Here is a 55399-nt window from a genome sequence, read left to right on the forward strand (position 1 = left end):
GTGCTGGGCCGGATGCGGTTGATCGGCGTCGGTCTCGCGCAGCTTGGCTTGTGCCGGTGCGGCCTTGCGGGCTGGCTGGGGAGCCTGTTCGGCGACGGCGGGTACGGCTGCGACGGGTTTGGCAACCGCGGGCGCTTGCGCCGCGGCGAGGGTGTCTTGCGCCTTGCGGCGTGCGCGCGATTTCGGCGTCGGCACGGCCTGGCCGCTGATCAGGTCCTCGACGTCGTCATTGGCCTGGGCCGAAATGGGACGTACCGGCGATTTGCCGGGTTCGGCCTTGGGGTAATCTTTTGCCAGCAGCATGGTCGCTGGCTGGGTAGGCATCTTTGGCAGTGGCATCAGGTTCTCAATCTAAAAAAAGTCTGGATGGCCGTGCGCGCGCTGGCCACGTGGCGCGCTGCCGCACGGAGTCGATGCTACTAACGGGAGTGGCGGGTGAACCGCCGCGTGGACTGCAGGGAAAAACCTCTGCAGTAAGGCCGAGCCCGGAAATGCTCCGGCCCGGCGGGAAACCAGATTGGAAGAATGTGGATGTATTACGCGTTGACTCAAAATAAAGGATAGCGATCCAGCAGGTTGAACAAACTGGAGCCATCCGTAATTCAGGGCTGGCTCTTCAAAAATTCCAGCACTTCGGTGACGTGATCGTTGACTTTCACGCCACGCCATTCTTTCACCAATCGGCCTTGAGCGTCAATGACAAACGTACTGCGCTCGACTCCACGAACCTGTTTGCCATACATATTTTTCATCTTCATGACATTGAATTGCGTGCAGACGGCTTCGTCTGGATCGGAGATCAGTTCGAAGGGCAGGCCCAGCTTGGCCTTGAAGTTCTCGTGCGAGCGCAGCGAATCGCGGCTCAGGCCATAGATCTCGGCGCCCAGCGCCTGGAATTCGGGCCAGGCTTCGCGAAAGGCGATGCTCTCGGTGGTGCAGCCGGGCGTATTGTCCTTGGGGTAGAAGTACAGCACGGTGTACCTGGCCGGACGGCCAAGCAGCTCGAAGGTCTGGCCACCGGTCATCGGGGCGGAAAATGGGGCGATGGTTGCTGGGCTCTCGGCCACGGGCTTCTCCTGGGCAGTGACAGCGCGTTGCGCTGCGATATTAACCTCCCGGCGCATGATGGCGGGGAGCGGCACTGGCATGATAATCCGGCCATGCCACCTGCCGCTAGTGTCCGGCTGGACAGAATCGCACTATTTACCTGGTTTATGAAACGTTTCTGCCTGTCCAGGGCCCGTGGATTCAGGCGCCGGCATCGAGGATCAGCGCCAGCGTCACCTTGCGGCCTTCGCCCATCAGCACGTTATAGGTGCGGCAGGCGGCCGCGTTATCCATGCTTTCGACGCCGATGTGCATCGCCGACAGGCTGGCCACCAGGCGCGGATGCACGAAGCGCTGGCGCTCGCCGGTGCCGAGGATGACGACGTCCGGCGCGTCCTTCGCGATCTCTTCGAAATGGGCGGTGGTGAGTTCGTCGAAACGGGTCACGTTCCATGGCCTCGGCGCGATCTCGGGGAGCACGGTCAGGCTGTAGTTGAAGTGTTCGGCATTGATTTCCACGCCCGAAGCGTCGTAGCCGGTGACGGTCTGGTATTGTTGGGTGTTGTCGGAATGGAGCTTCATGGCGTTGGCTGAAATCCGGTCTGCTGGCAAAGGCCCATTGTAACCGGATCGGCAAGGTTGCCTAAATGGGGCGCTTTCGGCAGAATGGTATTTTTCGCACTGCAACAGAGCACGCTCACATCTGGGGAAATTTTGAGACCGATCGCCAAATCCAACAAGCTCGACGACGTCTGCTACGAAATCCGTGGTCCGGCACTGGACGTGGCGCGCCAGATGGAAGAAGACGGCCAGAAGATCATCAAGCTCAATATCGGCAACCTGGCCGTGTTCGGCTTCGACGCGCCGGACGAGATCGTCAGCGACATGATCCGCAATATGCACGGCGCGGCCGGCTATACCGATTCCAAGGGCATGTTCGCGCCGCGCAAGGCCGTCATGCATTACACGCAAGAGAAGAACATCGCCGGCGTGGGCATGGACGACATCTACCTGGGCAATGGCGCCTCGGAGCTGATCGTGATGTCGATGCAGGGCCTGCTGAACAACGGCGACGAAGTGCTGGTGCCGGCGCCCGATTACCCGCTGTGGACCGCCGCCGTGAGCCTGGCCGGCGGCGCGCCGATCCACTATGTGTGTGACGAACAGTCCGGCTGGCTGCCCGACATCGAGGACATGCGCCGCAAGATCACGCCGAACACGCGCGCGATCGTCGTCATCAACCCGAACAACCCGACCGGCGCCCTGTATCCGCGCGAAGTGCTGCTCGACATCGTCGAGCTGGCGCGCCAGCACCAGTTGATCGTCTACGCCGACGAGATCTACGACAAGACCCTGTACGACGGCGCAGAGCACGTCTCGATCGCCTCGCTGGCCGACGACGTGCTGTTCGTGACCCTCAATGGCCTGTCGAAGAACTACCGTTCCTGCGGCTACCGCGCCGGCTGGATGGTGGTCTCGGGCGAGAAGCGCCACGCCAAGGGCTATATCGAGGGACTGAATATGCTGGCCTCGATGCGCCTGTGCGCCAATGCGCCGGGCCAGTTCGCCATCCAGACCGCCCTCGGTGGCCACCAGAGCATCAACGACCTGGTGGGGCCGGGCGGACGCCTGCTGAAACAGCGCGACCTCGCGCATAAATTGCTTACCGATATACCGGGTGTGTCCTGCGTCAAGCCAAAAGCCGCGCTCTACATGTTCCCGCGCCTCGATCCGAAGATGTATCCGATCACGGACGACCAGCAGTTCATCTGCGAACTGCTGTCCGAGGAAAAAGTGCTGCTGGTGCAAGGCACCGGCTTCAACTGGATCGCCCCGGACCATTTCCGGCTGGTGTTCCTGCCCAATTCCGACGACCTGACCGACGCTTGCGGACGCATCGCGCGCTTCCTCGACGGTTACCGACGACGCCACGCCTGAACAGGACCGGCGTCCTGACCATCAAGAGAAACAGATTTTATGAAACCGATTCAAGTTGGCCTCCTGGGCATCGGCACCGTAGGTGCCGGTACCTTCAACGTCCTTCAACGCAACCAGGAAGACATCCGCCGCCGCGCCGGACGCGGCATCGAGATTGCGATGATTGCGGCGCGCAATATTGAACGTGCGCGCGAAGTGACCGGCGGTACGGTCGAGATCGTGGCCGACCCGTTTGCAGTGGTCAACAATCCTGAGATCGACATCGTCGTCGAGCTGATCGGCGGCTACGAGCTGCCACGCGAGCTGGTGCTGCAAGCGATCGCCAACGGCAAGCACGTGGTGACGGCCAACAAGGCGCTGCTGGCGCTGCACGGCAACGAGATCTTCGCCGCCGCGCAAGAAAAAGGCGTGATGGTGGCCTTCGAGGCAGCCGTGGCCGGCGGAGTGCCGATCATCAAGGCCCTGCGCGAGGGCCTGACCGCCAACCGCATCGAATCGGTGGCCGGCATCATCAACGGCACCACCAACTTCATCCTGACCGAGATGCGCGAGAAGGGCCTGGATTTTGCAACCGTGCTCAAGCAGGCGCAGGAACTGGGCTATGCCGAGGCCGACCCGACCTTCGACATCGAAGGTGTCGATGCGGCCCATAAACTGACCATCATGTCGGCGATCGCCTTCGGCATCCCGGTGCAGTTCGACAAGGCCTATATCGAAGGCATCAGCCAGCTGCAGGCGGCCGACATCCGCTACGCCGAGCAGCTTGGCTACCGCATCAAGCTGCTGGGCATCACGCGCCGCACCCATACCGAGTCGGGCGAGGGCGTCGAGCTGCGCGTGCACCCGACCCTGATCCCGGCCGCGCGCCTGATCGCCAACGTCGAAGGCGCGATGAACGCGGTGCTGGTGCAGGCCGACGCGGTCGGCGCCACGCTGTACTACGGCAAGGGCGCCGGTTCGGAGCCGACCGCATCGGCCGTGATCGCCGACCTGGTCGACGTGACCCGCCTCCTGACCGCCGACCCGTACAGCCGCGTGCCGCACCTGGCATTCCAGCCGAACCAGATGACCGACGTCGCGATCATGCCGATGTCCGAGATCACCACCAGCTACTACCTGCGCGTGCACGTGCAGGACCAGCTGGGCGTGATGGCCGACCTGACCCGCATCCTGGCCGACGCCGGCATCTCGATCGACGCCGTGCTGCAGAAGGAGCCGGGCAACCGGGTCGACATCGACATCATCATGCTGACGCACCAGACGCGCGAAAAGAACATCGACGCGGCGATCGCCAAGATCGAAGGCTTGCCGGCGGTGATCGGCAAGGTGACGCGGATTCGCCTGGAAGCGCTGGGCTGATCACGCTCTACACCTGGCCATTGGCTTCGATACGTCGTTCCCGCGGAGGCGGGAACCCAATGCGCTTGCTCTGAAACTACGTCAAACGTAGCCGATGAGCATGCTGACTTGGGTTCCCGCCTCCGCGGGAACGACGTTTTTACGCTTGTGGTGCAAGCACGCGTCTTATGGCGGCGGCATGCCTTCGTGCGCCAGCGCTGTCGCTGGATACGCCTCGAAACGGCGTGGTAATTCCTCGTCGTCATCGAGGAGGGCGGTGGTGAGGAGCAGCAGGTCCTGCTCGATATGCTCGAACAGCGCATTGGCGACGCTGGCGTAGCTGATGTGGAAGTTGGCGGAAGTCATCTGCGGATTCTACCTGCGCTGCATTGCACCAATGTGCCAGATCAAGCCTGATTTGACCGGTTTCAAGCGCCGATGGTACACGCCGCAAGTTTCTGCGCGTACGCTTGCCGTAACGCGGAGTTTGTGCTCGCTCAAGTGCTGGTACTGCAGAGCAACACTTGCGGTATCAGATGCGAATACGCAACCGTGAATGTGAGAAACAGCGTTTGTTCCGCTGTGCTTGCCGTTGTACATTACGCACTCCTTCACAGCCGAGCTTTCCAGCATGAGCCAACCGAATCAGTTTTCCCTGCTGACCCAGCGCCGTTTCGGCCCGTTCTTCTGGACCCAGTTCCTGGGCGCCTTCAACGACAATCTGTTCAAGACCGCGCTGCTGGTCGTCATGACCTATGACGCGATCAACTGGACCACGCTCGATCCCTCCCTGCTCAACAACCTGATCCCGGGCCTGTTCATCCTGCCCTACGTCCTGTTCTCGGCCACCTCGGGCCAGATCGCCGACAAGTTCGACAAGGCCAAGCTGGCGCGCATCGTCAAGGTCGCCGAGATCGCGATCATGCTGGTGGCCGGCATCGGCTGGATGACCCACACGCTGTGGCTGCTGGTCGCGGCGGTGATCGGCATGGGCATGCATTCGACGCTGTTCGGGCCGGTCAAGTACGCGTATCTGCCGCAAAACCTCAAGCCCGACGAGCTGGTCGGCGGCAATGGCGTGGTGGAGATGGGGACCTTCGTCGGCATCTTGCTGGGTGAAGTGGCCGGCGCGATCCTGGTCGGCTACAAGCCGAACGGCATCATGCTGGTGGCCGGCGCGACCTTGCTCTTCGCCGTGCTGGGCCTGGCCGCCGCCTGGCGCATCCCGCCATCGCCGGCGCCGGCGCCCGAGCTGCGCATCAGCCGCAACTTCATCGCCGAATCGTGGCGCAACCTGGCGTATTCGCGCCAGAACCGCACCGTGTTCCTGTCGATGCTCGGCAATTCCTGGTTCTGGTTCTATGGCGCCTTGCTGTTGGCCCAGTTCCCGGTGTTCTCGAAAGACTACCTGATGGGCGACCACAGCGTGTTCGTGTTGCTGTTGACCGTGTTTTCGCTCGGCATTGGTGTCGGCTCGCTGCTGTGCGAGCGCCTGTCGGGCCACAAGGTGGAAATCGGCCTGGTGCCGTTCGGCTCGATCGGCCTGTCGGTGTTCGGCATCGACCTGTATTTCGCCAGCGAAGCCTTCATCGCCAGCACGACGGCGGTGGACTGGCTGGGCCTCTTGAACCAGCCGGGCGCGTGGCGCATCCTGGGCGACCTGGTGATGATCGGCGTGTTCGGCGGCTTCTTCATCGTGCCGCTGTTCGCCCTGATCCAGACCCGCTGCGACCAGAAGCACGTGTCGCGCACGATCGCCGGCATGAACATCCTGAACGCGATCTTCATGGTCGCCTCGGCCGGCGTCGCCATCCTGCTGCTGGGGCAGGGCTTCAGCATCCCGGAACTGTTCCTGACCACGGCCCTGCTCAATGCGGTGGTGGCGGTGTACATCTTCTCGCTGGTGCCGGAATTCCTGATGCGCTTCCTGGCCTGGCTGCTGATCCACACCGTGTACCGGGTGCGCACCCTCGACACGGCGCGGATTCCGAGCGAAGGCCCGGCGGTGCTGGTGTGCAACCACGTCAGCTATGTGGATGCGATCGTGATCAATGCCGCCAGCCCGCGTCCGATCCGCTTCGTGATGGACCACCGCATCTTCAAGACGCCGTTCCTGCGCTGGATCTTCCGCGCCGTGAACGCGATCCCGATCGCGCCGGCCAAGGAGGATCCGTGGACGATGGAAAAGGCGTTCGTGGACATCGCCCATGCGCTGCATGACGGCGAGCTGGTGTGCATCTTCCCGGAAGGGCGCCTGACTTCGACCGGCGAGATGAATGAGTTCCGCCACGGGATCTCGAAGGTCATGGAGCGCAGCAAGGTGCCGGTGATCCCAATGGCGCTGCGCGGCCTGTGGGGCAGCTGGTTCACTCGCGACCAGGGCAATCTGTTCGGGCGCCGCATCGCGCGCGGCATGCGTTCGCAGCTGGCGCTGGCCGTCGGCCAGCCGGTGGCGCCGGAGCAGGCGACGCCGGAATACCTGCAGCAGCAGGTGATGGCGCTGCGTGGGGAGTGGAAGTGAGGGCTCTTGAGTCCGATCCAGCGAAGATCTTGCACGGTGTGGCAAAAGCGCAAGATTTTTTCGCTGGCTCTGATATAATTATTGACTAGTCGGGGCGTAGCGCAGCCTGGTAGCGTACGTGCATGGGGTGCACGGGGTCGGAGGTTCGAATCCTCTCGCCCCGACCAAGAGAACCAGTGAAAAGAGCCAGCTTTCGAGCTGGCTTTTTTCATGGCCTTATCCGAGACGTTTAAAGAAGAACGTCGTCGCGCACAACTCCCCAGTTGGAAGACAGGCATAGTCCGGAATGGCGCCGACGCGCTGCCACCCAAGGCGTTCATACAAGCGCTCGGCAGTGGCATTCGCAGTATCGAGCACCAGCAGCGACCGGCGCTGCGTGCGCGCGGCTTCCTCGACCGCCTCCATCAGGCGCTGTCCGATGCCGGCGCCGCGCGCCCGCCGTCCGACCAGCAATTTGGCGACGTCGGCCCGGTGCGGCTGGTTGTCGGGCATGTCGGTGATCAGTTGCACGGTGCCGGCAATGCCTTGCGCATCCTCGGCCACGATGAGCGTGCGTTCACCGCGCCCGACGCTGTCTGCCACGCCGCGCCAGAACTGCAGCGCCTTGTCCTCTCCCATCGGCAGCATGAAGCTGACCGATGCGCCGCCCTCGACACAATCAAGTAAGACCTGCGTCAATTGTTGGCTGCATGCCGTCGCTTCTTGCGCACTGAGCGAGCGCAGTCTCACATCGGTTTTCATCAGGCTCTCCTTGGACGAAGTGGCGTACCAAGCGCCACCAGGTATCGCGCCGGCTTGCCGGTCGGGTTATGGAAGGCGATTGGCCGATCGAGCAGCATGGCCAGGCAATCGCCGGCCATGAGGGTCCAGCAGGTGTCGCCAACGGTGATCTCCATGCTGCCTTCGACGATCCACACTTGCTGGTGGACGTCGACGTCGCGCGCCGCGGTGTCATAGGCGACACGCTGTCCCGGCGGGAAATGAACTTCTACAAGGTGGAGCGTGGAATCGACGGCAGGAGAAAGGTTGCGGCGCACATAGCCAGATACCGGGTCTGTCCAGGTCAACTGGTCTTCGGTGCGTCGCAGCGGCGTCGGCTCTGCTGCCGGCGAGTCGAACAGTGCCGCAAGCGTGATGCCCAGGGCTGCGGTCAGCCGATCGAGCACGGTAGCGGTCGCGCTGCTCTCGCCACGCTCGATCAGGGAGATATTGGAACGGCTGACACCGCTGCGTTCGGCAAGCGTGGCAAGCGACAGCCCCTGCGCGTCGCGTAACTCCCGCAGGCGTTGGGCGATGAGTTGATTGATGTCCATAAAATCCAGTATAGTGGATTTTATGGGCTTGTAAACTGGATTTTATTGGCGCGCTTCCTCCACCAGCCGATCCAGTACAGCCAGCAGATGCGCGATGTCGACAGGCTTGACCAGATGCGTGGCAAAACCGGCGCGCCGCGAGGCAGCAATGTCTTGCGGTTGGCCGTAGCCGCTCAGCGCGATCATGACCGTCCCGCGCATGGACGGCAGTTTGCCCAGCCTTCGCACCAGCTGGTAGCCATCCAGATCGGGCAAGCCGATGTCGAGCAGGCAGACGTCAAACGATTCCGCCTGTGCCCGCGCGATCGCCGCCATCGATGAATCCTCTACCTGCACCGCATGTCCAACCGCCGACAGCACGATGCCGAGCGATTCCGCTGCATCGCGGTTATCGTCGACGATCATGATGCGCAGCGTCGAATGCGCAGCCAGCGTTGCGTCGGCCTCGCGCTGCCTTGCATCGTTATCGGTGCTGTTCACGCCAAGCGGCAACACCACACTGAAGCAGCTGCCCCGTCCCGGCCCGTCGCTATGCGCCTCGACCGTCCCGCCATACAGGTTGACCATGCTGCGCACCAGCGCCAGGCCCAATCCAAGGCCTCCCTGGGCGCGGTCGGGCGTACGCTTGGCCTGGGTGAACAATTCGAACACATCGGGCAGCAGCGCGGCATCGATGCCGATGCCGGTGTCCTTGACGCTCAGCTTCACCTGGCCGGACTCGGGCAGCGGATCGGCGCAGACCGTGATCTCGCCGCCGTCCGGTGTGTACTTGGCCGCATTGTTGATCAGGTTGGCTATCACCTGCACCAGCCGCTTGCGATCGCCCGTGACGGTGACGTTGGCCGCGCCCAGACGGGTCGACAGGGTGTGGCCCTTTTTTTCGATCAGCGGGCGCGCCTGTTCGATGGCGTTGTGGATCACCGACTTGAGGTCGACCGGTTCGCATTCCAGCTCGACCAGGCCGCGCGTGACGCGCGAAACGTCGAGCAGGTCGTCCACCAGCTCGACCATGTGCCGCACCTGGCGCCCGATGACGTCGCTGGCATGGGCGATGCGCTTCGGATCGGCGCCGGACAGCTTGAGCATCTGGGCCGCGGTGCTGATCGGCGCCAGCGGGTTGCGCAGCTCGTGGGCCAGCATGGCCAGGAACTCGTCCTTGCGCGCGTTTGCCGCCTTCAGTTCCTCGGCCGCCAGCTTCTGGTCGTGCATGTCGGTGACCGTGCCCATCCAGCGGATAATGGCGCCGGCCTCGTCGCGCACCGGCAGCGCGCGGTTCAGCACCCAGCGATATTCGCCGCCATGGTGGCGCAGCCGGTGCTCGATCTCGAACAGCGCGCCGCTTGCCAGGCTGTCGGTCCACAGTGCCAGCAGTGCCTGCAGGTCGTCGGGGTGGATGGCGGCGGTCCAGCCGGCCGGATCCCCGTTCGACAGGCCCGTGAAATCGCTCCAGCGCCGGTTCGTATAGTCGTTCTGGCCGTCGGCCCGGCTCGACCAGACCATCTGCGGCATCGCATCGGTGATGGTGCGGAATTTTTCCTCGCTCTCGCGCAGCGCGCGCTGCGTGTCGACCTGGTCCGTGAGGTCCATCGAGGCCGCCACCGCGCCGGTGATGGCGCCATCTTCTGCGCGGATCGCGGTGGCGCGGGTGAGCAGGGTGCGGCGCTCGTGCGGCCGGCCGAAAGGCTGGATCTCGACGACGTCGGCCTCCACCTGCTCGCCGCGCAGCGCGCGCGCCAGCGCCCATTCTTCCGGCCGTATCTGGCGGCCATGGCGCTCGGAGCCGTCGGCCCACCAGCCGCGCCACTCGGCGTACTGGTCCTGGCTGGTGGACATCGGGTGCTCGCCCCACAACTGGCGGTTCATGCGGTTGACGGCCGACAGTGCGCCATGCTCGTCGACATAGACGATCCCGACCGGCGCCGAGCTGAGCAGGGCGTCGAAGCGGCGGCGGTCGGCTTCGGCCTGGCTGGCCGCGGCGCGCGCCGCCGTTTCGCTGGCTTGCAGGGCGCGCTCGGCGTTCTTCTTGTCGGTGATGTCGGTGAACAGCAGGGCCACGCGGCGCTTGTCCGGATGGTCGATCGGACTGGCGTAGACATTGAACCAGCGCCCCATCGCTTCCGACCCTTCCTCGAAGCGGCGCGCCACCCCGCTGCGCGCGATCCCGTCGTAGGTGTCGACCCAGCCCTGCTCGAGATTCGGCACCAGCTGGCGCGCGGTCTGGCCCACGCTGTCCACCAGCCCGGTGTGGCGGGCGAAAGCGCGGTTCGCCTCGATGAAGCGGTAGTCGACCGCGCGCCCGTCGGCGTCGTCGATCAGCTCGACCAGGCAAAAGCCGTCGTCCATGGTCTCGATCAGCGCGTGATTGGTCTGCTGCAGGCGCTGCCGGAGCAGGTGGTCTTCGGTGACGTCATTGCAGATCACCAGCACGCCGCGGATGCCGGCCCCGTCCTCGATCGGGCTGTAGCCGTAGGTCCACCACACGTCTTCGCGGCGGCCGTTGCGGGTCAGCGGGACCAGCCGGTCCTCGTACCAGGCGCTGGCGCCTTCACGCATCACGCGCTCGATGTCCGGTCCGATCAGGTCCCAGGCTTCTTCCCAGCACGGACGGCCGGGCTGGCCGAGGGCGACCGGATGGCGCTCCGGGCCCAGGGTCTGGCGGTAGCCGTCGTTGTAGAACTGGATCAGGTCGTCGCCCCACCAGATGAACATCGGGTGATTGCTCGACAGCAGCACCCGCAGTACGGTCTTCAGGGTCGAGGGCCAGCCATCGGGCGAGCCGAGCGGGCTGTGCCGCCAATCGTAGGCGCGCATGAGGGCGCCCATCTCGCCGCCGCCGGCCAGGAAGCTGTGGTTCGTGTGCAACATCGTCAATCGGTGGTGTGAGTAGCTGCCCACGATACGGGGTGCTTGCCCACTTGGCAACTGCAATGTTGCAAGGCAATACTTACTCAGTCGGCGCCAGCGCTGGACTCTTGCTGCTGTTCGGCGAGGAAGCGGTGCACTTGCGCCACCACGGCCGCGCCTTCGCCGGCCGCCGCCGCGACGCGCTTGGTCGAGCCGGCGCGCAGGTCGCCCACGGCGAATACGCCCGGCACGCTGGTCTCGAGATCGCGTCCGCCATGCCGCCCCGTGGCCTCGTAGCCGGTCAGCACGAAGCCTTTGCGGTCCAGTTCCACGCCGCACTCGAGCAGCCAGTCGCTGTTGGGATCGGCGCCGATGAACAGGAACAGGTGGTGGCTATCGAACACGACCGGCGGGCCGCCGCTGCGGCTGCGGCAATGCACGCGCTCCAGGCCGGCGTCGTCTCCCTCGAGCGAGGCCAGTTCGAGCCGGGTGTGCAGCACGATGTTCGCGGTCGCAGCGATGCGCTCGATCAGGTAGCTCGACATACTGGCCTCGAGACCGCTTGAGCGCACCATCAGGTGCACCGTGTGGGCGTGGGCGGCCAGGTAGACGGCGGCCTGGCCGGCAGAGTTGCCGCCGCCCACCAGCACCACCGTCTGCTGGCGGCATACTTTCGCTTCGACCGGCGAGGCCCAGTAGTAGACGCCGCGGCCCTCGAAGCGGGCCAGGTCGTCCAGCTCGGGCTTGCGGTAGCGCGCGCCGGCCGCCAGCACCACGCTGCGCGCCCGCGCGCAGCTGCCGTCGTCCAGCTCCACGCGCAGCGGGCGCTCGCGGCACAGCAGGCGCATGGCCGGCGCCGGGATCGCGACCTCGGCGCCGAACTTGCTCGCCTGCACGAAAGCGCGGCTGACCAGGGCGTGGCCCGAGATGCCGGTGGGGAAGCCGAAGAAGTTCTCGATGCGCGCGCTGGCGCCGGCCTGGCCGCCATAGGCGCGCTGTTCCAGCACCATCACCGACAGGCCTTCCGAGGCCGCATACACCGCCGTGGCCAGGCCGGCCGGGCCGGCGCCGACCACCAGCACGTCGTACACCATCTCGCGCGTGATGCGCGGCATGGTGCCCAGGAAGCGGCCCATCTCGAGCAGGCTCGGGTTCTTGATCACGAAGCCGTCGGGCATCGCGACCAGCGGCCAGTCGTGCTCCTGGCGCCAGTGCTCGCGCACCAGCTGGGCGGCCTCCGGATCGGAGGCCGGGTCGCGCCGGGTATAGGGTTGCGCATTGCGCGACAAAAAGCTTTCGAGCTCGAACAGGCGCGGGTGGCCGGGAGGTCCGATCAGGATCGGTCCGGTCGGCTGTTCGCCGATCAGGCGCGCACGGCGCAGCATGAAGGCGCGCATCACGCGCTCGCCCAGCACCGCCTCGGCCATCAGCAGCGCACGCAGCGCCTCGGGATCGAGCACCAGCGCTTCCAGGTGGCCGACCGCCACGCCGTCGACCAGCGGCGGGCGGCCCGACAGCTGCGACACTTCGCCGGTGAACTGGCCGGGTTCGAACTGGTGCACTTCGACCCGCTGGCCGAGCGCATTGCTGCGGCTGCAGCGCAGCTGGCCGGACAGCACGACCACCATGCCGGGCGAATCGACCAGGGCCCGGAACACATAGTCGCCGTCGCGCCAGGCGCGCCCGGTCGCGAAACGGCGAATGCGCTTGAGTTCGTCCTCGCCGAGGACCGGATAGACCTGGTGGCCGCGTGTCTTCAGGTCGATCAGGTAGCGCGGATCGATGACGGACGGTTCGGGCAGGGACTCGGGCGTGCTGTCATTCATGGCGGTTCTCGGCTCGGCTGGGCTGGTCGGATGGCGTGCTGGCGACTGCATGGTAATCCAGGCCGGTCGCTTTGTAAGCTATACCCTAGGATGGGTACCCAAGGCGTGTAAATCGCTCCTTATTCAGCGCTGGCGCTGCAGCCGCAACAGCAGCCAGCCGGCCACCGTGGTAAAAGCCGCAACCAGGCCCAGCGCGATCCAGAAACCGTGACTCTCGTCGGCCAGCGGGATGCCGCCGACGTTCATGCCGAGCAGGCCGGCGATCAGGTTGATCGGCAGTGCCATCACGGTCACGATCGTCAACAGGTACAGGCTGCGGGCATTGTCCTCGTTGACGCGGGCGGCGAGTTCTTCCTGCAGCAATTTGATGCGTTCCTGCAGCGCGGCCAGGTCGCTCAGCACCACCGTGAATTCCTCGGTCGCCTGGCGCAGGTCCTGGCGGTCGTCGCCATCGACCCAGGACGGCGGGCGCTGCAGCAGGCGGAACAGGGCGGCCGGTTCCGGCGCCAGCAGGCGCTGCAGGCGCACGAGCACCCGGCGCAGCGTGCCGAGGTCTTCGCGCTGGCGCGTCAGGCGGCCGGCCAGCAGCCGGTCTTCGATAGTATCGACCCGCGCCACCGCCTCGCGCACGATGTTCACCAGCACGTCGGCCTGGTCGCGCAGCAGGTGGATCAAGAGTTCGCTCGACGAGCGCAGCAGGGTGCCCTGGCGCACGTCCTGGCGCAGGCGCTCGATCGAGGCCAGGGGTTTCCGGCGCGCGCTGATCGCGACCTGCGGCGTGACGTGGACCCACAAGGTCGAAATCTCGGCGCTGTCGAGCGAAAAGCCGTGCAGCACGTCGTTGACGACGGCGATCAGGGCATTGTCGGCCAGTTCGAGGCGGGTCGAGCGCGAACCCTGGTGCAAGGTCTCGTAGAACTCGTCGGCCAGCATGGCGTGGCTGCGCAGCCAGCGCTCGCTGGCGGTGTTCGACAGGTTGAAGTGCAGCCAGATGAACTGTTCCGGTTGCGGGGCGCGCATCCAGGCCAGCGCCTCGTGCACGCCGATCGGCGTCGCGGTCGCGTCGCGGCTGAATAGAAATCCCCATACCAGGCCCGAATCGTCGGAGCCGTAACTGAAGCCGGGAGCCGCCATCTGCGCCATTGACCTTCCTGGATGAATAAATGATGGGCAATTGTAGAGCGTAATTGCCAAGCGTTGCGGGCAGGCGGGGCGATTGCCGGTGGCATTTGTGGAAATCTTACGCTGTCATCAAGTTGAAACCATTGGCCGCTAAGATTGCTCCTGTGTCTCTCCGCGTGATCCCTCAACCGGATACTGCGTTTTTCCGTCGGCTTCACGGTCGGCGGATTTTTTTTGTGCGCCTCCCAGGCGGGCACGGCGCTGCACGATGGGCTGTCGAGGCCCGACGAAAGGAAACAGATGCAAATTTCTCAGATCGATCGCCGCGGCGCGGCACCGAATGACATGGCTGACAATAGCCTTGCCAATCCCTATGCAGGCGCGACCCACGTGGTGCGCCAGGGCATCCTCATCCAGGCCAGCCTGGGCACCCGCAGCGCCGTCGAATTCATGAAGCAGCATGGCGTGCATGGCGCCGTGATCCACCGCGTGCTGATGGGCGAGCAGCTTCGTGGCGATGATCAGGCGGCGCTCGACGAGCGCGCGGTGATCGACGATCCCAGGATGTAATCGAGGGCCTGCGGCCGAGGTTCAGGCGTGTTCGGTCAGCTCGCGCAGGATGGCGCACTGGCCGGCGGGCCGCGTCGAATCGCAGCGCGCACGCAGGGTCGACAGTTCCGTGCGCAGCGCCTTCAGTTCGAGAATCTGGCGGTCGATCTCGGACAACTGGTGGTCGACCAGCGCGTTGACGCCGCTGCAGGAACGTTCCGGCTGGTCCTGGTAGCCGAGCAGGGTTTCCACTTCGCCCAGCGACATGCCCAGCGAGCGGCAGCGGCGGATGAAATGCAGTCGCTCGGCGTGGCTGGCATCGTACATCCGGTAATTCGCCTGCGACCTGACCGGTGGCGGCAGCAATCCCTTCTGCTCGTAGAAACGAACCGTCTCGGACTGGCAGCCCGTCAGTTTCGCCAGTTCACCAATGCGCATCAGCATGCAAATCCTCGCTTGACCTTGTAGTAACTACAGGGATTCTAATGCAGATATCGTCATTGGAGGTGAACCATGTCTGCCTGTTGTTCCGGATCCTGCAGTTCGTCCACACCACCGCCCGACGGGCGTTACCGCAAGGTGCTGTGGGCGGCGCTCATCATCAATTTCGCCATGTTCGGCGTCGAGATGGCCAGCAGCCTGGCCGCCGGCTCGGTGTCGCTGCTGGCCGACTCGGTCGACTTTCTCGGCGACGCCGCCAATTACGGGGTGTCGCTGTTCGTGCTGGGCATGGCCGTGGTGTGGCGTTCGCGCGCGGCCTATGCCAAGGGTGTCGTGATGGGAGTATTCGGCGTGCTGGTGCTGGCGCGGGCGCTGTGGCTTGGCCTGGACGGCCACCTGCCGCATGCCCAGACCATGGGCGCCGTCAGCCTGCTGGCGCTGGCCGCCAATGGCGCGGTGGCGGCGATGCTGTACGCGTTTCGCAACGGCGACGCCAATATGCGCTCGGTGTGGCTGTGCACCCGCAACGACATGATCGGCAACCTGGCCGTGATGCTGGCGGCGCTCGGCGTGTTCGGCACCCGCGCCGGATGGCCCGATATCGTGGTGGCGAGCATCATGGCGTGCCTGGGCCTATCGGCAGCGCGCGAAGTGATACGGCAGGCGCGCGCCGAGCTGCGTGAGCAGGCGTCGAAGGCAAGCGTGCCGGTGCCAACGTCGGCGTCGGCGCCAATCATCGAGATCCGGCGGGGCTGACCGCGATCGTCAAGGTTCCGGCAAACAGTGTCGGCTCGGGCTTTACCCCAGAGGACGCGCACCCGCCTGCGGCCGCACGTCCTCGCGCTCGCCGTGTTCGGCGATCAGCAGGGCCGCGCTGTACAGGTCCGGCGCGATGCGCGTGGGCAGGCGGCGCGGACCCAGGCGCCATTCGGTCTCGCTGCCGTTGTCGATCAACAGGGTGCGGCAGCCGGCGCGGTTGCCGGCCTCGACGTCGTGCAGGATGTCGCCGATCATCCAGGACGCGCGCAGGTCGATGGCATGCTCGTGCGCCGCGCGCAGCAGCATGCCTGGCGAGGGCTTGCGGCAGGCGCAGGCGTAGGCATACTCGCTGACGGTGCCGAGCGGATGGTGCGGGCAGTAGTAATAGCCTGCGAGGACAAGCTGTTCGCGAAACAGCAGGTCGCCCAGGCGGTCGGACACCGGGCCCATCGCCGCTTCGGTGAAACAGCCGTGCGCGATGCCGGACTGGTTGCAGACCACCAACAAGCGATAGTCGAGCTCGGCCAGCAGCCGTAGCGCCGCGCCGGCCCCGCTCACCAGGTGAATGCGGCGCGGCTCGGCATTGAACGGTATGTCGTCGACCAGCGTGCCTTCCTGGTCAAGGAAGATGGCTTTCATCGGATTGCGTGCTCACGCGAAGCGCACGCGGTAACGCACCGCGCCGGCCAGGCGCCAGAACACCGAAAGTGGCGGCAGCAGGACCGAGGTGATCGCCATCTCGGCCACGTGCGAGGCGCTGTGGGCCGTGCCTTCCAGCCTGCGCACGCACAGGCGCACCGTGAGGGCCAGCCAGACCAGGGTGGCGGCCAGGGCCAGCCAGCGCACGCCCAGCGCCCAACAGGGCAAGGCCAGCAGCAGGGCGGCGACGATGGCGTAGTGGTCCCAGCAGGGACCGGCCTCGATGCGTTCGCGGTACAGCGTCGGGTGCTTCTTGTACAGCAGCGCGTCGAACACGGCATGGCGGATCTGCAGCAGGCTCGCGCCCCATGGCGCCGGCCGCACCGGGTGCACCGCCAGCGCCTGCGGCGCGCGCACGATGCGGATATTCTGTTCGAGCAGGCGGAAGTGCAGGTCGGCGTCGCTGCCGCGCTGGACGCTGAAGCGCTCGTCGAAGCCGTCGAGCCGTTCTAGCACCGGCTTGTGGACGAAGCAGTTGGCGCTGGTGAAATCGGCGAGTTCGTGCGCATGCGCGCTGCGCTGGCGGTCGGTGGGGCGGGCCGGCACCGGCGTCTCGATGCGGCCGCAGACGACGGCGGCGCCGCCGTCGAAGGCGGCCAGGCCCTGGGCCAGCCAGTCGGGGCTGGGCACGGCGTCGTCGCTGGTGAAGGCGATGACGTCGGCGCGCGCCGCCCGCCAGCCGCGATTGCGCGCGGCGCCGGGACCGCGCGGCCCGGTGTTGGCGACATAGGCCAGGCGCGGCCCGCGCTCGAGCGTGCGGGTACGCCAGCCAGCCACGAGGTGCAGCGTGTTGTGGTTGGGTTCGTCGTCCACGACGATGACTTCGACGCTGCGCGGATCGACGTTCTGGCGCATCAGGGCGTCCAGGCTGCGGTCGAGCAGGTCCATGCGGCCGCAGGCCGGCAACACCACGGAAACCGTGGGGAGGGCAGTGTTGGGGGCGTCGTCCGGTGCAGGCATGCGAGGTCTCCTCGGTTTCTCCGCTGGTCTTGCGCCACGGCGTGGTGGTGGCGATGTCGAGCGGTTCGAGTGCCCTGCGCATGGCCCGGTTCCTCCAGTCCGGTACGGTTTGGAGATGGATCAACGCGGATGCTGGAAAAAAACAGCGGCCCTCGATGGGGCCGCTTGTCATGCGAAGAAAGAGCGTGCTCAGCCTCGCGAGAAACCGGTGTCGTCGTCCATCTTGCGGTCGCCCGCCAACTTGTTGGCGCCGCCCGGGCTGCGCGGGTAGCCGCCGGCGGCGTCGTTCGACTGGTGCACCGGATTCGGCTCGGCATGCATGCTGCCGCCTACCTGGTAGCCTTCGCCCTCGGTGCGCGGACCCGAGTTGCCGGGGCTGCGCGGCAGGCCGCCGGACACGTTGTTCGACTTGTGGACGTCGTCGCTGCCTTTGTCGCGCGGCGCGGCGCCCTGCGCGGCTTCGCGGTCGACCTGTTGCTGGACCCGGCTGGCGCTGGCGTCCTGGGTGTCGGCGCGGTTGTCGTCGGCGCCCTGGCGGTTGCCGTAGATGTCGCCGTGCTGCACGCCCGGCACGCCGGCCTCGGTGCCGATCGGCTCCGGCGCCACGGTGCCCGGCACGCGGCCGTCGCGGCCCGGTTCGGCGCCATGCAGCTGCGGATGCGCCGGATCCTGCGGATTGAGCGTGTCGCCGGTCTGGGTCTTGCCCTGGCGGTTGAGGACGTCGCCTCTCACCGAGACGCCGGTGTCGCGCTGGCGGTTGCCGACCGGCTGCTCGAGCTTGCCCCAGGCATCGGAATGCATCTGCATCTGGCGATCGTGGCTGTCGGTGACGCCCTGGGTGGTGCCGCTGCCGCCGGACTGCTGGCCCTGCATCGAGCCGCCGCGGGCCAGGCTGCCGCCCGAGTCGTCGATCGTAGAACTGCCCTGCTGGCGGCTGGCCGCGTTGGGGTAGGTGTGGTCGAGCGGGCCATCGCGCGTGATGCCCTTGGAACCTGGCGTGCCTTTTTCATTGGCGCCGTAGTCGGCCTGGTTGCCGGGGAGCGTGTGCTTGTCTTGCTTGTTGGTGTCCATGACGGTCTCCTGTGCTGTAGACAGGCAGGTCGAATTCCTGCCGCATACAGCCATGATGCGGCTCGCGCGCCGCACACAGAATAGGAAGAGGTAGGGGAACGGTGTAGGACTGGTCCTGACGAGTTTGTTGACGACTGGAAGTAATTTTTCGTAGATGCATTATTTGTCGCGCGAAGTCCTACAAAGTCATCTGAAATGCTCCTATAGCCGCATCGGAGATGCCTGCCTAAGATGGGCTTCGACTCATCGTTCGCCAGCCGGCGGCGATCGGTCTCAAGCCTGCCGCAGGACGCGGCGGTTTCCACAAGTGTATAAGGGAGAACGTCATCATGGCCTCAAGCAACCAAGGTAACAAGCAATCGGGCAACCAAGGCAATAGCCAGAGCACCGCCAGCGGTACCCGCAATCGCGGCTTCGCCTCGATGGATCCAGCGCGCCAGCGCGAAATCGCCAGCCAGGGCGGCAAGGCTGCGCACGCCAAGGGCACCGCCCACGAATTCACGTCGGAAGAAGCACGCCGCGCCGGCAGCTTGAGCCACGGTAACCGCCAGTCGGCCAGCGCCAGCGCCGGCACGGCATCGCGCACCTCGAGCAAGAGCGGCAACCGCCAGAGCGCCCAGGGCGGCAACCGCAGCGGCGGCTCGAAAGAGTAAGAAAGAGTAATCAACCGACCGGCCGATGCCGGCGGCAGGCGAGGAACGGGGAGCCACGAGCTTCCCGTTTTGCTTTGGTTTTGCCTTTAATACACACAAAACGCGAATCGGATGCGGTAGAATCGCTGCGCCTTTTTCAACCTTCCCCCAAGGATCAACGTCGTGAAACCAGCGGTCATTCGTCAAGTCAAGAGCCTGTCCATGTCCTGCGACCGGGTCGGCAACCTGTTGCTCACCAAGTTTTCCAGCCAGGGCGCGAGCGACCTGTGCATCCAAATCCCGGCCTCGATCGTGTTCTGGCTGCTCAAGCACTTGCCGGTCAACCGCGATCCGCAACTGAAGGCGCCGCCTGCCGGTCCTGGCATCACCCAGGCCGATTGGGAAAGTCCCTACATACCGCGCGCGCAATACGTGAACTGCAAGGAACTGCCAGGCGCGATCCGCATGCACTTCGTGCTTGATCGCAAGCCCGAGCTGACCGTCGTCCTCGACCGCAGCAACGTCGAACTGATGCGCCAGATCATGGCCATGTACACCAAGGACCTGATCGACCTCGACGCGCAGTAAACACGCGCTTCTGCCCCGGCCCGGCATCAGCGGTCGGCGTGGCCGATCCGGTATCATGGCCGGGCCACGTCGGGCAGGCGCCCGACGCCCCGATATTTGCACACCGTCCACTGCGACGGGCCATGAAAGGATCCCACGATGCCCATCAAGATCAGCACGATGTTCGACTCCGGCTCGATCGACGTCGTCCGCGCCGACAACGTCAAACAGATCGACCTGAACCTGCGCAAGGATTCGCACGCCGACATCCACCAGTGGTTCCACTTCCGTCTGCAAGGCGCGCGTGGCCAGGCAGTCACGATGCGCTTCCTGAACGCCGGCCAGGCCACCTATCCGAAGGGCTTCGAGGGCTACCAGGCGGTGGCGAGCTACGATACCGAGAACTGGTTCCGCGTCCCCACCAGCTTCGACGGCCAGGTGATGACGATCGAGCACACACCGGAACTGGACAGCGTCTACTACGCCTATTTCGAGCCCTACACCTGGGAACGCCACCTGCGCCTGCTGGGCGAAGTGGCCGAGAACCCGATCGCGCGCGTGCACGACATCGGCAGCACGGTCGATGGCCGCGACATGAACCTGGTGGTGATCGGCAATCCGCAGGCCGAGAAAAAAATCTGGGTCATCGCGCGCCAGCACCCGGGCGAATCGATGGCCGAGTGGTTCGTCGAAGGCATGATGGATGCGCTGCTCGACAACGCCAACCCGGTCGCGCGCAAGCTGCTGCAGCGCGCCGTGTTCTACATCGTGCCGAACATGAACCCGGACGGTTCGGTGCGCGGCAACCTGCGCACCAATGCCGCCGGCGCCAACCTGAATCGCGAGTGGATGAACCCCTCGCTCGAGCGCAGCCCGGAAGTCCTGTGCGTCAAAAGCAAGATCGAAGAAGTCGGCATCGACATGTTCTTCGACATCCACGGCGACGAGGCGCTGCCCTACAACTTCGTGGCCGGCTGCGAGATGCTCGAAGACTTCACCGCCGAGCGCGCGCTGGAGCAGAGCAGCTTCATCGACCGCTATATCTCGTGCAGCCCGGACTTCCAGAAGGAATACGGCTACGCCGCCAGCAAGTACAACGACGAGCTGTTGACCCTGGCCTCGAAGTACGTCGGCCACCACTATAAGTGCCTGTCGCTGACGCTCGAGATGCCGTTCAAGGACAATGCCAACCTGCCCGACCCGCACGTCGGCTGGAACGGTGCGCGCAGCGCCGGCCTGGGCGCGGCGATGCTGCAGCCGATCCTTCAGGCGCTGGGCTGATCGATGGGCGTTGAAATCGAACGCAAGTTTCTGCTCGCGAACGATGCCTGGCGCACGCTGGGCTCGCCCGTGCTGGTGCGCCAGGGTTACCTGAGCTCGGACCCGCTGCGCACCGTGCGGGCGCGCATCTACGGCGACCAAGGCTTCCTTACCATCAAGAGCAAGAGCGAAGGCGCGGCGCGCGGCGAGTGGGAATATCCGATCCCGCTCGAAGACGCGGCCGAACTGCTCGACCGCCTGTGCGAGCGGCCGCTGGTCGAAAAATACCGGCGCCGCATCGAGCACGCGGGCTTCACCTGGGAAGTCGACGAGTTCGTGGGCGAGAACGCGGGCCTGGTGGTGGCCGAGATCGAGCTGCCGGCCGAAGACGCCGTTTTCGACAAGCCGGACTGGATCGGCAAGGAAGTCACCGGCGACAAGCGCTATTACAACTCCAACCTGATCCGCTCTCCCTATTCCACCTGGACCGATACCGAACGATGATGACTGTTTCGCGCCGCAGCCTGCTCGTAATTTCCCTCACCACCGCACTGGGCCTGGCATTGCCGGCCACCGGCGCATTCGCCGCCGACAATGCGGCTTATTTCCCTCCGGCCGGCGAGTGGGCCCGCAAGGACCCGGCCCAGCTGGGCATGGACCCGGCGGCCCTGGCCGCGGCCATCCAGTTCGCGCAGTCGCGCGAGACCGAGCGTCCGCTCGACCTGTCCGACCAGGAAGCCGTGTTCGGCACCCGCCTGGGTTCGATGCCGACCAAGCGTGCCCACACCAATGGCGTCGTGATCTACAAGGGCTATGTGGTGGCCGAGTTCGGCGATACGCGCTTCGTCGATCCGACTTATTCGGTGGCCAAGAGCATGCTGGCGACGGTTGCCGGCGTGGCGGTGCGCGACGGCCGCATCCAGGTGAATGATCCGGTGGCGAAGACGGTCAACGACGGCGGCTATGCTGCGCCGCACAATGCCCCCGTCACCTGGAAGCAGCACCTGCAGCAGGAGTCCGAGTGGGAAGGCGAGCTGTGGGGCAAGCACAGCAATTTTATCGGCAAGGAGAGTTTCGGCAAGGGCGAGAAGAAGCCGCGCTCGATCAAGGCGCCGGGCAGCTTCTACGAGTACAACGACACCCGCGTCAACCGCTTCGCGCTGTCGCTGCTGCGCGTGTTCGGCCAGTCGGTGCCGGACGTGTTCCAGCAGCAGATCATGGATCCGATCGGCGCCTCCTCGACCTGGAAATGGGTTCCTTACCATAACAGCTATGTCGAAGTGAACGGCAAGCAGGTGCCATCGGTTAGCGGCGGCACGCGCTGGGGCGGCGGTATGTGGATCGACAGCTGGGACATGGCGCGCTTCGGCTATCTGTGGCTGAACGAGGGCAACTGGGGCGGCAAGCAGATCCTGCCGGCGTCCTACGTGAAGGAAGCGCTCACCCCGAGCGCCCACGGCCCGGATTATGGCTATCTGTGGTGGCTCAACACCAAGGGCAAGAACCTGCCGGGCATGCCGGCCACCGCCTTCGCGGCGCTGGGGGCGGGCAGCAATGACATCGTCGTTTCGCCCGAGCATGACTTGGTGATCGTCTGGCGCTGGCATGCCGGCAACGCAGCCGAGTTCGCCACACGCGTGATCGCCGCAATCCGTAAATAACACATTTAATAACTGCAGCGCGGGCCGCTCCAATTGTGCGGAGCAAAACGGGATTTGAATGATATATTTTTATCATTAATTCTTCCCGCGATGCGGTGTTGTGTGTCCACAATTGACCCGACAATTTATTCTTGAAGTAACCCCGGTCGGGTCAAGGTCAGGCATACGCTCCGGCATTGCCAACACCACCAGGACACACAAGAATGAACAAGAATATCGCCATCGTCGGCGCTGGATTCTCCGGGGCCGTGATCGCAAACCAGCTGGCGCAGGCCGGCTATACCGTCGACGTGTTCGAATCGCGTCCCCACATCGCCGGCAACTGCTACTCGGAACGCGATGCCGAGACCGGCGTCATGGTCCACGTCTACGGCCCGCACATCTTCCACACCGATAACGAGCGTGCCTGGGAATTCGTCAACCGCTATGCCGAGTTCAAGCCTTACGTCAATCGCGTCAAGGCCATCACCGGCGGCAAGGTGTTCACCCTGCCGATCAACCTGTTGACCATCAACCAGTTCTTCAACAAGACCATGGGCCCGGCCGAGGCGCAGGAATTCCTGCAGAGCCTGGGCGACAAGTCGATCGAGAACCCGACCACCTTCGAAGAGCAGGCGCTGCGCTTCGTCGGCCGCGAACTGTACGAAGCCTTCTTCAAGACCTATACGATCAAGCAGTGGGGCCTGCACCCGAGCGAGCTGCCAGCCAGCATCCTCAAGCGCCTGCCGGTGCGTTTCAATTACGACGACAATTACTTCAACCATAAATACCAGGGCATGCCCGCCGACGGCTACACGGCACTGGTCCAGAGCATCATCGACGTGCCGGGTGTGACCGTGCACCTGAGCACGGCCTTCGATCCGGCCGACAAAGGCAATTACGCCCACGTGTTCTACAGCGGCCCGATCGACGCCTGGTTCAAGCACGAAGAGGGCCGCCTGCCTTACCGCACGCTGGACTTCGAAACCTTCCGCGCCGACGGCGACTACCAGGGCAATGCCGTCATCAACTACTGCGACGACGACAAGAAATACACCCGCATCACCGAGCACAAGCACTTCTCGCCGTGGGAAAAGCACGAGAAGACCATCTGCTACGCCGAGTACAGCCGCCAGTGCGAAGAAAAAGACGTCCCCTATTATCCGATCCGCCAGACGCGCGAGAAGGCGCAGCTGGAGCTGTACGTCAACAAGGCGAAAAACGAAGACAACGTCACCTTCGTCGGCCGCCTGGGCACCTACCGCTACCTGGACATGGACGTCACCATCCACGAAGCGCTGCTCACTGCCGATAAATTCCTCGAGACCGCGAAGAACGGCGAGCGCATGCCGGCCTTCACCATCGATCCGATGGCGTAACAGCGCAGGCCGGGCTCAGGCCGCAAAGCCGCCGTCGATCAACAGGTCGGCGCCGGTGACGTAGGCGGCTTCCGGTCCGGCCAGGTAGGCGACCATGGCTGCGATCTCTTCGGGGCGGCCGTGGCGCTTGATCGCCATATAGTCGTGCAGGCCGGCGCCGAACTCGGTTTTTTCCGGGTTCATGTCGGTGTCGACCGGGCCGGGCAGCACATTATTGATCGTGATGCCGCGCGGCCCCAGTTCGCGCGCCAGTCCCTGCGTCAGGCCGCTCAGCGCCGACTTGCTCATCGCATACACCGACCCGCCCACCATCGGCATGCGCAGCGCATTGGTGCTGCTGATGTTGACGATGCGTCCGCCTTCCTTCATATGCGGCAGCACCGCCTTCACGCCGGCGAAGACGGCGCGCACGTTGATGTTGACCGTCTTGTCGAAATCTTCCAGCGTAAAGTCGTCGATCGGGCCGAACACGGCGACGCCGGCATTGTTCACCAGAATGTCGATGCGGCCATGTTGTTGCGCGACGCGGGCGATGGCGGCGTCGATCGCCGCCGGATCGGCCGCATCGCTGCGGATCGCCTCGGCGCTGCCGCCTGAAGCCTGGATCTCCGCCACCAGCGTCTCGGCGGCACCGGCCGATTGCTGGTAGGTCAGCGCCACGTGCGCGCCTTGTTGCGCGAGTCTCTTCGCGATGGCGGCGCCAATGCCGCGCGAACCGCCGGTGACGACTGCAACCTTGCCTTCGAATGCCTTGTTCATGATGGACTCCCTGTGAATGATTGGACGAGTCGGCAGTATGCTGCCGACCAGGAGTTGAAACTAGCCAGCTAGATGTCGTATGACTTTCAACTCCAGGTATAAAATCCACGGATCGCTACCATCCAGACACCGCCATGCCGGAATCGATCAGTCATCTCGTCTCCTTCATCTACAGCGCCGAGGAACGCGGCTTCTCGCCCGCCGCGCGTCGCCTGGGCCTGAGTCCGGCCGCGGTTAGCAAGAATGTCGCCCGCCTCGAGCAGCACCTGGGCGTGCGCCTGTTCCAGCGCACCACGCGCCAGTTGCGGCTCACGGCCGAGGGCGAACGCTATCTGCATGAAGTGGCCGAGCCCTGGCGCCGGATCGAGGAGGCGACCCTGGCCACGCGCCAGGGCGCCGGCCAGCCGGGCGGCACCCTGAAGATCAGCATGGCGCCGCTGGTCGGAAGGACGTATTTCGTGCCGATGCTGGAGGAATTCCTGCAACGCTTTCCGGCCATCGTTCCCGACCTGCATTTCGAGAACCGCCAGGTCGATCTGGTCAAGGAAGGTTTCGACGTGGCGATCGGCGGCGGCGTCGAGTTGAACGAGGGGATGGTGGCGCGCGAACTGACGACCGTGCGCAGCATCGTCGTGGCCAGTCCGGCCTATCTCGAGCGGTGCGGTCGACCGCTCGATCCGGATGACCTGGCAAGGCACGACGGCATCGCCCGCCGCGCCGTGGGCAGCGGCCGCTTGCTGAGCTGGACCCTGCGCCATGACGACGGGCGGCAGGCGCCTGTCGACCTGCGCACGGCGATGGTGTGCGACGATCCGGAAGCGATGGCGCAGGCGGCGCTGGCCGGTATCGGGATCGCGGTGCTGCCGTTGCCGCACGCGCAAGCATTCCTGCGCAGCGGGGCGCTGGTCGATGTCTTGCCGGGCTGGTTCGTGGCGGGGCGGGCGCTCTGCCTGTATTTCGCGAGCCGCAGGCTGTTGCCGGCCAAGACGCGGGTCTTCATCGACTTCGTCGTCGAACGTTTCGAGGTACAGGGGCTGGCGCGGCAGTTCATCACGCCGGAGGGTGTATCAGGGAAGGGGTGACGCTCCCGCCGCGGCGGGAGCGTGAACGACATCAGTGGAAGTGCTCGGTCCCAGCCGGCGCATCTTCCGGCATCTCGGCATGCACCAGCTCGCCGGTCGGATCGGCGAACAGCGGCGAGCCGCAGTCGTCGCAATACTCGGCCACGTAGCGCTCGTTGATGCGCTTGATGTGGGCGACGCCGGCGTCGTTGAGGTGGGCCGCGATCTCGTTGATCGGGGACAGCGGCGTGGCGCTGGCCGCCAACGGACCTTCCATCGGCGTGCCGTCCTCGTCTTCCTGGCCATACAGCGGCCAGACGATGCCATACACCACGTCGGCGCTCTGGCGCATGGTGAACGAGACGCGGTATTCGTCGATCTGGATGTCCGGCGACTCTTCGCCGAATCCCGCGATCACGGCGCGCAGATCGGACGCTTCCACGCCCAGCGTATTGGTCAGGTAGTGCACGGCGGCGCGGATCGAGATCGGGCGGATCAGCTTGTCGGCTTCGCGGCAGGCCACATAATAGGCTTCCGGCAGCAGCAGCTCGATGCCGCAGCCCGGCAGCAGGCGCGCGATATTCGCGGTGGCCTGGGCGCGCCACTGCTCGAGGCTGCGGTTGCGCTCGTCGGCGAAACGCAGATGGTGCTGCGGCTCTTGCCAGCGGAACAGCGGCTCGCCGGCCCGGGCGACGATCGCGATCAAGAGGTAGCGGGTATCGGCCAGGAAGGGCGCGGTTTCGTCCAAGTGCTGGGCCGGCTTGATGGTGCCGCCCTTGTGGGCTGCGGCAGCCAGCTTTTGCGTCAGCGCCGCGGTTTCGGCGTGGGTGCGCGGCAGCTGGTCGAGCGAATACAGGGTGGGCGCGATCGCCATCTTGGTGCCGTCGGCCAGCAGGTGGGCCGAGAAGTGGGCGCCCAGGGTCGACAGCAGGTCGTTGGGGATGGTGCCGGTGGCGATCGAAAAGCGGGTCCAGGCCAGGATCGGCGCCGCGACCAGCAGGGCCTGCCAGGTGACGTCGCCGCCATCGGCCTGCTCGACCATGGTGGCCGATTCGCTGACCGCTTCGACCGTATCCATCAGCACGTCGTACGAGGCCAGGTCATCCTTGAACAGGGCATTCAGGGCGGCGTCGATGCTGTCCTGATGATTGGTCTTGAGCAGCTTTTGCAGGCACGTGTCGAGTTGGTGTTCCCACGCACGTTCTTCAGCACGGCTGGCAGCTTGCATGAGGGCTTGCGAGAGGCTGACGAGGCGCTGGCTTTCTGCGGAAAGTTTTGGAGTTGAATCTTTGGAAGGACGACGCATGGCGCTGGTGGGTCTCTTGTCAGTGAATGTTTCGAAAGTCCGAGGGGTGATGATAAACCCATATCCCCGGTATTGTAGTTGATTCGGCTACAGGCCATGAACAATGGGTGTCACGAGGGGAGGACCAAAGCCAGATGATCGCCGCGCACGCAAACGCTTGCACAATGCGCGAACAGGGTACATAATGAGAATAATTCTCATTCAAACATGTTTGGGAAGAGCGATTGGAGTGTTCGAGCTGTGTTTCCAGCTTGTGTTGCAGTAGCCGTTGGTGACCGGGAAAGCACTGACGGATGTTTCTCACGGAGTACCACCCCCGCCGGGCAACCGGATTCTGCCCTCCTGACTCTGTCAGGAGGGATTTTTTTGTTGGCTCTACAGCAAGAAGAACGACATGATGCTGCATATTCCCGGCGTGCTGACGCCGGACCAGGTAGCCCATATCCGCGCCCGCATGGCCGGCGCCCCGGAATGGCTCGATGGCCGCGAGAGCGTCGGCCCACAAGGGGCAAAGGTCAAGCGCAATCGCCAGCTGGGCGAGGGCACGCCGCTCGCCGTCGAGCTGGGCCAGATCGTGAGCGCGGCCCTGATGGCGAATCCGACGTTCTTTTCCAGCGCCTTGCCGCTGCGGGTGCTGGCGCCATATTTCAATGCATATAGCGGTGGCGAGCACTACGGTCTCCACGTCGATGGCGCCATCCGCGCCCAGCGTGGCGGTGGGGCACCGGTGCGGGCCGACGTCTCGACCACCGTGTTCCTGAGCGAGCCGGACGAATACGAGGGCGGCGAACTGGAAGTGGTCGACCTGTACGGCACCCACGAGGTCAAGCTGGCGGCGGGCGACGCGATCGTGTATTCGTCGGGCAGCGTGCACCAGGTGCGGCCGGTCACGAGCGGCGAGCGGGTGGCTTCTTTTCTTTGGACCCAGAGCATGGTGCGCGACGACGGCAAGCGCGGGATGCTGTTCGATCTCGATACCCAGATCCAGAAGCTGCGGGCGCAGCATGGGGAGTCGGAGATCACGGTAGGGCTGACGGCGCATTATCACAACCTGCTGAGGATGTGGGCCGAGGTATAAAGGCGATGACGTCAATGTGAAAAGGGCTGGAACCCGCGAGGATCCCAGCCCTTTTTGCCATCAGGCAGCCCGCCGCAGCGGGCCTTCCAGATTTAAGCAGCCAGCAGCTGACGCAGCACGAACGGCAGGATGCCGCCATGCTTGTAGTAGTCGACTTCGATCGGGGTGTCGATACGCAGCAGCACTTTGACTTCTTGCGATTCGCCGTTTTCGCGGTGGATCACCAGGGTCGCCAGTTGTTGCGGCTTGATCTCGCCTTCCAGGCCCTTCAGGTCGTAGGTTTCCTTGCCGGTGATGCCCAGGGTGTCGACGCTGTCGTTGCCGATGAATTGCAGCGGCAGCACGCCCATGCCGACCAGGTTCGAACGGTGGATGCGCTCGAACGAACGCACGATCACCGCCTTCACGCCCAGCAGCTGGGTGCCCTTGGCCGCCCAGTCGCGCGACGAGCCGGTGCCGTATTCTTCGCCGCCGAAGATCATGGTCGGGGTGCCCGCGGCCACGTACTTCATTGCAGCGTCATAGATCGACATCTGTTCGCCGGTCGGCTGGTGCAGGGTGATGCCGCCTTCGACCGCCGAACCGTCAGCCTTGGCCGGGATCATGCGGTTCTTGATACGCACGTTGGCAAAGGTGCCGCGCATCATGATTTCGTGGTTACCGCGGCGCGAACCGTAGGAGTTGAAGTCCGCTTTCAGGACGTTATGTTCCTTGAGCCATTTGCCTGCAGGGCCGTCTTCCTTGATCGAACCGGCCGGCGAGATGTGGTCGGTGGTGATCGAGTCGCCGAACACGCCCAGGGCGCGGGCCGCGGTGATGCTGGTGGCGGCCGCTTTCGGGGTCATCTCGAAGTCGGCGAAGAACGGTGGTTCGGCGATGTAGGTCGATTCAGGCCAGTTGTAGACTTGGCCTTCGGTCGACGACACACGTTCCCACAGCGCGCCTGGGTTGCCCTTGACGTCGGCATAGTTCTTCTTGAAGACTTCCGAATTCATCGCGAAGCGCATCAGTTCGCCGATCTCTTGCGAGGTTGGCCAGATGTCGCCCAGGTAGACGTCGACGCCGTTGCTGTCCTTGCCCACTGGCTCGGTCATCAGGTCTTTCGTCATATTGCCGGCGATCGCGTAGGCGACGACCAGCGGTGGCGAAGCCAGGAAGTTCGAACGGATGTTCGGGTGGATACGTGCTTCGAAGTTACGGTTGCCCGACAGCACGGCCGACGCGACGATGTCGTTCTGGGTGATCGTGGCGTTCAGTTCCGGGGTCAGGTCGCCGGCGTTACCGATGCAGGTGGTGCAGCCGTAGGCGGTCACGCCGAAGCCCAGCTTGTCCAGGTAAGGCAAGAGGCCGGCGGCGGTCAGGTACTCGGTGACCACGCGCGATCCAGGCGCCAGCGACGACTTGATGTGCGGCGCCACGGTCAGGCCGCGCTCGACGGCTTTCTTGGCCAGCAGGCCGGCGGCCAGCAGCACGCTCGGGTTCGAGGTGTTGGTGCACGAGGTGATGGCGGCGATCAGGATGTCGCCGTTTTTCACGCGCACGCCGTTGGTGGTCTCGTAGACCTTGTGCAGGTCGTCCGGGTTCTTGTTGAAGCCGTTCTGGGTGGTTGGCTTGCTGAACAGCTCGGTGAAGTTGTTCTTGACGTTGCCCAGCTCGATACGGTCTTGCGGACGCTTCGGGCCAGCCAGCGAAGGGGTCACGGTCGACAGGTCCAGCTCGACCACGCGGGTGAAGTCGATCTCGCCTTCCTGCGGGATGCCGAACATGCCCTGGGCCTTGTAGTAGCCTTCGAAGGCGGCCAGTTCTTCTTCGGTACGGCCGGTGCCGCGGAAGTAGTCGACGGTCGCTTCGTCCACTGGGAAGAAGCCCATGGTCGCGCCGTATTCAGGCGCCATATTGCCGATGGTCGCGCGGTCGGTGGTCGACAGCGAGCGGGTGCCTTCGCCGAAGAACTCGACGAACTTGCCGACGACTTTTTCCTTGCGCAGCAGTTCGGTGATGGTCAGCACCAGGTCGGTCGCGGTGCAGCCTTCGCGCAGCTTGCCCTTCAGGTTGACGCCGATGACGTCCGGGGTCAGGAAGTAGACCGGCTGGCCCAGCATGCCGGCTTCGGCTTCGATGCCGCCCACGCCCCAGCCGACGACGCCGACGCCGTTGATCATGGTGGTGTGCGAGTCGGTGCCGACCAGGGTGTCAGGGTAGTACACGTCGCCCTGTTTCATGACGCCGCGCGCCAGGTATTCCAGGTTGACCTGGTGGACGATGCCGAAGCCCGGAGGCACGACGCCGAAGGTGTCGAAGGCCTGCATGCCCCACTTCATGAACTGGTAACGCTCGTTGTTGCGCGAGAATTCCAGCTTCATGTTCAGGTCGAGCGCGCCCGGCTCGCGGAAGTGGTCGATGGTGACCGAGTGGTCGACCACCAGGTCGACCGGCACCAGCGGCTCGATCTTCTTGGCGTCGAGGCCCATCTTGGCGGCGACGTTGCGCATCGCGGCCAGGTCGGCCAGCAGCGGCACGCCGGTGAAGTCTTGCAGCACGACGCGGGCCACGACGAACGGGATCTCGTCGGTACGCTCTGCGGTCGCGCCCCAGTTGGCGACTTGCTTGACGTGTTCTTCGGTGACCTTCTTGCCGTCGCAGTTACGCAGCACGGACTCGAGGACGATACGGATCGACACCGGCAGGCGCGACAGGTTCACACCGAGGTTTTCCGCCAGCGCCGGCAGCGAATGGAACTGGCCGCTCTGGCCTGCGCCGATCGGGAATTCCTTCAGTGTGTTCAGAGTGTTGCGAGACATAATCTCTCCTTCAGTGGGAATATTGTTATTTCAACAGCAGCATTCACGGAAATAACGGGCCAGATAACTTCGGGCGACAGAACGGCGCTAACTTCCGGGAAAGTCCGCGCCGCATCTTCAAGTCTTGCTCGCCTCCGGTTCCGCGGTCGCCACGATCGCGGACTGTTCGGCGTTCTTGCATTCATTGGCCAACTGGCGGTTGAGCTTCGAGTCGAGCAGGATGCCCTTGGACGGGATACCGATCCAGATCAGGCCATAGTGCGGATTCTCGAAGCGCAGCGCGCCGGTGGTGGTGCCGATGCGGGCCAGGCGATGCAGGCGCTGTTTCCAGCGCAGCGCGATATGGCTGTCATCGGTATCGTTGGTGTAAATCGTGATTTTGTTGCCGAGTTCGCAAGCGTATTCGGTCACCTTGGTGTCGGTGATGTCCGGCTCGTTGATTTCGAGCGGGTTCGCCGCGACTGCAGCAGCAGCAGCAGCGGCTGCCGCCGCAGCGGCGGCTGCCTGTGCCTTCTTGCTCGGTTTCTTCTTCGCTTGCGCCTTCAGGACCGCTTCCGCTTTCGGATGCTTTTCCTTGGCGACTGCTGCACTTGCCGGCGCGCACACGACGGCAGCCGCGAGCGCGACGGCGCAGGCGGCGATCATTTTCGGGAGGAGGGTGGCCATGGTCGGTTTATTCGCTGTCGGGGAGGTTGACGATTGCGGCAGCGGCATCCGGCAGCGCGAGGCCCGCCAGTTTGGCACGCTGCAACACCGACCAATAATATCGGTAGCTCGCACGGTCGTGCAAGCGGCCATGTTGGGCAATCGGTCCCCAGTCCGCCGCCATGGCCTCGGTCAAGATATTCGTCGCTTCATTGACCTCTGAAAGGCGCGGCGTAAACGCCTTCAGGATTGGCTTGATCTGGTCCGGATGGATGCTCCACATCCGGGTAAAGCCGAATTCGGCGCCGGCGCGCTGGGCGTCGTTGGCGACCGTCGGGCTGTCCTTGATATCGGTCGTGACATTGTGCGACGCCACCTTGCCGTGGGCGTGGCAGGCCGCCACCATCTCGAGCTTGGCGCGCACCACCAGCGGGTGGGTGAACTGGCCTGGCGTCCGCATCGCGCTCGCGGGGATGGCGCCATAGTGGCTCGACACAAAATCCATGATGCCGAACGACAGGCACTCGACCTGGGGCAGGGCGGCGATGTCATACGCTTCGCGCAGCGCGCCATGGGTCTCGACCAGCACGTGCACCGGCAGGTCAGGGCGGCCGGCCGCCTGGGCGTGCTGGTTGATCAGGTCGATCGCGCGCGTGACTTCGATCGCGCTTTCCACCTTGGGCAGCACGATATAGGCCAGGCGCTTGGCCGCGCCGCCGACGATGAATTCGACGTCTTTCGCAAAATGGGGGCTGGCCGGCTCGTGCAGGCGCGCACCGATGCGGTTGAAATGGTTGTCGTCGCTGTTGACGAGTTGCGCCACCAGGATGGCGTGCTCCAGTTCGCTGCCGGCGGTGGCGCCGTCTTCGCAGTCGAAGGTGATGTCGAACAGGGGGCCAAGCTCTTGTTGCAGGGCCATCGATTTGCGCATCAGCTTCTCGGAACCGGCGTAGTGGTCGCAGGCGGGGAGAAGGAGTGGCTGGCGTTTGCCCTGGAATAAAACCTCGGAAGGGTGCATATCTCTCACAACATAAAACGGCCGTGCCAAATAAATGGCACGGCGCGGTCGGCGCACAGCAAATGCCGCGCGCCAGATTCAAAACTTAGCCCAGCAGGTGAGCGACGCCGGCTTTCTCTTCTTCCAGCTCTTTCAGGGTCAGGTTGATGCGCTCTTGCGAGAAGGCATCGATGTCCAGGCCCTGGACGATGGTGTATTCGCCATTCTCGGTGGTAACCGGGAAGCCGAACATGGTGCCTTCTGGGATACCGTAGGAACCATCCGAAGGGATACCCATGGTGGTCCACTTGCCGTTGGTGCCCAGCACCCAGTCACGCACGTGGTCGATCGCTGCGTTGGCAGCCGATGCTGCCGACGACAGGCCGCGCGCTTCGATGATCGCTGCGCCGCGCTTGCCGACGGTCGGCAGGAAGGTGTTGGCGTTCCATTCCTGGTCGTTGATCAGGTCCTTGACGGCTTCGGTGCCAGCGGTGGCGAAGCGGTAATCGGCGTACATGGTCGGCGAGTGGTTGCCCCACACGACCATTTTCTCGATGTCCTTGACAGCCTTGCCGGTCTTGGCGGCCACTTGCGACAGCGCGCGGTTGTGGTCAAGGCGCAGCATGGCGGTGAAGTTCTTGGCTGGCAGGCTAGGGGCCGATTTCATCGCGATGTAGGCGTTGGTGTTGGCCGGGTTGCCGACCACCAGCACCTTGACGTTGCGCGAAGCGACGGCGTCCAGGGCTTTACCTTGCACGGTGAAGATCTGGGCGTTGGCTTCCAGCAGGTCCTTGCGCTCCATGCCTGGGCCGCGTGGGCGGGCGCCGACCAGCAGGGCGACGTCGACGTCCTTGAAGGCGGTCATCGGGTCCGAGTGGGCGGTCATGCCTTCGAGCAGCGGGAATGCGCAGTCGTCGATTTCCATCATGACGCCCTTGAGCGCCTTCTGTGCCTTCTCGTTGTCGATCTCGAGCAGCTGAAGGATGACCGGCTGGTCCTTGCCCAGCATGTCGCCGTTGGCGATGCGGAACAGTAGGGAATAGCCGATCTGGCCGGCCGCGCCGGTGACGGCGACGCGCATTGGGGTTTTAGCCATGATGAATCTCCAAAGTGGGAATGAAAACGGTTTGCGCCGAAGGTCGACGCCGAGCATACGCCTGTTTGGTTACAAATTGCCTTCACTGCGGTTTGATGAAGCTGCAATGATACCAAAAGCGCTCTTCAAGCCTTCAAGGTCGAAAGACGGGTGTCGCGCGCGTACAATGATGGAAGAGTGGCGCCGACTCCCGGTCGGCCATGAGTGTATTCCTCTGCCGTTTGGTCTGTCAATTCAATATCATATGTCTTATATAAGACACATATCTAAAGACCTCTAATACTGGACGGTCATGCACTTTTGTGGTGAAATCGCGGTCTATGAATTCCGCCCCATCCAATCCGGCCCTTGATCCTGTCAGCAGTGGCTCGCCGTCGTTCCGGCCCCTGTACCAGCAGATCAAGGCGCTGATCACCCAGAGCCTGCAGGCCGGTGAGTGGAAACCTGGCGAACTCATGCCGAGCGAAGTCGAGCTGGCGGCCCGTTTCAAGGTCAGCCAGGGCACCGTGCGCAAGGCGATCGACGAACTGGCTGCCGAAAACCTCGTGCTGCGGCGCCAGGGCAAGGGCACCTTCGTTGCCAGCCACGCCGAAGAGCGCGCCCATTTCCGCTTCCTGCGACTGATGCCAGACGAAGGGCTCCCCCATCATCCGGAGAACCGCTTCCTCGAGGTCAAGCGCATCCGTGCGCCGGCCGAGGTCGCGCGCCTGCTCGATCTCAAATCGGGCGACGCCGTGGTCTACATCAAGCGCGTGCAATCGTTCGACGGCCAGCCGACTATCCTGGAAGAGCTGTGGCTGCCGGGCCAGCTGTTCAAGGGCCTGAGCGCGGAGCGGCTGCAGGAATACAAGGGCCCGATGTACGGCCTGTTCGAAACCGAGTTCGGCACGCGCATGATCCGCGCGACCGAGAAGATCCGTGCGGTGTCGGCCGACGCGGCCACGGCCGAGCACCTGAAGGTGGCGCCCGGCACGCCGCTGCTGTTGGGCGAGCGGGTGTCGTTCACCTACGGCGACAAGGCCGTCGAGCTGCGCCGCGAGCTGTACTCGACCGTGAAACACCATTATTTGAACGAATTGTCGTGAGGAGAATAAAGCTGAAAACAGCCGAGTAAATATTCTCTGTTTTCTGTCTTTTCAAATAGTTCGGAAAATAGCCAAATGGGATAAAACTCCCCTCTGCGGCAATCGCACGAATGCGATTAAAATATATTGGTTTTGGGTACGCGACGGACATGACCCGGTTCGCCGCTCGCTGTCCCGCTGGCCTGGTCCCACTTTCCCGGACCAGGACGTGAAATCGGCAAGAATGCAGGGTTCATACAAAAATTTGTCATAAATGGGAGGTGTACCATCATGTCGGAAGCCGTGAGAGAAGCAAGCAAGAAAGGGCGGCCGGTGTATCGCAACGTCGGAATCGGCGATATCACGACGAAATATCGCATGCCGCCGTCGGCGATCGTGTCGATCCTGCACCGCGTCAGCGGCGCCGGACTGTTCCTGATGCTGCCGTTCCTGCTGTATTTGTTCCAGCAGAGCCTGCTGTCGGAATCGACGTTCGGCTACTTTGCCGGCATCGTGTCGCACCCGCTGGTCAAGATCATCCTGCTGGGCCTGTCGTGGGCTTACCTGCACCACTTCACCGCCGGCATCCGCCACCTGTTCATGGACAATCACTTTGCCCTGGACAAGGACGCTGCCCAGAAGACCGCGCGCTGGGTGCTGATCATCAGCCTGCTGCTGACCGCGCTGGTCGGCCTGAAACTGTTCGGAGTGTTTTAAATCATGGCAACGAAGAATAATATCGGCCCACGCCGCATGGTCGTCGGCGCCCACTACGGCTTCCGCGACTGGCTGGCGCAGCGCGTCACCGCCATCGTCATGGCGATCTACACGGTCGTCCTGCTGGTCTCCTTCCTGACCGGCCAGAATTTCACCTATGAAGGCTGGGCCGGCCTGTTCGCCCAGCAGTGGTTCAAGCTGTTCTCGCTGGTGACCTTCCTGGCGCTGTACTACCACGCCTGGGTCGGCATCCGTGACATCTGGATGGACTACGTCAAGAACGCAGGCCTGCGCCTGCTGCTCCAGCTCGCAACGATCTTCTGGCTGATCGCCTGCGCCGCCTGGACCGTGCAAATTCTGTGGAGTGTGTAATCGTGGCAGCAATCAAAACTGCAATTCCAACCCGTCGTTTTGACGCGGTCATCGTGGGCGCCGGCGGTTCCGGCATGCGCGCCTCGCTGCAACTGGCCGAAGCCGGCCTGAACGTTGCGGTCCTGTCGAAAGTCTTCCCGACCCGCTCGCACACCGTCGCGGCGCAGGGCGGCATCGGCGCCTCGCTGGGCAATATGAGCGAAGACGACTGGTACTGGCATATGTTCGACACCGTCAAGGGTGGCGACTACCTGGGCGACCAGGATGCGATCGAATTCATGTGCCGCGAAGCACCGAAGGTCGTGTACGAGCTGGAACACTTCGGCATGCCGTTCGACCGCAATCCCGACGGCACCATCTACCAGCGTCCGTTCGGCGGCCACACCGCGAACTTCGGCGAAAAGCCGGTCCAGCGCGCCTGCGCCGCGGCCGACCGTACCGGCCACGCGCTGCTGCACACCCTGTACCAGCGTAATGTCCGCGCCCGCACCCACTTCTTCGTCGAGTGGATGGCCCTGGATGTCATCCGCGACGCCGACGGCGACGTGGTTGGCGTGATGGCCCTGGAAATGGAAACCGGCGACGTGATGATCCTGGAAGCGAAGACCACCATCTTCGCCACTGGCGGCGCAGGCCGCATCTTCGCCGCCTCGACCAACGCCTTCATCAACACCGGCGACGGCATGGGCATGGCGGCGCGCGCCGGCCTGCCGCTGCAAGACATGGAGTTCTGGCAGTTCCACCCAACGGGTGTCTCGGGCGCCGGTGTCCTGATCACCGAAGGTGTGCGCGGCGAGGGCGGTATCCTGATCAACTCGAACGGCGAACGCTTCATGGAGCGCTATGCGCCGACCCTGAAGGATCTGGCGCCGCGCGACTTCGTGTCGCGTTCGATGGACCAGGAGATCAAGGAAGGCCGCGGCTGCGGTCCGAATAAAGACCACGTGCTGCTGGACCTGCGCCACATCGGCAAGGACACCATCGAGAAGCGCCTGCCTTCGATCCTGGAAATCGGCCACAAGTTCGCCAACGTCGACGCGACCAAGGAACCGATTCCTGTCGTCCCGACCATCCACTATCAGATGGGCGGCATCCCGACCAATATCCACGGTCAAGTGGTCGCGCCTGACGGCGCCGGCGGCCAGAAAATCGTCAACGGCCTGTACGCGATCGGCGAATGCGCCTGCGTCTCGGTCCACGGCGCGAACCGCCTGGGCACCAATTCGCTGCTCGACCTGGTGGTGTTCGGCCGCGCGGCCGGCAACCACGTCGTCGCGTCGAACCTGAAGCAGAAGTCGAACAAGCCGCTGCCAGCGGACGCAGCCGACTTCGCCCTGGCGCGCCTGAACAAGCTCGAGACCTCGGTCGGCGGCGAAAAAGTGCAGCACGTCGCCAACGACATCCGCGCCACGATGCAGAAATACTGCGGCGTGTTCCGTACCCAGGAACTGCTGGAGACGGGCGTCAAGGAAATCATGAAGCTCGACGAGCGTCGCAAGCACGTGTCGTTCCAGGACAAGTCGAAGGTGTTCAACACCGCCCGCGTGGAAGCGCTGGAACTCGACAACCTGATCGAGACCGCCAAGGCGACCATCGTGTCGGCAGCGGCGCGTCCGGAATCGCGCGGCGCCCACGCCCACAGCGACTTCCCGAACCGCGACGACGCGAACTGGATGAAGCACACGCTGTGGTTCTCGGAAAGCAACCGCCTCGAGTACAAGCCCGTGGTGCAAAAACCGCTGACCGTCGAGACCTTCAAGCCGAAGGCCCGTACTTTCTAATATTTTCCATGGCCGGAACCGATGTTCCGGCCGAGAACAGGTAATCAAATGGCACGCACCGTCCAACTGAAAATCTACCGCTACGATCCGGACAAGGATTCGAAGCCCTATATGCAAGACGTGACCGTCGAGCTGAAAGACACCGACAAGATGCTGCTGGACGCCCTGCAGCGCATCAAGTCGGACGTCGACGATTCGCTGGCCCTGCGCCGCTCGTGCCGCGAAGGCGTGTGCGGTTCGGACGCGATGAACATCAACGGCAAGAACGGCCTGGCCTGCACCACCAACCTGAACGAGCTGACCCAGCCGATCGTGCTGCGTCCTCTGCCGGGCCTGCCGGTGGTGCGCGACCTGATCGTCGACATGACCAACTTCTTCAAGCAGTACAACTCGGTCAAGCCGTACCTGATCAACGATTCGATCAAGCCCGAGAAAGAGCGCCTGCAGTCGCCCGAAGAGCGCGAAGAGCTCGACGGCCTGTACGAATGCATCCTGTGCGCCTGCTGCTCGACCTCGTGCCCGTCGTTCTGGTGGAACCCGGACAAGTTCGTCGGCCCGGCCGGCCTGCTGCAAGCGTATCGTTTCATCGCCGACTCGCGCGACGAAGCGACCAACGACCGCCTGGACAACCTGGAAGATCCTTACCGCCTGTTCCGCTGCCACTCGATCATGAACTGCACGGACGTGTGTCCGAAGGGCCTGAATCCGAACAAGGCGATCGGCAAGATCAAGGAACTGCTGGTTCGTCGCGCCATTTAATTGGCGCCATGCATGCGGCGGCCCGGATGGCGCCGCATGTGGTGTGCAGACGTGCGTTGAGCGCGGGCGTTGGTTGGACGCGTGGACGGGGAACCCGTCCACGCTACAGCCTCAGTCAACGTAGGGTGGACGGCTCTGCCGTCCACGCGTTCGACGCACGTGTGCATCACCCGTTTTGGCACTAAATATGCCGAAGCAATACAGTAAAAGTACCGTACTGCCGAATCGCGGCAGCCGGAGTATGATGTCGAACCCACAACGGACTCTAGTGTGAAACCTAGTGCAAACGCGCATCAATCCGATCCCGCCAACCGTGCCCGCCTGCGTTGGCGCGCACGCCGGGGATTGCTCGAGAACGATCTGATTCTCACGCGCTTTCTCGATGCGCACGAAGAAGAACTGACCGACGAAGAGGTCGATGCGCTGACCCGTCTGCTCGATCTGGCGGACAACCCGTTGATGGATCTGCTGCTGGGACGCTCCGAGCCTTCCGGCGAAGTCGACCTGCCGCATGTGCGTGCCTTGTTGGCGCGGTTGCGGCAAGCGTAAGCGAAATTGGGCATCCGGTCTGCCTCGCGGGCTGGTCGCGGCGCCCTCCGGTTTCGTTTTATTTTGTAGAACCCACTCCCACAAGAAGGAAGTGCCATGAACATCTCTGATACCAAAGCCACCCTGTCGTTCTCGGACGGCAGCCCGTCGGTCGACATGCCAATCTACAAGGGCACCATCGGCCCGGACGTCGTCGACATCCGCAAGCTGTATGCCCAGACCGGCAAGTTCACCTACGATCCTGGCTTCATGTCGACCGCCGCTTGCAACTCGAGCATCACCTACATCGACGGTGACAAGGGCGAGCTGCTGTACCGCGGCTACCCGATCGAGCAACTGGCCGTCAACTGCGACTTCCTGGAGACCTGCTACCTGCTGCTGAACGGCGAACTGCCGAACGCGGAGCAGAAGGCGACGTTCAGCGACACCGTGACCAAGCACACGATGATCCACGAGCAGATGAACTTCTTCTTCCGTGGCTTCCGCCGTGACGCGCACCCGATGTCGGTGCTGGTCGGCACCGTCGGCGCGCTGGCCTCGTTCTACCACGATTCGCTGGACATCAACGATGCCAAGCAGCGCGAAATCTCGGCGATCCGCCTGATCGCCAAGCTGCCGACGCTGGCCGCGATGGCCTACAAATACTCGATCGGCCAGCCGTTCATGTACCCGCGCAACGACCTGTCGTACAGCGCCAACTTCATGTACATGATGTTCGGTAACCCGTGCGAAGAGTACAAGGTCAACGACGTGCTGGTGCGCGCCCTGGACCGCATCCTGATCCTGCACGCGGACCACGAGCAGAACGCATCGACCTCGACCGTCCGCCTGGCCGGTTCGTCGGGCGCCAACCCGTTCGCCTGTATCGCAGCCGGCATCGCCTGCCTGTGGGGCCCTGCCCACGGCGGCGCCAACGAAGCGGCACTGAACATGCTGAAAGAGATCGGCTCGGTCGAGAACATCCCTGCCTTCATCGAGAAGGTCAAGGACAAGAACTCGGGCGTGAAGCTGATGGGCTTCGGTCACCGCGTGTACAAGAACTTCGACCCACGCGCCAAGCTGATGCGCGAAACCTGCCACGAAGTGCTGAACGAGCTGGGCCTGCAGGACGACCCACTGTTCAAGCTGGCGATGGAACTGGAAAAGATCGCCCTGAACGACGAATACTTCGTGTCGCGCAAGCTGTACCCGAACGTCGACTTCTACTCGGGCATCGTGCAATCGGCGCTGGGCATCCCGACCTCGATGTTCACCGGCATCTTCGCCATGGCCCGTACCATCGGCTGGATCGCCCAGTGGAACGAAATGATCGCCGATCCGGAACAGAAGATCGGCCGTCCACGTCAGCTGTTCATCGGTTCGCCGGTGCGCGACGTGCCAGCGATCGACAAGCGTTAATTACAACGCGGCGTCATCGGGAAGCGGGCTTTGGCCCGCTTTTTTTTTCAGTCTGCCAGCAGGCGCTGCTGGTACACGCTCGGCGTACAGTCGAACGCCTGCTTGAACACGGCGATGAAGGCGCTGGCTGTGGAATAGCCCAGGTCGAGCGCCACCGTCCCCACCGGGCTGCCCGCGGCCAGCATCTCGAGCGCGCGCATCAGTCGTGCGCGCTGGCGCCAGGCGCTGAAGGTGAAGCCGGTCTCAAGCACAAAACGCCGGCTCAGCGTGCGGCTGCCGAGCGCGCCCCAGGCCGCCCATTCATCGAGGTCGCGCGTCGATGCCGGATCGTCGACCAGCGCGCCGGCAATGCGCTGCAGGCGCGCATCCCGCGGCATCGGCAGCCCCAGCGGTTCTGGCGGCAGGCCGCGGATCTCGTCCATGATCACGCCGGCAATGCGTTCCTGCGCCGGCGACAGGGGCTGGTAGCGGTCGAGCGGCCAGGTAGCGGCGCGCATCACCGCCTCGCGCAGCAGGTTCGAGATGCGGATGGTGCAGGGGGAGGCGGGCAGCTCGCCGCACACGCTTTCCGCCACATAGGCGCCCCAGCCTTCGAACGGTCCGTGCGAACGCGCCGAATGCATGTGGTGCGGCGGCAGCCAGACGGCGTGCACCGACGGCACGACCCAGACCGCGTCGTCAACGCCGATCGTCAGCAGGCCGCGCATCGAGGCGAACAACTGGCCGCGCGCATGCGAATGCGGCGCCGACTGGCGCATGGCGTCGTCGCGTCCGGCGGCGACGATGACGGGAGGGCCGTCGGCCCAGTTGACCAGTCCATGGTCGACGATGAAGGTACTCATGCGTGGCTTTCAGACGCAAATCATGGCGTCATTTCGTTATTCGATGGCGCCGCTATCGTACAGCTGCCACGAATCCCGATGCTACAGTGCTTCCATCCCCATCACAAGGAGCAAGAGCATGTCCACGTTGGCAGCATTTCCGGCCGTTCCCGGCGGCGTCGATCTCGACTCCCTGTACGCGCCGCCGGCCGAGCGTATCCAGAAAGCCGTGCTCGACCGCCTGGTCGACGTGCACGAGGATTACCTGAAGGTCGCCACCTTCTTTTGCCTGGCCACGGCCAGCGGCAATGGTCTCGATGCCTCGCCGCGCGGCGGGCCGCCCGGCTTCGTGCGCGTGCTCGATCCGTACACCGTCGCCTTCGCCGACTGGCCCGGCAATAACCGCATTGAATCGATGCGCAATCTGCAGCAGGACGAACGTGTCGGCATGCTGTTCCTGTTTCCCGGCCTGGACGTGTTCTTGCGCATCAACGGCATCGCGCGCGTCAGCGCCTGGCCCGATCTGCTGGCGACCCTGGCGGAACAGGGCAGGACGCCGAAGACGGCGACCGTCGTGCGCCTGAACGAAGTGCTGTTCCATTGCGGGAAGGCGGGCAACCGCGCACGCCTGTGGGAGCAGGAAAGCCTGGTCGACCGGAGCAAGGTGCCCACGCCCGGCCAGATGATGGCCAGGCTCACCGGCATCTCGAAGGAAGAGGGCGCCCAACTCGATACACACTATGCCCACGCGGTGCGGCACGACCTGTATTAGCCGGCAGTCGCGGCATGAAAAAGTGGTAATCTCGCCTTCGTCCACTTATTTGCCGAAGGAAAGATATGCGTCTTATGCGTTTTGCCCCGTATTTTGCCCCGCATTTTGTCCTGGTTGCGGCCGCACTGGCTGCGGGTGTCGCCAACGCGTCGCCCACCGACCCGCGCAACGGCGCCGAGTTCACCACCCTGGCACAGCCGCAGGCAACCCAGGCTGTGGGCAAGAAGGTCGAAGTGATCGAGTTCTTCGCCTACCACTGCGGCGCCTGTAACGCATTCGAGCCGACCCTCGTCAACTGGGCGAAGAAGCAGGGCGACAATATCGTCATGCGCCGCATCCCGCTGCCGTTCCAGGGTCCGCTTGACCCGGAAGCGCGCCTGTTCCTGACACTGGAAGCGATGGGCAAGCTCGATGAATACCACCACCGCGTGTTCCGCGCCGTGCACGTCGAACGCAAGCGCCTGATGAAGGACGACGACATCATTTCCTGGGCCGCGGCCAATGGCCTGGACAAGGCGAAATTCATGGGAGCGTGGAACTCGTTCGGCGTGCAGACCAGGCTCAAGCGCCTGTCGCAGATCGCCAGCGCCTACAAGGTGAGCGGCACGCCGACCGTGGTCATCGACGGCAAGTATGTCGTGTCGCCCGATGCGGTGCGGCAAGCCAACAAGATCCAGGACGTGGGCCAGTTGATGACGGCCACCGGCCAGGTGCTCGACGCCCTCGTGAGCAAGGCTGCCGCCAGCAAGTAAATAAACGATCGTCCAGATCAGCCGCCGGTTGACTGGACGACAAAGCGGGCTATACTGCGCTAATCGTCCCAGCCGCCCGCCATGAATCCATTCTGCCTGCCACCGTTTGACACCGCATCGCCCCTTGGCGATGGCGGCGTGTGCGCGCGCGTGGCATCGCGCCGAGCGGCGCACCTTGTCAGCATCGACCTCGCCCGGCTTTCCCGGGCTCGGTGAGGAACACGGCAGGCCAGCGCCTGTCCATCCTCCCGGGCCGCCTCCATTCACTGAATCGCCGCATCGACCATGCGGCGCCGTCATCATTCTTGACCTTATCCGGTCATTTTGTGGAGAACACATGAAACCTTCCATCGTCGTATCCTGGCTCGACCTCGAGCGTCTCGAACGCATCCTCGACCGCCTTCCCGCCGCGCAAGCCAATGCGCGCGACGCCCTGCTGAGCGAACTCGAGCGTGCTGAGATGGTCGAGCCGTGGGACATGCCGCCCGACGTCGTCACGATGAACTCGCGCGTGCGCTTCCGCTTCGCCGGCTCGGACGAAGACGTGACGATGACCCTGAGCTACCCGAAGGATATGAAGGACAGCGGTGAGCAATTGTCGGTGCTGACACCGGTCGGCACCGCCTTGCTGGGCTTGCGCGTCGGCGCCAGCATCACCTGGCAACGCCCGGGCGGCGGCACCTTCGAGGCCATCGTGCTCGACATCGACTACCAGCCGGAACGGGCAGGGGAGCTGCATCGATAGCGGGGGCTGAGCGTGGTGTGTTGTTCGCACATTTGCATGTGTACAATAACTGCGCTCAAACTCTATCGAAGGGACTTTTCGTGAAACGCTTCCTGACCGCCTGCTTGCTGTGCCTGGGCCTGATTGGCGCTGCCAACGCCGCCACCGATGCCGAACTGACGAAGCAGGTCAACGCCTTCGTCGACGGCTGGCATGACGACGCGGCGAACACGCGGATGGCTTATTTCGACAAGATCGCCAAGGACGGTGTCTATATCGGCACCGACCGCAGCGAGTTGTGGACCCGCGACGAATTCAAGGCCTGGTCGAAGAAGTATTTCGACGCCAAGTCGGCCTGGACTTTCAAGGCGACCCGCCGCAACGTCTATGCTTCCGCCGACAAGTCGATGATCTGGTTCGACGAATTACTCGATACCAAGAACATGGGCCATGCGATGGCGAGCGGCGTGATCCGCAAGACGGCCAAGGGCTTTGAGATCGTGCATTACCAGCTGTCGGTCGCCGTGCCGAACGAAGTGGTCGATCAAGTTACCGGCATCATCGCCGAGCACGAAAAGAAGGCCAAGAAGTAAGCAAGTGAACCCAGCTTATATCGGCCGCTTCGCCCCATCGCCCTCCGGCCCGCTGCACGCCGGTTCGCTGGTGGCGGCGCTGGCCAGCTACCTCGACGCCCGCTGGCACCAAGGCACATGGCTGGTGCGCATCGAAGACGTCGACGAGGACCGCAGCGTGCAAGGTGCGGCCGAGGGCATCCTTGCGCTGCTCGATGCGCTGGGCATGCATGCCGACGGCGAGATCGTCTGGCAAAGTCATCGCAAGGACCTGTACCAGGCGGCGGCCGAGCGAATCGCGCAAGACACCTACCCCTGCGGCTGCAACCGGCGCGAGATCGCCGATTCGCGCCTTGGCTTCGCACCAGACGGCGCGGCGATCTACGCCGGCACCTGCCGCCATGGCCTGGGGCCGGACCGCACCATGCGCAGCCTGCGCGTGCGCGTGCCCGAGGCCGGCCTTGACGAGATCACCTTCACCGACCGCTTCGCGGGCAAGGTCACGCAGCACCTGGCGCGCGACTCGGGCGACTTCGTCCTGAAGCGCGCCGATGGCTTCTGGGCCTATCAGCTGGCGGTGGTGGTCGACGATGCCGAGCAGGGCGTGACCGACGTCGTGCGCGGCGCCGACCTGCTCGATTCGACGCCGCGCCAGATATTCCTGCAGCGCCTGCTGGGCGTGCCGACGCCGCGCTACCTGCACGTGCCGGTGGTGCGCAACGAGAACGGCGAGAAATTGTCTAAGCAGACCGGTGCCCTGGCAGTGACGGCGGGGGACGAACCCGCCGCCGTCGCCGCGCTGCTGGCATCGGCCCGCTTCCTTGACCTTGACCTGGAAGGTGCGCCGCCGCGCACGCGCGACGCCTTCTGGCAGGCGGCAATCCCTGCCTGGGGCCGCCTGCTGGCGCGCCGCGCAGCTGCGCAGACTACTTCGCCAGGCGCTTCTGCGGAGTAAAGCGGCGCCGCGCCAGCAGCGCCAGCATGCCCAGGCCCAGCCCCATCATCGCCCAGGTGTGCGGCTCGGGAATCGGGGCCGCGACCGCGAAGCCTCGGATTTCGCCGCCCGTATAGCGCGCGGTATGGATGTTGACATACGCCTGGTTGCCGTTGAACGCATCGATCAGCGCGCCGCTGGCCAGCTGCGGCGTGCCGCCGTTGGCGGCCAGGAAGTCGGGATTGTAGGTTGCTGGGTCGCCCAGGTCGAAGCTGGCCGTATAGGCGCCGGCCGTGACCTGCAGCGGGAAATCGTTGAAGGGAATGGCGACCGGCGCTACACCGCCGAAGGCGTCCACCGTGCAGCAGTGGATATGCGCGCTGATGGTCGGGCTGGACAGGTCGCGGAACGGCACCTCAGCGCGCAAGATGAGGTCGTCGATCTCGAAGGCCGAGACGCTCGATCCCGGCGAACCGTTGGGAATGTCTTCGGCGGGGCCGCTGGCAACCGCGCGGTAATAGACCGGCGCGGCCTGGCTGGTGGCGGCGGCCAGGGTCGACGCGGCCAGCGCCAGAACGGTAAGGGCTCGTTTCATGGGAACCTCCTGAACAGGAAAGAAACCAATCGCGCCGCCGGATTGGCGGCAGTGCCCAAAAAATTAGCACAGCAGGATTGGGCCGCCCACACCGTACGGGAGATTAAAGGCTGCTGAGAAATCTCGGCAGTTCAGGCAAGTGCGACATGGCTATTGAGGTTTGCGCAGGATGCTGATCTGCCCATCCGCTTCGAGGAAGGCGCATTTCATCTCGGGACGCGGACAGTCGGCCTCGCGCAGCGCTACTTCGACGTCGCTTTCGGAGAGACGGCAGCGCTTCATGACCTTGTCGAAGAACACACCATCGCGGCCGATCAGCACGGGGCTGCCCTCGATGATTTCCTCGAGCTTCCTGCTGCGTGAAGTGGTGAAGGCGAACAGCACGGTCAGCGCGACCAGGGTCGCAGCGATGATCAGGCCACCGAACAGCGATTCGTCGCCGCCGGTCATCGAGTTGGATACCGCCTCCGACAGCAGCATCACCACCAGCAAGTCGAACGGCGTGAACTGGCCGACGGTGCGGCGGCCGGACAGGCGCATCATGATGAGGAGCGCGCAATACACGATGGCGCCGCGCGCAATCAGTTCCCACCATGGAAGATCGAGACCAAACATGAGCCCTCCGCAGGCATGACACGGTTCAGCTCATTGTAATCAATCTATTAACATTGCGACTTTCAGTTGGGCGGTGCTTGCGCCGCTTCCCATGCCGCCAGCGCGGCCTCATAGCGCGCCAGCGCGTCCTCGTACAGGTCGAAGACGCAGGGCACGCAGCCGCTGCGGCAGCAATCGTCGAGGTCGGGCGCGACGGGCGGTTCAGGGCGGGGGCTGGTCGGGGCGGGTGACGTCATTTGCCCAGCATAGAGGATGCCGGGCCTGGCGTCGACCGCGCTCAATCCGCGCGATGGTAGCTGCGCAGGTGAAACACCATCTTGCCGCCTTCGTTCTCGCACACGCCGCCCATGCCTTCGCCGGGACGCATGGTCAGGTTCAGCCTGGTGCCATCGACCTTGCCCTGGCAGGCCGCGTGGAAGGCGGCGGGAATGTCGGGCAGGTCGATTTCGGGTGGCGCCGGCGGCGCCGGTGGGGCGGGGCGGGCCGGCGTGGCTGGCGCCGCTTGGCCGACGATCGCAGGCGGGGCCGGTGGCGCGGGTGGAGCGGGAGGCGCGGGCGGCACCGGCGGCTTGGGGCATTTGCCGCGCGCCGCCTCGCATACATAGTGGATGCTGGCGTCGGCAGCGGTGGCGCCCAGCGCGAGCATGGTGGCCAGGATCAGCGGAATGGTTTTTTGCATGGTTTTTCTCCTCGGTGGCGATGAACACCATCGTGCCTCCCGAATGTGGAGAAAAAATGGAGACCAGTCAGAGATCGCAGCGGTAACCGAGTCCGTAGATCGAGCGGATCGGTTCCAGGCCGGGGGCTGCGGCGTCGATCTTGCGCCGCAGGTTCTTGACGTGGCTGTCGATGGCGCGGTCGGTGGCGTCGAGGTGGTCGGCCCTGGCCGCGTCGAGCAACTGGGCGCGCGACAGCACCTGGCCGGGACGGCGCGCCAGGGCGGCCAGGATCGCGTATTCGCTCGGCGTCAGTTCGAGCGTCTGGCCGTGGAGTGTGACGCGGCGTGCGGCTTCGTCCAGCGCCAGCACGGGCGCAGCCTCTGGCGGGCCGCTGCGGCGCAGGATGGCCTTGATGCGCGCCATCAGCTCGCGCGGGCTGAACGGCTTGCACAGGTAATCGTCGGCGCCCGTTTCCAGCCCCAGCAGGCGGTCGACTTCTTCCACCCGCGCCGTCACCATCACGATCGGCACGCCGGAGAAGGCGCGCACCGCACGGCACAGCGCCAGGCCGTCCAGGACGGGCAGCATCAGGTCGAGGACCACCAGGGCCGGCGGTGCGCGCCGGATCGCTTCAAGCGCCACGAGGCCGTTGCCGAACACGGCCGGCGCATAGCCCGCGGCCAGCGCGTAGTCGGCAATGACGGATGCCAGCTCGGGCTCGTCCTCGACGATCATGATGGCGAGGCTCATGCGGTTTCCTTTCCGTCCAGTGGCAGCGACACGGTCACGCGCAGGCCGCCCAGCGGCGAATGGGCGAAGGCGAGGGCCGCGCCTTGCGCCTCGAGCAACCGCCGGCACAGGGCCAGCCCGAGTCCGGCGCCGCCATGTTCACGGCTGCGCGAGGCATCGACCCGGTAGAAGCGCTCGGCCAGACGGGACAGCGCTTCGTCCGGCACGCCGGGCGCGCTGTCGTCGAGCAGCAGGTGCAGGCGGCCGGCGTCGGCATGCGCGGCGAGGCGCACGGCGCCGCCGGCGGTGGTATAGCGCAGGCTGTTCTCGAACAGGTTGGCCAATACCTGGCGCATGCGGTCCGGGTCGGCCAGCACCCGCGACGCCGTGGGCGCAGCGGCAATGTCGAGCGCGATCCCGGCCGCCTGGAAGCGCCCAGCAAAGGCGCCGGCCTCGCTTGCCGCCAGCGCCCACAGGTCGAGCACTTCGCGCCGACATTCGAGTGCGCCGACGTCGGCGCGCGCCAGCGCGTACAGCTCGTCGATCAGCCTGGTCAGGGACCTTACCTGGCGCCCCATGGCGTCGATGGCTTCCGGCGTGGCCTGGCGCACGCCGTCCTGGATCGCTTCCAGCTGGGCGCGCAATACGGCCAGCGGGGTGCGCAGCTCGTGCGAGGTATCCGCCACCCACTGGCGGCGCGCCGTTTCGGCGCCGTCGAGGCGCTCAGCCAGCACATTGAAATGGCGCGCCAGCGCGCCCAGTTCGTCGCTGCGCGCCTTCGGCAGGCGCACGCCGTAATCACCGGCGGCAAGTGTGGCGGCGCCGCGCGCGAGTTGGTCGATCGGATGCCGGAAGTGGCGCGCCAACAGGATCGCGGCCAGTGCGCTCAGCACGACGGCGACGGCGCCGATCAGCCACAGGCTGTGCTGCAGTTCGGACAGGAAGGCGTAGGCCATCGCGTCACTCGGCCGGTGGCTGCGCGCCACGCCGAGGTAGCCGACCGTCTGGCCATCGACCTCGATCGGGCGTCGCGCCAGCGGCAGCGTGCCGGGCTGGCGTCCGGCCAGGTAGCGGCCGGTGGCGTCGAGCAGGGTGATGCGCGTGTGCAGGTCCTGGGTGACGCCGGTCGGCGCGGGGGGCGGCAACGGCGGCAATGGTGGTGCTGGCGGCGCGGGAGGGACCGGGGCCACCGGCATGGCGGGCGGAGCGGGCGGCGCTGGCGCGACCGGCATGACCGGGGCGACGACACGACTCGTCTGGAGGCGCGCCAGCTCTTGCGTGATCCAGCCGCGCCGCGCATCGCCGCCAGGCACGAAAGTCCAGCCGCCATGGTCCCGGTACTGGCGCGCCACGGCATTCGACAAGCCGTCTAGCCGGTCGAGTTCGATGCCGACGGCGTAGTCGCCGAAACTGCCCAAGACCTTGTGCCGCAGTAATAAAACACCGGCGCCGGCCACCGTGAGAATAGCGAGCAGGACGGCGATGAAAAGACGGTGCCCGATGCCGATCTTCATATTGCCGCGAAGAGATAAGGATGTCTCGGCGTAGCCGATTTCTTCCGAAGAGCTTCCATTTTACTAATTATCATTCTACAAACTGGCAAATTCATATCTAATTTTTCTTTCAATATGCCAGTCCAGACGCATAGGCCAGTGGGGCAGACTCCTACAGGAGCACTGCCGGTTTTTGGTGTTCAGCGCGCCTTCAGGTGGCTACGATGGAGTCCTTCGAGTCAGCACTGCTGACATTCTGTTCACGATGAAAAGGAGTCAATCATGGCAAACAATTCGCGTAACAACAACCCACAGGGCAACAACCAGCACTCGCAGCAAGGCAATAGCCAGAGCGGTAACCAGGGCAACCAGGGTAGCGGAAAGCAAGGTTTCGCATCGATGGATCCGGAGCGCCAGCGTGAAATCGCCAGCCAGGGCGGCCGTGCATCGCATGGATCGAGCAACCAGCAGAGCGGCAACAACCAGGGCAGCCAGCAGAGCAACCTGAACCAGGGCAGCCAGCAAAGCGGCCGTAGCCAGGGCAGCCAGCAGAAGGGCGTCCAGGGTGGCACACCGGAACAACACGCCGAAGCAGGGCGTCAAAGCCACAAGAACGACAAGCGCTAACGCTGTCTTGGTACAGCAAGCTTGATCGATACCGCCGGCATTGCCGGCGGTTGTTCGTTCTGTCTAGTAGACGTCGCGCCGATAGCGTCCGTCAGACGTCATTGCCTCGACCGTATCGAGTCCGAGCGCCGACACCAGCACATAGTGCACGCCGCCGGCCATGCCTTGCAGGCTGCCGCAGACATAGATTGCAGCGCCATCCGCGACCCAACGGCGCAGTTCTTCCTGGTGCGCATTCACCAGGTGCTGCACATAGCGCGCCTGCCCCTCGTCGCGTGAAAACGCCAGGTCCAGCCGCGTCAGCATGTCGCCATCACGCCAGGCTTCCAGTTCCTCGCGGCATAGATAGTCATGAGCCGCATTGCGTTCGCCGAACAGCAGCCAGTTGCGGTCCGTGCCGGCATCGATGCGCGCCTTGAGCAGCGAACGCAATCCCGCCAGGCCGCTGCCGTTGCCGATCGCGATCAGCGGACGTCCCGCATTCGTGCCCAGCCGGAAGCGTGCATGGGCGCGCACGCGCAGGCGGATCGTATCGTTCTGGTCCGCGCACACGCACAGCCAGCCCGATGCCGCGCCCGGCGTGCCGTCCTCGCGCGTCTGCAAACGCACCAGCAGTTCGAGCCGGCCTTCGCTCGGCACCGAAGCAATCGAGTACTCGCGAGGATGGTCGGGGTCGAGCGGCGCGCTGAGCTGGGCCAGGTCGCCGGCTTCCCAGGCGGGCAGCAGGCCATCGCGCGGCACCAGGGCAATGCGGTACAGCGGCGCACCGGCGCTGCCGGGGTTCAGATGGATACGGCTGGCGATGCGCCATTCGCCGTAGGCCGGCGCTTCCCAGTCCGGCGCATCGCTGGTGCCGGCCAGGTGACTCAGTTGGTGCTGCCAGGCGGCCAGCGCCTCGGTCGCGCCGCGGTCGACGTCGATCCGGTCGAACAGCGGCGTGGCGCCGCGCTCGCGCAGCCAGGCGTCCAGCGCGCGGCCGAAGCCACAGTAATTGGTATACGTCGCGTCGCCCAGCGCCAGCACGCCGAAGTGCAACTGCGACAGGTCGAGCGCTTCGCCCATCGTATGGCCGGCGAAGCGCGCGCCGGTATCCGGCGCATCGCCTTCGCCATAGGTGCTGCAGATGAACAGCACGCGCGAGGCCGCGGCCAGCTGCGTGGCGTCGACGGTCGACATGCAGGCGGCGCGCGCGTCGAGGCCGCCCAGGGCGAGGGTGGCGGCGGTGCGTTCAGCCAGGAATTCGGCGCTGCCGGTCTGGCTGGCGTGGACCACGAGCCAGTCGGCCGCGCCGCCGCTGGCGGGGGTATGCGCCAGGCGGCTGCGCCAGATGCCGAGGCACATGGCGAGATAGACGCCGGACAGCGCGAGCGCGCCGCCCCAGCGCAAGGGTTCGATGGTCAGCATCATTGCAGTAAGGCGCGCCAGTTGCTGGACGTGGTGTCGACCAGGCCGCCCGGCGCGCGCACCAGGAAGCGCGCCGCGATGCCGCGCGCCTCGGCGAAGGCGAGGCCGTCGTCGGGACCCAGCACCGTGAGCGCGGTGGACAGCGCATCGGCCGCCATGCAGGTGGGCGCCAGCACCGTCACCGAGGCGACGCCATTGGCAACCGGATAGCCGCTGCGCGGATCGAGGGTGTGCGCGGCGCGCCGGGCGCCATGTTGAAAATAGCGGCGGTAGTCGCCCGAGGTGGCGATCGCCAGGCCGTGAAGGGCGACCACGGCCTGGGTGGTGGCGGCGTCGGCATCGGGGACGCCTTCGATCTCCACCCACCACGGTTCGCCACTGGCCTTGGCGCCGGCGCCGCGCAGCTCGCCGCCGGCCTCGACCACATAGTGGCGCACGCTGCGCTGTTCCAGGCAGCGCGCCATGCAGTCGACCGCATAGCCCTTGGCGACGGAAGAAAAATCGAGAAGGGCGCCGCCCGGCTGCAGCAGGCGGCGCGCGGCGCGGTCAAGCATAGGTTGACTGGCGCCGCGCTGCGCCAGCACGGCGCCGATCGCGGCAGCATCTGGCGCATAGAAGCCGGCCTGGTCGTAGCGCCGGGTGGCGCCGAAGCCCCACAGGTTCACCAGCTGCCCGCCGGCCGGATCGTAGGCGCCGCCGCTGTCTTCATGCACCCGCAGCGCGTAGTCGGCGACCTCGAAGAACTGCAACGGCAGCGCATGCCAGCTGCCGGCCGGGGCATGGTTGTAGCGCGACAGCAGGGAGTCGGGCTCCCAATGACTCATCTGCGCGACGATCTCGTCCAGTTCACGCTGCAGGGCAAGCGTCAGGGCGGCGCCGTCTGCGCCGGGCGGCAGCATCAGCCGCGCCGACCAGCCGGTGCCCATCGACGTGCCGGCAGTCGAGTAAAAGGTGCTGCCGCCGGGCGGCAGCGCCATATCGACTTCCAGCGGAACGAGAACGTCGCGCATCGTGCTTATTGCGGCAGGACTTCGAGCGTGGCCGCGTAGCTGTAGCGCTTGGCGCCCGGTTGCGGCTTGCCTTCGCCGAACGGAAAGCCGGCGCTGAGCCAGTACATATTCGCGGCCGGAACGGTGAACGAGGCTTCGCCCTTGGCGTCGGTGGTCAGGCGCTGTTCGCCCGACGCGCCGCGGTATTTGACGGTGCCCTGCACGATGCTGAAAGGCAGGTTGGCGACCGGCTTGCCATCGAGGTGGAAGCGCACGCGGATCGGCTCACCGACGCGCAGGTCGGACGGGTTGGTCAGCGGGATCATTTCCAGGCCTTCTCCGACCGGCTTCAGGGCGGTGTCGTTCTGCTTGTTGGCCGACACAAAGGTTTCATTGCGCGAGTGGACGGCGGTGGTCTGCACCTCGGTGGCGCCGGCGGGAATCGCCACCGCCGGGCTGCCCGCGGCGCCGCGGAAGCGCTTGGTCTCGCCGTTCAGCTTGTAGCTGCCCATCACGTTGTTGTTGACGATCGCCAGGCGATAGGTGCCGTCCTTCGGCAGGCGCAGGTCGAGCGTGCTGCGGTATTTGCCGACCACTGCGCCTTCGGCCTTGGCTTGCACGCCGTCCGGATCGGTGATCATCAGGTTGTCCAGGCGCAGCGGGTGGTGGTTGAACTCGAACACCTCGTTCGAGATCGCGGCGTCGATCGTGACCCAGGCTTCCTTCGAATCGACCATGGCGGTATTCGGCAGGATCCAAGCGCGGTGGGCCTGGGCCGTCATCGAGGCGCCGGCGAGCATCAGGCCGACGATGGCGGCTTTGTAGAATTTGTTTTGTTGCATGGTGTTCTCCTGATTGTGTGTAGTTATCGTTATTGGATCTGGAGCGACACGGCGCCCAGTTCTTCCTTGCCCGCCGCGTTCGCCGCCAGCTTGCCCTTGCCGGTCCAGGTGAACGGCACCTTGACCACTTCGCGTCCGCCCGCCTCGCGCGCCGCTTCCACCACCAGCTTGTATTCGCCGGCCGCCAGCTTGTCGATGCCGAATTTGGCGCCATCGAACTTCATGGTGTGGGTGCCGGGCGCGCGGGTGGCGCCGCTGACGCCGTCGATCGGCAGGGTGGCGTCGCGGCCCGCCTTGCGCCACCAGGTGCGCAAGTCCTTGACCCATTTCTCGCCGCCCTTGTCCTTCATCTTGACGTCGTACAGCACGGCCAGGTTGGACGCGATGCTCTGGTCGGCGCCCTCGATCCAGATCGCCACATAGGGCTTGTGATATTCGGCCACGTTCAGCTGCGGCACGTCGAACTTGACGGACAGGTCGGCGCCCATGGCCCAGCCCGATGCGAGCGGGAGGGTGAGGGCGAGCGAATGGGACAGTTTCATTCTTGGTCTTCTCTCAGGTTGATGGATCAGTGGACGAACAGGAGGGCCAGCACGATCGGCAACACGATGCCGAAACCGACCACCGGCCAGGTCGACGGCCGCTTGGCCGCGTGGTATTTCATGATCAAAAAGCCGGTAATGCAGAACACCACGCAGGCGACGGCGAAGATGTCGATGAACCAGCTCCACACCGCGCCCGTGTTGCGGCCCTTGTGCATATCGTTGAGCCACGAGATCCAGCCGCGGTCGGTCTTCTCGAACTCGGCGCTGCCGTCGACGGCGATGCGCAGCCAGGCGTCGCCGCCGGGGCGGGGCAGGGCGACGTAGGCGTCTTCCTCGCTCCATTCGGCGCGCTTGCCGCGCACGTCGACCGGGAAGGCGCTATTGGTCCAGTCCGCGATTTCGCTCGGCAGCGGCACTTCGGCGTCGACATGGTCTTCGGCATAGGCCTGCAACTGGGCCCGCAGCGGCTCGGGCAGCGTCGCCTTCAGGCGCGTGACGACGGGCTTGGCCTCGATCAGGGTGGCGTTATTCAGGGTCAGGCCGGTAAAGCTGAACAGCAGCATGGCCATCAGGCAGATGGCCGAACTGATCCAATGCCACTGGTGCAACTGCTTGAGCCACATGGCGCGGCTGGCGCCAGGCAGGGCGCTTTCAGTCGCGGCTTTATTCTTGAGGGGAGGTGCGGAAGAAGACATCCTTAAATGATAACGATTATCATTTACAGGGTCAACTCAGCAATGGAATTATTGCCAAAAGTGCGACGCAGAAAAACACATTTTGAAATAAATAATTTGTTCGACCAAGGTCTGCCTTGGTCAAGATCATGCGTTACAATAATGTGCGCAAATTGGCAGGATTTTGCACAAGTATTTTGGTACCGAACAGTCCTTCCCCCACAACTTGATGTCTTGAAGTGCAATCCGCTAACCGGTCAGGCCGTGTCGCGGAAGGTTTTAAACAACCCGCCCAAACCTCGCGAAGCGCGAAAAGAAAGGTGAGCAAGAATGATGCAACAATATAACGCCAACTCCTACCTGTTCGGCGGCAATGCCCCGTACGTGGAAGAGTTGTACGAGGCCTATCTGGATAATCCGACGGCGGTGCCCGAAAACTGGCGCGCCTACTTCGACCAGATGCAACACGTGCCGGCAGTCGACGGCTCGAGCCGCCCCGATGTGGTGCACTCCTCGGTGGTGGCCTCGTTCGCTGAACGCGCCAAGCAGGGTCCGATCCGTACCGTCGTCGCATCGGCCGACTCCGAACTGGGCCGCAAGCGCGTCGCCGTCACCCAGATCACCGCCGCCTACCGCTATCTCGGTTCGCGCTGGGCCAACCTGGACCCACTGCAGCGCCAGGAACGTCCACCTCTCCCAGAGCTCGATCCCGCCTTCTACGGCTTCACCGAAGCCGATCTCGACACCGTTTTCAATATCAGCAACACCTACTTCGGTCAGGAAACCGCGCCATTGCGCGACATCCTGAACATGTTGCGTGATACCTACACCCGTTCGATCGGCGCCGAGTTCATGTACATCAGCGATCCGACCGAAAAGCGCTGGCTGCAAGAGCGCCTGGAATCGATCCGCTCGACCCCGACCTTCAGCGGTGAAAAGAAAAAGCACATTCTCGAACGCCTGACGGCGGCCGAAGGCCTGGAACGCTATCTGCACACCAAGTACGTCGGCGCCAAGCGCTTCTCGCTGGAAGGCGGCGAATCGTTCATCGCGTCGATCGACGAAGTGATCCAGCGCGCCGGTGAAAAAGGCGTGCAGGAAATCGTTATCGGCATGGCCCACCGCGGCCGCCTGAACGTGCTGGTCAACACCCTGGGCAAGAGCCCGGCCGACCTGTTCGAAGAATTCGAAGGCAAGCACGCCGACGACCTGCCGGCTGGCGACGTCAAGTACCACCAGGGCTTCTCGAGCGATATCTCGACCCCGGGCGGCCCGGTTCACCTGTCGCTGGCGTTCAATCCGTCCCACCTCGAGATCGTCAACCCAGTGGTTGAAGGTTCGGTCAAGGCGCGCATGATGCGTC

58 protein-coding genes and 1 tRNA gene (2 of these 59 running past the window's edge) are annotated in these 55399 nt (G+C 64.5%); 28 read left to right on the forward strand and 31 right to left on the reverse strand.

The window, feature by feature from the left end; all coding sequences use genetic code 11:
• From SOM28_RS15950 to SOM28_RS15960, 3 genes are all read right to left on the reverse strand, one after another.
• Nucleotides 1–339, reverse strand: partial view of a PhoH family protein gene (locus SOM28_RS15950; protein ID WP_320468697.1) — the start only. The gene continues 1461 nt to the left of window position 1, outside the view; the window shows 339 of its 1800 coding nt (coding positions 1–339); the start codon lies at nt 337–339; its stop codon lies off the left edge, out of view.
• 263 nt (nt 340–602) lie between these two features.
• A complete protein-coding gene (locus tag SOM28_RS15955) occupies nt 603–1067 on the reverse strand; it encodes a peroxiredoxin (RefSeq protein ID WP_267874114.1) in 465 nt (154 codons plus the stop codon).
• Between the two features lie 181 nt (nt 1068–1248).
• Entirely contained in the window at nt 1249–1629 is a 381-nt protein-coding gene (locus tag SOM28_RS15960) for an Mth938-like domain-containing protein (protein ID WP_123070721.1), read from the reverse strand.
• Between the two features lie 132 nt (nt 1630–1761).
• Here SOM28_RS15960 and SOM28_RS15965 point away from each other — a divergent pair, with 132 nt between their 5' ends.
• Nucleotides 1762–2985, forward strand: a complete 1224-nt coding sequence (locus SOM28_RS15965; protein ID WP_123070720.1) for a pyridoxal phosphate-dependent aminotransferase — start codon at nt 1762–1764, stop codon at nt 2983–2985.
• A 39-nt stretch (nt 2986–3024) separates the two neighbouring features.
• The gene (locus SOM28_RS15970) at nt 3025–4344 is read left to right on the forward strand and encodes a homoserine dehydrogenase (protein WP_123070719.1); all 1320 of its coding nucleotides are present in this window, start codon (nt 3025–3027) and stop codon (nt 4342–4344) included.
• Nucleotides 4345–4509: 165 nt separating this feature from the next.
• Here the strand turns inward: SOM28_RS15970 and SOM28_RS15975 are convergent, their stop codons facing one another.
• Entirely contained in the window at nt 4510–4689 is a 180-nt protein-coding gene (locus tag SOM28_RS15975; RefSeq protein WP_123069858.1) for a hypothetical protein, read from the reverse strand.
• Between the two features lie 265 nt (nt 4690–4954).
• Here SOM28_RS15975 and SOM28_RS15980 point away from each other — a divergent pair, with 265 nt between their 5' ends.
• Together SOM28_RS15980 and SOM28_RS15985 are read left to right on the forward strand one after the other, a co-directional pair.
• Nucleotides 4955–6844 carry an MFS transporter gene (locus SOM28_RS15980; RefSeq protein ID WP_123069857.1) on the forward strand — a complete coding sequence of 630 codons (1890 nt, stop codon included), beginning with the start codon at nt 4955–4957 and terminating at the stop codon, nt 6842–6844.
• A gap of 90 nt (nt 6845–6934) precedes the next feature.
• Nucleotides 6935–7011 (forward strand) — tRNA-Pro (locus tag SOM28_RS15985).
• Nucleotides 7012–7060: 49 nt separating this feature from the next.
• Here the strand turns inward: SOM28_RS15985 and SOM28_RS15990 are convergent.
• From SOM28_RS15990 to SOM28_RS16010, 5 genes are all read right to left on the reverse strand, one after another.
• The gene (locus tag SOM28_RS15990; RefSeq protein ID WP_320468698.1) at nt 7061–7585 is read right to left on the reverse strand and encodes a GNAT family N-acetyltransferase; all 525 of its coding nucleotides are present in this window, start codon (nt 7583–7585) and stop codon (nt 7061–7063) included.
• Nucleotides 7585–8157, reverse strand: a complete 573-nt coding sequence (locus tag SOM28_RS15995; protein ID WP_320468699.1) for a helix-turn-helix domain-containing protein — start codon at nt 8155–8157, stop codon at nt 7585–7587. The genes SOM28_RS15990 and SOM28_RS15995 overlap by 1 nt, the downstream gene beginning before the upstream one ends.
• A gap of 42 nt (nt 8158–8199) precedes the next feature.
• A complete protein-coding gene (locus SOM28_RS16000) occupies nt 8200–11022 on the reverse strand; it encodes a hybrid sensor histidine kinase/response regulator (protein WP_320468700.1) in 2823 nt (940 codons plus the stop codon).
• Nucleotides 11023–11105: 83 nt separating this feature from the next.
• On the reverse strand, nt 11106–12827 hold the full coding sequence (locus SOM28_RS16005; protein ID WP_320468701.1) for an FAD-dependent oxidoreductase: 1722 nt from the start codon (nt 12825–12827) through the stop codon (nt 11106–11108).
• 123 nt (nt 12828–12950) lie between these two features.
• Nucleotides 12951–13970 (reverse strand): transporter, encoded by a 1020-nt coding sequence (locus tag SOM28_RS16010; protein WP_123069850.1) that lies wholly within the window; start codon nt 13968–13970, stop codon nt 12951–12953.
• Nucleotides 13971–14294: 324 nt separating this feature from the next.
• Here SOM28_RS16010 and SOM28_RS16015 point away from each other — a divergent pair, with 324 nt between their 5' ends.
• Nucleotides 14295–14519: a hypothetical protein gene (locus tag SOM28_RS16015; protein WP_123069860.1), complete on the forward strand. Its 225-nt coding sequence runs from the start codon at nt 14295–14297 to the stop codon at nt 14517–14519.
• A gap of 21 nt (nt 14520–14540) precedes the next feature.
• On the opposite strand, the gene cadR is transcribed toward SOM28_RS16015, so the two are convergent.
• Nucleotides 14541–14942, reverse strand: a complete 402-nt coding sequence (cadR, locus tag SOM28_RS16020) for a Cd(II)/Pb(II)-responsive transcriptional regulator (RefSeq protein ID WP_229446334.1) — start codon at nt 14940–14942, stop codon at nt 14541–14543.
• Nucleotides 14943–15011: 69 nt separating this feature from the next.
• On the opposite strand from cadR, the gene SOM28_RS16025 reads away from it, so the two are divergent.
• Nucleotides 15012–15695, forward strand: coding sequence for a cation efflux transmembrane domain-containing protein (locus tag SOM28_RS16025; RefSeq protein ID WP_320468702.1), 684 nt, complete (start codon nt 15012–15014; stop codon nt 15693–15695).
• A gap of 42 nt (nt 15696–15737) precedes the next feature.
• Here SOM28_RS16025 and SOM28_RS16030 read toward each other — a convergent pair whose 3' ends face one another.
• The 3 genes from SOM28_RS16030 to SOM28_RS16040 form a co-directional block, all read right to left on the reverse strand.
• Entirely contained in the window at nt 15738–16337 is a 600-nt protein-coding gene (locus SOM28_RS16030; protein ID WP_320468703.1) for a D-glycero-alpha-D-manno-heptose-1,7-bisphosphate 7-phosphatase, read from the reverse strand.
• Between the two features lie 12 nt (nt 16338–16349).
• The gene (locus SOM28_RS16035) at nt 16350–17357 is read right to left on the reverse strand and encodes a glycosyltransferase family 2 protein (RefSeq protein WP_320468704.1); all 1008 of its coding nucleotides are present in this window, start codon (nt 17355–17357) and stop codon (nt 16350–16352) included.
• A gap of 189 nt (nt 17358–17546) precedes the next feature.
• Nucleotides 17547–18428, reverse strand: coding sequence for a hypothetical protein (locus SOM28_RS16040; protein WP_320468705.1), 882 nt, complete (start codon nt 18426–18428; stop codon nt 17547–17549).
• 329 nt (nt 18429–18757) lie between these two features.
• Here SOM28_RS16040 and SOM28_RS16045 point away from each other — a divergent pair, with 329 nt between their 5' ends.
• The 6 genes from SOM28_RS16045 to glf all read left to right on the forward strand — a co-directional run bounded on the left by SOM28_RS16045 (nt 18758) and on the right by glf (nt 23906).
• Nucleotides 18758–19081, forward strand: coding sequence for a KGG domain-containing protein (locus tag SOM28_RS16045; protein WP_320468706.1), 324 nt, complete (start codon nt 18758–18760; stop codon nt 19079–19081).
• Nucleotides 19082–19243: 162 nt separating this feature from the next.
• On the forward strand, nt 19244–19648 hold the full coding sequence (locus SOM28_RS16050) for a hypothetical protein (protein WP_320468707.1): 405 nt from the start codon (nt 19244–19246) through the stop codon (nt 19646–19648).
• A gap of 138 nt (nt 19649–19786) precedes the next feature.
• Nucleotides 19787–20908 (forward strand): M14 family metallopeptidase, encoded by a 1122-nt coding sequence (locus SOM28_RS16055; RefSeq protein ID WP_123069842.1) that lies wholly within the window; start codon nt 19787–19789, stop codon nt 20906–20908.
• Nucleotides 20909–20911: 3 nt separating this feature from the next.
• The gene (locus SOM28_RS16060) at nt 20912–21391 is read left to right on the forward strand and encodes a CYTH domain-containing protein (RefSeq protein WP_320468708.1); all 480 of its coding nucleotides are present in this window, start codon (nt 20912–20914) and stop codon (nt 21389–21391) included.
• Nucleotides 21388–22548: a serine hydrolase domain-containing protein gene (locus tag SOM28_RS16065; protein WP_320468709.1), complete on the forward strand. Its 1161-nt coding sequence runs from the start codon at nt 21388–21390 to the stop codon at nt 22546–22548. Before SOM28_RS16060 ends, SOM28_RS16065 begins: the two co-directional genes overlap by 4 nt.
• 203 nt (nt 22549–22751) lie before the next feature.
• On the forward strand, nt 22752–23906 hold the full coding sequence (gene glf, locus SOM28_RS16070) for a UDP-galactopyranose mutase (RefSeq protein WP_123069839.1): 1155 nt from the start codon (nt 22752–22754) through the stop codon (nt 23904–23906).
• A 15-nt stretch (nt 23907–23921) separates the two neighbouring features.
• Here the strand turns inward: glf and SOM28_RS16075 are convergent, their stop codons facing one another.
• Nucleotides 23922–24665 carry an SDR family oxidoreductase gene (locus SOM28_RS16075; protein WP_320468710.1) on the reverse strand — a complete coding sequence of 248 codons (744 nt, stop codon included), beginning with the start codon at nt 24663–24665 and terminating at the stop codon, nt 23922–23924.
• Nucleotides 24666–24799: 134 nt separating this feature from the next.
• Here SOM28_RS16075 and SOM28_RS16080 point away from each other — a divergent pair, with 134 nt between their 5' ends.
• The gene (locus SOM28_RS16080) at nt 24800–25747 is read left to right on the forward strand and encodes a LysR family transcriptional regulator (protein ID WP_320468711.1); all 948 of its coding nucleotides are present in this window, start codon (nt 24800–24802) and stop codon (nt 25745–25747) included.
• 31 nt (nt 25748–25778) lie between these two features.
• Here the strand turns inward: SOM28_RS16080 and SOM28_RS16085 are convergent, their stop codons facing one another.
• Nucleotides 25779–27032, reverse strand: a complete 1254-nt coding sequence (locus SOM28_RS16085; RefSeq protein ID WP_123069836.1) for a DUF2863 family protein — start codon at nt 27030–27032, stop codon at nt 25779–25781.
• 394 nt (nt 27033–27426) lie between these two features.
• On the opposite strand from SOM28_RS16085, the gene SOM28_RS16090 reads away from it, so the two are divergent.
• On the forward strand, nt 27427–28110 hold the full coding sequence (locus SOM28_RS16090) for a Fe2+-dependent dioxygenase (protein WP_123069835.1): 684 nt from the start codon (nt 27427–27429) through the stop codon (nt 28108–28110).
• A gap of 92 nt (nt 28111–28202) precedes the next feature.
• Here the strand turns inward: SOM28_RS16090 and acnA are convergent, their stop codons facing one another.
• The 4 genes from acnA to SOM28_RS16110 form a co-directional block, all read right to left on the reverse strand.
• Complete coding sequence (gene acnA / locus SOM28_RS16095) at nt 28203–30911, reverse strand: aconitate hydratase AcnA (RefSeq protein WP_123069834.1); 2709 nt, start codon at nt 30909–30911, stop codon at nt 28203–28205.
• A 117-nt stretch (nt 30912–31028) separates the two neighbouring features.
• Entirely contained in the window at nt 31029–31577 is a 549-nt protein-coding gene (locus SOM28_RS16100; RefSeq protein WP_123069833.1) for a hypothetical protein, read from the reverse strand.
• A 7-nt stretch (nt 31578–31584) separates the two neighbouring features.
• Nucleotides 31585–32574 carry an HpcH/HpaI aldolase/citrate lyase family protein gene (locus SOM28_RS16105; RefSeq protein ID WP_123069832.1) on the reverse strand — a complete coding sequence of 330 codons (990 nt, stop codon included), beginning with the start codon at nt 32572–32574 and terminating at the stop codon, nt 31585–31587.
• Nucleotides 32575–32659: 85 nt separating this feature from the next.
• On the reverse strand, nt 32660–33649 hold the full coding sequence (locus SOM28_RS16110) for a malate dehydrogenase (protein WP_123069831.1): 990 nt from the start codon (nt 33647–33649) through the stop codon (nt 32660–32662).
• Between the two features lie 320 nt (nt 33650–33969).
• Here SOM28_RS16110 and SOM28_RS16115 point away from each other — a divergent pair, with 320 nt between their 5' ends.
• The 7 genes from SOM28_RS16115 (at nt 33970) to gltA (ending at nt 40289) form a co-directional block, all read left to right on the forward strand.
• A complete protein-coding gene (locus SOM28_RS16115; RefSeq protein ID WP_123069830.1) occupies nt 33970–34734 on the forward strand; it encodes a GntR family transcriptional regulator in 765 nt (254 codons plus the stop codon).
• A gap of 270 nt (nt 34735–35004) precedes the next feature.
• Nucleotides 35005–35430 carry a succinate dehydrogenase, cytochrome b556 subunit gene (gene sdhC / locus SOM28_RS16120; protein WP_183407442.1) on the forward strand — a complete coding sequence of 142 codons (426 nt, stop codon included), beginning with the start codon at nt 35005–35007 and terminating at the stop codon, nt 35428–35430.
• 3 nt (nt 35431–35433) lie between these two features.
• Nucleotides 35434–35802: a succinate dehydrogenase, hydrophobic membrane anchor protein gene (gene sdhD / locus SOM28_RS16125; RefSeq protein WP_109346929.1), complete on the forward strand. Its 369-nt coding sequence runs from the start codon at nt 35434–35436 to the stop codon at nt 35800–35802.
• Nucleotides 35803–35804: 2 nt separating this feature from the next.
• Nucleotides 35805–37583 (forward strand): succinate dehydrogenase flavoprotein subunit, encoded by a 1779-nt coding sequence (gene sdhA, locus SOM28_RS16130; RefSeq protein ID WP_123069829.1) that lies wholly within the window; start codon nt 35805–35807, stop codon nt 37581–37583.
• A gap of 48 nt (nt 37584–37631) precedes the next feature.
• Nucleotides 37632–38342 (forward strand): succinate dehydrogenase iron-sulfur subunit, encoded by a 711-nt coding sequence (locus SOM28_RS16135; protein ID WP_123069828.1) that lies wholly within the window; start codon nt 37632–37634, stop codon nt 38340–38342.
• 270 nt (nt 38343–38612) lie between these two features.
• Nucleotides 38613–38891, forward strand: a complete 279-nt coding sequence (locus SOM28_RS16140) for an FAD assembly factor SdhE (RefSeq protein WP_005666165.1) — start codon at nt 38613–38615, stop codon at nt 38889–38891.
• A 96-nt stretch (nt 38892–38987) separates the two neighbouring features.
• The gene (gene gltA, locus SOM28_RS16145) at nt 38988–40289 is read left to right on the forward strand and encodes a citrate synthase (RefSeq protein WP_123067816.1); all 1302 of its coding nucleotides are present in this window, start codon (nt 38988–38990) and stop codon (nt 40287–40289) included.
• Between the two features lie 47 nt (nt 40290–40336).
• Here the strand turns inward: gltA and SOM28_RS16150 are convergent, their stop codons facing one another.
• Nucleotides 40337–41131, reverse strand: coding sequence for an AraC family transcriptional regulator (locus tag SOM28_RS16150; RefSeq protein ID WP_320468712.1), 795 nt, complete (start codon nt 41129–41131; stop codon nt 40337–40339).
• A gap of 118 nt (nt 41132–41249) precedes the next feature.
• Between SOM28_RS16150 and SOM28_RS16155 the strand changes: the two genes are divergently transcribed.
• The 5 genes from SOM28_RS16155 to gluQRS all read left to right on the forward strand — a co-directional run bounded on the left by SOM28_RS16155 (nt 41250) and on the right by gluQRS (nt 44885).
• The gene (locus tag SOM28_RS16155) at nt 41250–41882 is read left to right on the forward strand and encodes an MSMEG_1061 family FMN-dependent PPOX-type flavoprotein (protein ID WP_123067814.1); all 633 of its coding nucleotides are present in this window, start codon (nt 41250–41252) and stop codon (nt 41880–41882) included.
• 65 nt (nt 41883–41947) lie between these two features.
• A complete protein-coding gene (locus SOM28_RS16160) occupies nt 41948–42634 on the forward strand; it encodes a thiol:disulfide interchange protein DsbA/DsbL (RefSeq protein WP_123067813.1) in 687 nt (228 codons plus the stop codon).
• Nucleotides 42635–42971: 337 nt separating this feature from the next.
• A complete protein-coding gene (gene rnk, locus SOM28_RS16165) occupies nt 42972–43379 on the forward strand; it encodes a nucleoside diphosphate kinase regulator (RefSeq protein ID WP_123067812.1) in 408 nt (135 codons plus the stop codon).
• Between the two features lie 80 nt (nt 43380–43459).
• Nucleotides 43460–43951, forward strand: coding sequence for a nuclear transport factor 2 family protein (locus SOM28_RS16170; protein ID WP_123067811.1), 492 nt, complete (start codon nt 43460–43462; stop codon nt 43949–43951).
• A 4-nt stretch (nt 43952–43955) separates the two neighbouring features.
• Complete coding sequence (gluQRS, locus tag SOM28_RS16175; RefSeq protein ID WP_320468713.1) at nt 43956–44885, forward strand: tRNA glutamyl-Q(34) synthetase GluQRS; 930 nt, start codon at nt 43956–43958, stop codon at nt 44883–44885.
• Here gluQRS and SOM28_RS16180 read toward each other — a convergent pair.
• The 6 genes from SOM28_RS16180 to SOM28_RS16205 all read right to left on the reverse strand — a co-directional run bounded on the left by SOM28_RS16180 (nt 44857) and on the right by SOM28_RS16205 (nt 48976).
• Nucleotides 44857–45459: a CHRD domain-containing protein gene (locus SOM28_RS16180; RefSeq protein WP_320468714.1), complete on the reverse strand. Its 603-nt coding sequence runs from the start codon at nt 45457–45459 to the stop codon at nt 44857–44859. The two genes, gluQRS and SOM28_RS16180, sit on opposite strands and share 29 nt — an antisense overlap.
• A 150-nt stretch (nt 45460–45609) precedes the next feature.
• Nucleotides 45610–46074: a DUF421 domain-containing protein gene (locus SOM28_RS16185; protein WP_320468715.1), complete on the reverse strand. Its 465-nt coding sequence runs from the start codon at nt 46072–46074 to the stop codon at nt 45610–45612.
• A 62-nt stretch (nt 46075–46136) separates the two neighbouring features.
• On the reverse strand, nt 46137–46310 hold the full coding sequence (locus tag SOM28_RS16190; RefSeq protein WP_123067807.1) for an oxidoreductase-like domain-containing protein: 174 nt from the start codon (nt 46308–46310) through the stop codon (nt 46137–46139).
• 41 nt (nt 46311–46351) lie between these two features.
• On the reverse strand, nt 46352–46753 hold the full coding sequence (locus SOM28_RS16195) for a hypothetical protein (protein ID WP_320468716.1): 402 nt from the start codon (nt 46751–46753) through the stop codon (nt 46352–46354).
• A gap of 67 nt (nt 46754–46820) precedes the next feature.
• Entirely contained in the window at nt 46821–47483 is a 663-nt protein-coding gene (locus tag SOM28_RS16200) for a response regulator (RefSeq protein ID WP_320468717.1), read from the reverse strand.
• On the reverse strand, nt 47480–48976 hold the full coding sequence (locus SOM28_RS16205) for an ATP-binding protein (RefSeq protein ID WP_183407306.1): 1497 nt from the start codon (nt 48974–48976) through the stop codon (nt 47480–47482). Before SOM28_RS16205 ends, SOM28_RS16200 begins: the two co-directional genes overlap by 4 nt.
• Before the next feature lie 261 nt (nt 48977–49237).
• On the opposite strand from SOM28_RS16205, the gene SOM28_RS16210 reads away from it, so the two are divergent.
• The gene (locus SOM28_RS16210) at nt 49238–49582 is read left to right on the forward strand and encodes a KGG domain-containing protein (RefSeq protein WP_123067803.1); all 345 of its coding nucleotides are present in this window, start codon (nt 49238–49240) and stop codon (nt 49580–49582) included.
• A gap of 63 nt (nt 49583–49645) precedes the next feature.
• Here SOM28_RS16210 and SOM28_RS16215 read toward each other — a convergent pair whose 3' ends face one another.
• From SOM28_RS16215 to SOM28_RS16235, 5 genes are read right to left on the reverse strand one after another with little or no spacing between them, the layout of a single operon-like run.
• Nucleotides 49646–50989, reverse strand: a complete 1344-nt coding sequence (locus SOM28_RS16215) for a sulfite reductase subunit alpha (RefSeq protein WP_320468718.1) — start codon at nt 50987–50989, stop codon at nt 49646–49648.
• Nucleotides 50986–51996 (reverse strand): FAD:protein FMN transferase, encoded by a 1011-nt coding sequence (locus tag SOM28_RS16220; RefSeq protein WP_320468719.1) that lies wholly within the window; start codon nt 51994–51996, stop codon nt 50986–50988. Before SOM28_RS16220 ends, SOM28_RS16215 begins: the two co-directional genes overlap by 4 nt.
• A 5-nt stretch (nt 51997–52001) precedes the next feature.
• Entirely contained in the window at nt 52002–52817 is an 816-nt protein-coding gene (locus SOM28_RS16225) for a DUF4198 domain-containing protein (protein WP_320468720.1), read from the reverse strand.
• A 29-nt stretch (nt 52818–52846) separates the two neighbouring features.
• Nucleotides 52847–53359, reverse strand: coding sequence for a DUF2271 domain-containing protein (locus tag SOM28_RS16230; RefSeq protein WP_320468721.1), 513 nt, complete (start codon nt 53357–53359; stop codon nt 52847–52849).
• A 26-nt stretch (nt 53360–53385) separates the two neighbouring features.
• The gene (locus SOM28_RS16235; RefSeq protein ID WP_320468722.1) at nt 53386–54057 is read right to left on the reverse strand and encodes a PepSY-associated TM helix domain-containing protein; all 672 of its coding nucleotides are present in this window, start codon (nt 54055–54057) and stop codon (nt 53386–53388) included.
• Between the two features lie 309 nt (nt 54058–54366).
• Here SOM28_RS16235 and SOM28_RS16240 point away from each other — a divergent pair, with 309 nt between their 5' ends.
• Nucleotides 54367–55399, forward strand: partial view of a 2-oxoglutarate dehydrogenase E1 component gene (locus tag SOM28_RS16240; RefSeq protein WP_320468723.1) — the 5' portion only. Its footprint extends 1823 nt past the window's final position; the window shows 1033 of its 2856 coding nt (coding positions 1–1033); it begins with the start codon at nt 54367–54369; its stop codon lies beyond the right edge, outside the window.

The sequence above is a fragment of the Massilia sp. CFBP9026 genome (assembly GCF_034045165.1).
In the GTDB taxonomy this organism is placed as follows: domain Bacteria; phylum Pseudomonadota; class Gammaproteobacteria; order Burkholderiales; family Burkholderiaceae_D; genus Telluria; species Telluria arenae.

Coding starts and splice junctions, on each gene's coding strand:
- SOM28_RS15960 (WP_123070721.1), bottom strand. CDS start 1,629: ATGAAGCTCCATTCCGACAACACCCAACAATACCAGACCGTCACCGGC.
- SOM28_RS15970 (WP_123070719.1), top strand. CDS start 3,025: ATGAAACCGATTCAAGTTGGCCTCCTGGGCATCGGCACCGTAGGTGCC.
- SOM28_RS15975 (WP_123069858.1), bottom strand. CDS start 4,689: ATGACTTCCGCCAACTTCCACATCAGCTACGCCAGCGTCGCCAATGCG.
- SOM28_RS15980 (WP_123069857.1), top strand. CDS start 4,955: ATGAGCCAACCGAATCAGTTTTCCCTGCTGACCCAGCGCCGTTTCGGC.
- SOM28_RS15990 (WP_320468698.1), bottom strand. CDS start 7,585: ATGAAAACCGATGTGAGACTGCGCTCGCTCAGTGCGCAAGAAGCGACG.
- SOM28_RS15995 (WP_320468699.1), bottom strand. CDS start 8,157: ATGGACATCAATCAACTCATCGCCCAACGCCTGCGGGAGTTACGCGAC.
- SOM28_RS16000 (WP_320468700.1), bottom strand. CDS start 11,022: ATGTTGCACACGAACCACAGCTTCCTGGCCGGCGGCGGCGAGATGGGC.
- SOM28_RS16005 (WP_320468701.1), bottom strand. CDS start 12,827: ATGAATGACAGCACGCCCGAGTCCCTGCCCGAACCGTCCGTCATCGAT.
- SOM28_RS16010 (WP_123069850.1), bottom strand. CDS start 13,970: ATGGCGCAGATGGCGGCTCCCGGCTTCAGTTACGGCTCCGACGATTCG.
- SOM28_RS16015 (WP_123069860.1), top strand. CDS start 14,295: ATGGCTGACAATAGCCTTGCCAATCCCTATGCAGGCGCGACCCACGTG.
- cadR (WP_229446334.1), bottom strand. CDS start 14,942: ATGCTGATGCGCATTGGTGAACTGGCGAAACTGACGGGCTGCCAGTCC.
- SOM28_RS16025 (WP_320468702.1), top strand. CDS start 15,012: ATGTCTGCCTGTTGTTCCGGATCCTGCAGTTCGTCCACACCACCGCCC.
- SOM28_RS16030 (WP_320468703.1), bottom strand. CDS start 16,337: ATGAAAGCCATCTTCCTTGACCAGGAAGGCACGCTGGTCGACGACATA.
- SOM28_RS16035 (WP_320468704.1), bottom strand. CDS start 17,357: ATGCCTGCACCGGACGACGCCCCCAACACTGCCCTCCCCACGGTTTCC.
- SOM28_RS16040 (WP_320468705.1), bottom strand. CDS start 18,428: ATGGACACCAACAAGCAAGACAAGCACACGCTCCCCGGCAACCAGGCC.
- SOM28_RS16045 (WP_320468706.1), top strand. CDS start 18,758: ATGGCCTCAAGCAACCAAGGTAACAAGCAATCGGGCAACCAAGGCAAT.
- SOM28_RS16055 (WP_123069842.1), top strand. CDS start 19,787: ATGCCCATCAAGATCAGCACGATGTTCGACTCCGGCTCGATCGACGTC.
- SOM28_RS16060 (WP_320468708.1), top strand. CDS start 20,912: ATGGGCGTTGAAATCGAACGCAAGTTTCTGCTCGCGAACGATGCCTGG.
- SOM28_RS16065 (WP_320468709.1), top strand. CDS start 21,388: ATGATGACTGTTTCGCGCCGCAGCCTGCTCGTAATTTCCCTCACCACC.
- glf (WP_123069839.1), top strand. CDS start 22,752: ATGAACAAGAATATCGCCATCGTCGGCGCTGGATTCTCCGGGGCCGTG.
- SOM28_RS16075 (WP_320468710.1), bottom strand. CDS start 24,665: ATGAACAAGGCATTCGAAGGCAAGGTTGCAGTCGTCACCGGCGGTTCG.
- SOM28_RS16080 (WP_320468711.1), top strand. CDS start 24,800: ATGCCGGAATCGATCAGTCATCTCGTCTCCTTCATCTACAGCGCCGAG.
- SOM28_RS16085 (WP_123069836.1), bottom strand. CDS start 27,032: ATGCGTCGTCCTTCCAAAGATTCAACTCCAAAACTTTCCGCAGAAAGC.
- SOM28_RS16090 (WP_123069835.1), top strand. CDS start 27,427: ATGATGCTGCATATTCCCGGCGTGCTGACGCCGGACCAGGTAGCCCAT.
- acnA (WP_123069834.1), bottom strand. CDS start 30,911: ATGTCTCGCAACACTCTGAACACACTGAAGGAATTCCCGATCGGCGCA.
- SOM28_RS16100 (WP_123069833.1), bottom strand. CDS start 31,577: ATGGCCACCCTCCTCCCGAAAATGATCGCCGCCTGCGCCGTCGCGCTC.
- SOM28_RS16105 (WP_123069832.1), bottom strand. CDS start 32,574: ATGCACCCTTCCGAGGTTTTATTCCAGGGCAAACGCCAGCCACTCCTT.
- SOM28_RS16110 (WP_123069831.1), bottom strand. CDS start 33,649: ATGGCTAAAACCCCAATGCGCGTCGCCGTCACCGGCGCGGCCGGCCAG.
- SOM28_RS16115 (WP_123069830.1), top strand. CDS start 33,970: ATGAATTCCGCCCCATCCAATCCGGCCCTTGATCCTGTCAGCAGTGGC.
- sdhC (WP_183407442.1), top strand. CDS start 35,005: ATGTCGGAAGCCGTGAGAGAAGCAAGCAAGAAAGGGCGGCCGGTGTAT.
- sdhD (WP_109346929.1), top strand. CDS start 35,434: ATGGCAACGAAGAATAATATCGGCCCACGCCGCATGGTCGTCGGCGCC.
- SOM28_RS16135 (WP_123069828.1), top strand. CDS start 37,632: ATGGCACGCACCGTCCAACTGAAAATCTACCGCTACGATCCGGACAAG.
- gltA (WP_123067816.1), top strand. CDS start 38,988: ATGAACATCTCTGATACCAAAGCCACCCTGTCGTTCTCGGACGGCAGC.
- SOM28_RS16150 (WP_320468712.1), bottom strand. CDS start 41,131: ATGAGTACCTTCATCGTCGACCATGGACTGGTCAACTGGGCCGACGGC.
- SOM28_RS16155 (WP_123067814.1), top strand. CDS start 41,250: ATGTCCACGTTGGCAGCATTTCCGGCCGTTCCCGGCGGCGTCGATCTC.
- SOM28_RS16160 (WP_123067813.1), top strand. CDS start 41,948: ATGCGTCTTATGCGTTTTGCCCCGTATTTTGCCCCGCATTTTGTCCTG.
- rnk (WP_123067812.1), top strand. CDS start 42,972: ATGAAACCTTCCATCGTCGTATCCTGGCTCGACCTCGAGCGTCTCGAA.
- SOM28_RS16180 (WP_320468714.1), bottom strand. CDS start 45,459: ATGAAACGAGCCCTTACCGTTCTGGCGCTGGCCGCGTCGACCCTGGCC.
- SOM28_RS16185 (WP_320468715.1), bottom strand. CDS start 46,074: ATGTTTGGTCTCGATCTTCCATGGTGGGAACTGATTGCGCGCGGCGCC.
- SOM28_RS16190 (WP_123067807.1), bottom strand. CDS start 46,310: ATGACGTCACCCGCCCCGACCAGCCCCCGCCCTGAACCGCCCGTCGCG.
- SOM28_RS16195 (WP_320468716.1), bottom strand. CDS start 46,753: ATGCAAAAAACCATTCCGCTGATCCTGGCCACCATGCTCGCGCTGGGC.
- SOM28_RS16200 (WP_320468717.1), bottom strand. CDS start 47,483: ATGAGCCTCGCCATCATGATCGTCGAGGACGAGCCCGAGCTGGCATCC.
- SOM28_RS16205 (WP_183407306.1), bottom strand. CDS start 48,976: ATGAAGATCGGCATCGGGCACCGTCTTTTCATCGCCGTCCTGCTCGCT.
- SOM28_RS16210 (WP_123067803.1), top strand. CDS start 49,238: ATGGCAAACAATTCGCGTAACAACAACCCACAGGGCAACAACCAGCAC.
- SOM28_RS16215 (WP_320468718.1), bottom strand. CDS start 50,989: ATGATGCTGACCATCGAACCCTTGCGCTGGGGCGGCGCGCTCGCGCTG.
- SOM28_RS16220 (WP_320468719.1), bottom strand. CDS start 51,996: ATGCGCGACGTTCTCGTTCCGCTGGAAGTCGATATGGCGCTGCCGCCC.
- SOM28_RS16225 (WP_320468720.1), bottom strand. CDS start 52,817: ATGCAACAAAACAAATTCTACAAAGCCGCCATCGTCGGCCTGATGCTC.
- SOM28_RS16230 (WP_320468721.1), bottom strand. CDS start 53,359: ATGAAACTGTCCCATTCGCTCGCCCTCACCCTCCCGCTCGCATCGGGC.
- SOM28_RS16235 (WP_320468722.1), bottom strand. CDS start 54,057: ATGTCTTCTTCCGCACCTCCCCTCAAGAATAAAGCCGCGACTGAAAGC.